Raw genomic sequence first — 49,128 nt, 5'->3', positions numbered from 1 at the left:
CGTTGCTGCGCGGATAAATAGCTGAGCAGCAAAGGAAATAATCCATGAGATACAATGAATACGCAGGCGACAACATCCTGCGAGATGCGTTCCAACTATATCGACAAAACAACCTGACACGCTCCCAACAGGCATTTTCACGCAGAATACTGGGGATGGCACCGTCATACTATTCCTGCATGATCACGCGAAACCGCCAACCAAGTCGGCGCGTGTTGGAAACACTAATGAGTGTGACCAAAACCATCATGGCCACATTCGTCGGAAACCCGCATTTCCGGCAACCTTATGCCGCCAATCTAAACCAAGCGTATGATCAGTTGGAACAATTGGTGGCACGGATCAACGTGGAGATGACTTTTGTAGAGGTGATGGATGACTTGCAGGTGCTGGAAGACGCATAAACCAGTCGCTCTTCGATCCAGGTGGCATTAACTGATCCCGGCATGTTCCACATAAGAAGGCCCATGCCATGCAACATCTTTCCCAACTTTCGCTCACTGTGAGCTCTCAGAAAACGCCCGTTTCGCCGGTTGCGAAGAAGCGACTGAACCTCCTGCGTAAGCTCGAGCTGCAAATCCAAGCTGCTGAAGCTGAGCTGCGGGATGAAGAATTCCTCGAGGAAATCCGCAAATGGGTGCGCGGGGAAGACGGCGAACGAGAGCAGGTGACGGAGATACACCGATGATCGGTGCCAACTCTGTCATGGGCTGGCTCCAAACCAACTTATGAAACTCCGCTCTGGAATATGAACCTGATGTTTGCAGCTCGAGGTCTTGGAATTGGGTGGCTCGGCACCTTTCTACAGGCCTATGTAAACATGATTTAATCAAGTTTCTCGCTAAACGGGTCTTCGTCGAGCTTTCTCAGCATGAGCCGAATATCTTCGAAGAGAGTATCACCACTATCCATCTCGATGAACTTTGAACGAAGGGTTTTGAGGCGGGCTTTGAGGTTTTCAGCAAGCTGCTCATCAACTTCATCGTTCGTCATCTATGTGATCCGTCCAAGGCTGTCTGCAAGCTATACATCTCTATCCATCCGTCAATAAGTGACTTGATTTCAGTTACTTGAGTTTCTGCCGCATCGCGGAAGACTGTGAAATTTCCTTGATTGATAGGAGTACTCTATTCGGATTTACGTCAGGATCGATTCGTGTGAACCCAAGGTCTGTGTAGAATTTCAGTCGTTTGGCATAGGCGTTGTCTTGGAGCACATCCAAAACCAAAGCCGCAGCGCCTATAATCTCTGAAATCTCTAGGGCTTTGGCCATTGCATCCGCCATGAGTGCACTGCCTAGTCCTTGCCCTTGAGCCGATAGATCAGTTGCCAAGGCAGAAAGGTACACGGCAGGGATCGGATGCCGATCTCTTCGAGTTGCAAGAGCAGGAGAACTGGAAGGTTCGACGGCATGGGCGGACAACGCATAGAAACCGACAACGTTGCCGGTTTGGTCAACCGCGCACCAAACGCGAGTTCGGTTGGCTTTGATCTGATCAGAGATGCTTTCGTTGAACCACCTATCCATGGCTGGAATGCCACAAGAAAAAGCCTCGTGATCATGCGAGGCTTTGTCGAATTTCTGAACCCTGAACTTCGGTTTAGTCATCGCCTAGCAATGCGCTTCGCTTTTCGAACAGAACAGACAAAGCGGGATTGGCTTGCGCTGGACGATCAACAGCAGCGGCAAACGCGTCAAAGGCCTCTGACGAAACAACTGTTTTGTGCTGCGCAGCTTCAACCTCCTGCGCGGCACGATACGCAGCTGTTGTGATGAATGTGCTGCTGTCCATGCCAACAGCATTCGATGCACGTTCGATTGCATCAATCACCGACGGCTTAAACCGAAGGTCTTTGCGCTGAGACTTAGGCTCGTTAAGTGCCGATGTTGGGTCGCTTGCGGGGATCATTAGACACTCCTAGCTCAATACCCATGTAATGTACGATGTACGTACATGTCAAGATGGTGCTGATTTCTCGTATCATTTGTCGAAGTATACTTGGTCCGCTGCTTTATGGTCCCAAAACATCAGTCCGCGTGTTCATGCCAAACTTAACACAAAGCTAGCACAGTTTGATTTCGGTTCAGCAATATCAATAACTTAACCCGTCGTTACGCGCATTGAAAATCCTCGTGTCGGTGGTTCGACTCCGCCCCCGGGCACCATTTTACTTTAAGTAAAAGCAATAACTTGCTGGAATTCTGCTTTGCGGCATAAATCACTAAAAACGCCAAAATACCCTAGCACAGCACGGTAGCAACGCTTCTTGCCGTGCGTATGGTGCTCTTTGAGTGATATTGTGGCGTTAGAGTTTTGATTTTGAAGTCTAAAATGTGAAAAGCTGTGTTACACATGATCGTCCTATGTACCGCTCGTCTTCTGAAAGCCGTTTGAACATCCAAAGAGTATTCACGTGCAATTCGAACGGTGCTCCGATGTAGTCTGACGCCGAATTGGCGGTGGCTAGCAATTCAGCATACAAAGACGGGTTGTCCACTTGCTTTACTAAGCCAGTGTTAGCGGTCCAAACAAAGGAAAAATCTGGCTTTGAGTTATCCCGTTCCGGCCAAGCGGTTCCGTGGGTCGCAGTGCTTGTGATGTGTATTGGCCAAATTTCCTTGCCAATGATGGCACCCTCTGGATCACGCAGCACAACATCCGGTCTCAGAAAGCTGTTGCCCAAGTCGACAAATGCCTCGTAGCTGAGTTCGCTTCCATTCGGCAGTTTGACACACTTACCAAACTTAACAGAGTACCCCAACACCAGAGCTGCCAGACCCAATCCACTCAGGATCGCAAAGCTACATAATGTGACGACAATTGCGCGGAAGGGTGCGATCATCTTGTGTACTGACTGCGAGACGGATCTGTATAGATTCGACCTTCAACGGAGCCGAACCATGTTCCGGTGATGGCATATGGCTTCCCGTCACGAACGCCCAATCGTTGCTGACCGCCAGTTGGCGATCCAGCGCGGCCTCTTAGGTAATCGCTCAAAGGCCTGTGAATATTGTCATACAGAATACTGCCAGGGCGGTAATCATCCACTTCCACCCCAACGTCCAATGGGTCTGCGAATTCGTCATCAAGGTACAGATCCAAGCTCCCCGAAAGCTCAATGATGCCGTTTTGTTCGATGCTTTGCCCAGAAAATGATCCGCCGATTGTTGTGTCGCTGATGCTGAAGACAACTCCTGTCATATCATACGTGTTTTCAAAGCCATAGGATATGGAACCGCCTCGAGTACTTCTTGCTGCGCTTGCTATTTGACCTTTAAGAGCCTCGCCACGCCGATCAAAAAAGGCCGATATGATCTTTTGGCTATGTCCGATTTGGTTAAGCGTAACGCCTCGCCCACCACCGCTAAAGTAGTGATTTACGAAGTCAGTGCTGGACCAACCGGACTTGGTGCCCAGTCCATTGATTGAGAGGCGCAAAAACTCGGATATTTCAGCGGAATAGGGTTCAGCAGTGCATCGACAGTTATAATCTTTCCCCGGATGACCACCAGTGGGAGGATCATCCCATGAAAAAACTTGTCCTTCTCGATCAGCATGCGATGAACGAACTTTGCCATCATTGCGGGTGCGCCAAACATAGTGGGTGGTTGGTCGTGCTTGCTTGATAGACAGTTCAATGGGCGTTCCTTTGCGAACGTATGCCTCAAACGCCTTTTTGTATAAGTTCTGATCGACGAACATCGTGGTGCCACCCTTTTCCAGACATTATCGCCCAGACTCGTTCGGAGCAGCTAATTTTCTGTTAACCAAACGAACGCTCTGCGTCTTTGTTCGAAATCACTCTTAAGTCGCTCTTTGAACCATATCGCCATAGCTGCACGGGACCCCACAGTTCAAAGGTCCCCAATGGCGTCACTCACAATTCAACTGATATCTGAACGCCTTTGAGACGGGCTCAGAGATGAGGGATGCGCTTGCCGTTCTGCATGGTCTCGCAGATCGCTAGTGCGCGTTTGAATTCCTTTTCTGTGAGGACCTTTGCTTGCTTCATGCCGAACGATCCAAATGACTGTAATATCAAACGTTTCTGCGTGTGAGTTGCATTTGTTATGTTGCCACCTGATGGGGAGAGCGACTGTTGTCAGATTGCCAAGGAAACGAATTTGGTAGGGTTCAGGCGCGACAAATTTGTATTTTGTTATGTTGTGAGCCTTTGCCTCAAGTGACAGGTGAAGCCGGTCAGTATGGGCCATCACAAACTCCACAGACAAACAATTTGGTACTCTTTGGCAAATGACATCTCAGAGCTTTGCCATCGTAAGGATCCCGTCGACGGGAACGATTACCATGTCGGGCGATATTGGCGCGATGCCCGCCAGCCCCAAAGCCGCGTTTGACCTCGGTATCGGATACCTGTCTGATGATCGACGCAAGGATGGCGCCGTGGCCCAAATGTCGATTGGGCAGAATATTTCCCTGTCGTCGCTGACAGCAGTATCCCGCAATGGGTTTATCAATCGCAACGCCGAAAAAGAACTGTCTGACGGCTACTTCGCCTCCATGGCGATAAAGGCTGCCGGGCCCGAGGCATTGGTCGACACCCTAAGCGGTGGCAACCAGCAAAAGGTGTGTCTTGGACGCGTCATGGCGACAAACCCACGTTTGCTGATCCTTGATGAACCCACGCGCGGGATCGATGTCGGGGTCAAGCAGGACGTACTACGGATCATTGATGAACTGACTAAAAAAAGGTGTCTGCGTGATCATCGTCTCCACGGATACGGATGAACTTGTCCATGCCGCAGATCGCGTCTGCGTGTTCTCGGGAGGCCGCATTTCAACGGTTCTACAAGGCGATGATATTCAGACGGACCGGCTGCGTCAGATCATGGGCACCGGATAACAATGCAAGGGGAGGAAGACATGACAGACGCAACAATCGGGGTCATCCCAGTGCAATCCACGCCGGCCCGTAAGGGGACGCAAGACAACAAGCTGCTCAAGTGGACATTGCAAAATGTCGTTTGGATCTGGCTAGTAGCGCTTGTGGTGCTCTTTGGCCTATTCAACGAGTTCTTTTTCACCATCTTCAACATGCAAAACATCATGGTTCAGGCCACGGTCTTGGGGATGTTGGGACTTGCGATGTGTTTGCCGTTGCTCGTTGCTGAAATTGACCTGTCGATCCCCGCGAATATGGGCTTTTCGTCGGCTGTTGGGGCGATAGCGATGGCGCAACTGGGACTGCCTTGGTGGATTGGAGGGCTTATCGGGGTTACTGTCGCGACGGGCATTGGCTTCTTTAATGGCTTGTGTATCACGCGATTGAAAATGGTCTCCCTCATTCAGACTTTGTCGATGATGATCATTCTTCAAGGCGCGCTTTTGGCGATGACACGCGGCAAAACCCTTACCGAGCTTGGTGATGGGTACACGTGGATCGGACAGGCGACTGTTGCAGGAGGTTGGCCGATTATGCCGCTGGTGTTTATCGCCTCAATCATTGGCCTGGGCGTGCTGCTCACTCGTACCGTTTTTGGGCGTTCTGTCTATGCTGTTGGTGGCAATCCGACGGCATCGAACTCAGCCGGTATCCGCGTCGATGCCATCAAGATCAAGACATATGCTCTTTCGGGTTTTTTGGCGGGCATTGCGGGCATGCTGTTAGCCTCTTGGCAAATGGCGATCACGTCGAATCAAGGTGAAAGCTTCCTTCTCTATGCCATTGCGGCCCCGATTACCGGTGGGGTTTCTGTTTTCGGCGGGCGCGGAAACGTTGTCGGCGTTTTAGGAGGTGTCCTATTGCTGACCGTGATCCAAGTCGGCCTGGCAATCATCTCGGTTCCGTCATTTTATGTCGGTATGATCGGAGGCTTTATGATCTTCGTGGCCGTGGCAATCGACGCCTTCCGGGTCCGCATGTTCGGCTGACCGAATTGACAAGGCGCTCTTGTTCTATTCGAGGCCGCATTTTCTTACACGAAATCGCGCTGTCCGATATCATCGGGCGGCGTTCTCTTTTTGACCTATTGAGATTTGTCGTCACCTAGGTGCGGGTACCCATACCCAGACATCAGCACAGCGATGATGCCGAGAGCATAGCATCAGACTGAATAACTGATGTCCGAAGGAACTAGGGCCTGCAATCTCTGCAAGTGCATTAGGCCGCAAGGAGCCCAAACTAGCCGATGCTGCGCTCGGTACGTTTGACCACTTCCGGGTAGACGGCAAAGTAACCTCAGGCCTCACGGGTCAAAGTTGCCGTTGCCTCATAAATAGGACGTTGCGGAGCAGCTGACCAAAAGCGGTCATTAAACAATCGTGAAGACCAAAATATGCTGAATCCCGATGACACGACCATCGCCGCTACTTTCAAATTTCGGCTTTGCACCAGACAAAATCGTGATCCGATAGCGGCTTGCCGTTCGCCATTGTCGACGGAGCGATGCCGTTGTCCAGATTTTTCAAACCACGACCGACGAGCCAATCAAGTTTCATCACACGATCTGGATGCGGTGTGATGAGGCTGGGGCGGGTTGTGTTCCCCGGCGCGGTAAACTCCCATGTGAAACCGTGGTCCTGTGCGAGTGAAAATAAGGTCTCATTGCGCCAGTCGAAGTGCGGGGGCAAGTGGTTTCCAGTATTCAGATCGCCCCCCAACAGGACGGGCATGTCAGGTGCAAAGACCTCAACCGCATCAAGCAATCGCTGCATTTGGATGTGTCGATGGGCGGCGTCTGCATTGCTTTCAAGATGTGTAGAGACAACGCACAGAGGTCCGCATTCGGTCGTAACAACCGCAGCGATCGCCATGCGCCCGCCAAGTCGAGGTTGCTTTGGATCCGCGGTCGCACTTGCATCGGCAAACCAATGCCCGTGGTCGTCAAGCCGGATGAGTGCCGTGCACTCAAACGGAACGCGCGACAGAATCGCATTGCCGTGCCATCCCAGAGCATTGAAATGATCTTGGCAATACGCGCGTTCAGTAGCACCGCCGAGATCGAGTTCATGAAACTCCACCCCGAAAGCGTAGGCCATGCCAAGCTGTGCGGCCATTTCCTTGGTGGTGTGGCGCTGGCCGGTGCGCGCCATCCCGTGGTCGACTTCGGACAAAAGCACGATGTCCGGGGCAACGGGCATAAGGTGGGACGCCGTGTCTTCAGGAAAAAGACAACGTTCCACATTCCATGCCGCGACCGTGAACCGAGCTGGCAAGGTAGTCGCCGAGGCCGTACCGCCCAGTTGCACGGCATTCATTGCGGGCATCTCTGCAAGCAAGGCGCGGTGGGCGTCAGCGGTGCGTGGCGCTGCCAAGATACGGCCTCGCTCCGCCTGCGTGATCGGCGGCAGATCAGACAGCTGTGTTGTGATCATAGCGCCAAACCCGTCTCGGGATTGAACAGAACCACCGCGTCTAGATTGATGGAAATTCGGATCGGACCTGCGGAAACGACAACATCTTTGCTGACGTGGATGGTAAGATCTTGTCCATTCAGTTGACCGTGTAGCAGGCGGTGCGCGCCCAGTTCTTCGACAATATCGACCGTGAACGGGATGTCCCCTGTGGGGTCGATCTCGATATCTTCGGGCCTAATGCCCCAGATGACAGGGCCGTCGGCGGTGCTGGCAGCAACGCTCATATCCCCCCCAAGATGCACACGGCCATCGGCACTCTCTGCGTTAAGCAGGTTCATCGGCGGAGCCCCCATGAAGCTGGCAACGAAAGTGGATGCAGGGCGGTGGTATATCTCGGTTGGGGTGCCGATTTGTTCAATGCGGCCAGTATTTAGCACGATGATCCGGTCAGCCATGGTCATCGCTTCGACCTGATCGTGCGTCACATAGATCGAGGTAACACCCAGTCGACGCTGCAGGGCTTTAATCTCGATCCGCATCTGGTGACGCAACTTGGCATCCAAGTTTGATAGCGGTTCGTCAAATAAGAACAACGCGGGGTCACGTACCACGGCGCGCCCCATGGCAACCCGCTGTCTTTGGCCGCCTGACAGCTGGCTCGGCTTGCGATCCAGAAACTCAGTGAGGTTCAACATTTTGGCAGCGTCTTGAACCTTTGCTTCAATATCTGACGCCGCAGTTTTACGGTTCTTGAGCCCGTAACCGATGTTCTTACGCACGGTCATATGTGGGTAGAGCGCATAATTCTGGAACACCATCGCGATATCACGATCAGCTGGATCGACGTGGTTAACGTTGCGATCCCCGATCGACAACTCCCCCACAGTGATGTCCTCCAGCCCTGCGATCATGCGCAACAGCGTGGACTTGCCACAACCCGATGGCCCAACCAGCACGACAAATTCACCATCGGCGATGTTGAAACTGGTAGGCACGACGGCCTCATAGCCGTTTGGGTAAACTTTACGGATATTTTTAAGCGATACTTGCGCCATTATTTCAGTCCTATTTATCGGATTCGGTCAGGCCCTTGACGAACCAGCTTTGGAAAAAGATCACGACCAGCACGGGCGGCAGGATCGCGATAAGGGCCAGCATATTGGCGCGGCCATATTCGGGGATGTTTGTCCCTTCCAGGTCTTGGGTCAGCTGTTTGATGCCACGCACGAGGGTGAACATTCCCTCTTCTGTCGTCACCATTGTTGGCCAGAGGTACTGGTTCCAGCCGAATACAAACATGATGATGAACATCGCAGCGATCATGGTCTGTGACAAAGGCACAAGAATATCGATGAAGAATTTCACCGGACCAGCCCCATCAATACGCGCAGCTTCGACCAGCTCTTCGGGGACAGAGCGGAAGAACTGGCGAAAGAAGAATGTGGCCGTTGCCGAGGCGATCAGCGGCACAATCAATCCGGTATAGGTGTTCAGAAGGCCCAGCTTTTGGGCAACCTCGTATGACGGAAGGATGCGCACCTCGAGCGGTAGCAGCAAGGTCGTAAAGATAAGCCAGAATGCAAGGGTGGCAAACCGCAGCCGGAAATAAACCAGCGCATAGGCGGCCATCATACCGATCACGATTTTGCCTAAGGCAAAGCCGATCCCAAGGATGAGCGAGTTCATTAACATCCGCAGTCCGGTGTTCTCGCCGGAAAATCCGGAAGCCTGAAACATGGCGGACATGAAGTTGTCGTCGAACTGATCTCCGATGACGAATTCAGGCCCGTTCTTGATGGTTTCTAGGTCGGTTGTGGTTGTTGTTTGCAGAACCATCAAAAGGGGGACCAGCATAAACAACGCCCCAAGGATCAAGATAAGGTGATCCATGACGTGGGTCCATTTCAGGGGGCGTTTGGCGATTGGAGTTGATGTGGTGTCGGTCATGATCTGGCCCCCTATGTGTAGTGGATGCGGCGTTCGACCAGCCGGAACTGGAAGACTGTCAAGGCAAGGACAAGAACCATCAAGATGACGGACTGTGCGGAAGAACCGCCAATGTCATTGCCGCGAAACCCGTCAACATAGACCTTGTAGACAAGGGTCATTGGGTTGTTGCCTGGCTCGCCCTTAACCAACACATCAACAACGCCGAAGGTATCGAACAGTGCGTAGGTGATGTTGATGATCAGCAAGAAGAAGCCCGTTGGGGCCAGCAGCGGGAATGTCACATCCCAGAAGCGGCGGAAGGATGATTTCGCATCAATCAGTGCAGCCTCGCGCACGGATTTGGGTATGGATTGCAGGCCGGATAAGAAGAAGATGAAGTTCACCGGAACTTGTTTCCAAACCGAAACCAGAACCATTGCCGTTGCCGTGTCACCGAAGTTCACACCGAGTTTGAAATCCCAACCGATGGATTTCGCCAACTCTGCAAGCGGTCCCCAACTTTGGTTGAACATCAACAGTCCAATAAATCCCGCGACAGGGGGCGCGACGGCGTAAACCCACATCAACAGGGTACGGTAGGCTTTTGCTCCGCGGATCACATTGTCTGCCTTAACTGCGAGCAGCAGCGCCAACGCGAGTGAGAAGAACGTGACCAATACAGTAAACAAAAGGGTGAATTTTGCGATGCGTCCGTATTCAGAATTGCCAGCAAGATGTGTGTAGTTGTCAAACCCCACAAAGCTAGAGCCAAACCCGAACGGATCTTCGAGATAGAAAGAAGACTGCACAGCGTGCGCGGCGGGCCAGTAAAAAAACACAGCGATGATCGCCAATTGCGGCAGCAACAATAGAATAGGAAGCCAACGCGTGGCGAAGCCTGCTCGTTTCATAAATTCCTCGGAGGTATTTGAAATGGGGGCGACCGCACCTGGGTGCGATCGCCATGATTAAACCGGAGTGGTTTAGTTCTGTGTTTGCGCGAAACGGGACAGAAGCTCGTTCGCGTCTGTTTCGATAATGTCGAACGCGTCATCAACAGATGTTTCGCCTGTCAGGATGCGGCCGAATTCGCGGTTCATCACGTCACGGATTTGAACGTAAAAACCCATGCGATAGCCGCGTGTGTTTTCGCTCGCGTCCAAAGACAGCTGCAGGATACCTGTTTCAGCAGCAGGGAAACGGTCGTAATGGCCGTCAGCTGTTGCCATTTCATACGCAGCCGTCGTGATTGGCACGTAGCCTGTTTCACGGTGCCACATGTACTGAACCTCTGGTGAGCTCAGGTATTCAAAGAAGGCAGCGGTTGCTGCGTTTTCTTCGGCAGGCTGACCAGACATCGCGAACAAAGCCGCGCCACCGATAAAGGTTTGCTTTGGTTCAGTTGTGACCGCTTCCCAGTAAGGGAGGTATGTCGCAGAAAAATCAAAGCCGAGGTCTTTCTGTGACAGACCGCCAAAAGAACCAGAAGAGCCGAACCAGATCGCGACGTCGCCTTCTTCAAACGGTGTCTGGTTGTCGTTCCAACCCGTGCCGAACCATTCAAAGTAGCCAGCGTCCTGCCATTCGGTCACCGCTGTAAAATGCGCCTTAAGCGGGTCAATGTTCACGAGGATTTCAGTACCGTCTGCACCATCATAACCGTTGTTGTTGGTCGCGAAGGGCAGGTCGTGGCGGGACATGAAGTTTTCAACGAAAATCCATGGCAGGTGTGATTGGGACAGGGCAACGTAACCGGCATCTTTCAATGCTGGTGCTGTGACCGTTTCAAATTCTTCCCACGTGACGGGTGGCTTTACGCCTGCTTCTTCGAGCGCCTGCACGTTGTAATACATGATAGGCGAGGACGAATTGAATGGCATGCCGATCATCTTGCCGTCGGCGTCAGCGTAGAAATAACGCACACCGGAAATGTAATCTTCGATCTCGAAGTCTGCACCATTGGTTTCCAATAGATCCTGAACCGGAACAGTTGCGCCCTGAGCCGCGATAACAGTCGCAGCGCCTGCATCAAACACCTGCATGATGTTTGGCTGCTCGCCTGCGCGGAACGCGGCGATGCCGGCTGTCAGGGTTTCTTCGTATGTGCCTTTGAATACAGGCGTGATCGTGTATTCGTCTTGGCTGGCGTTGAAACCTTCAGCGATTTCATTGACGGTTTCACCAAGGGCACCGCCCATTGCGTGCCACCATGTAATTTCGGTTTCGGCAAATGCAGAGTTTGCCAACATGCTAAGCGCAGCAGCTGAGCTTATTGCGATGTTCTTCATTATTGTACTCCGGTATCAGATAGTGCCCACTCAATGCAGGCAGTTGTTTTTCGGACGTCATAGGGCGCCCAAATTCGGATAAATCCGTCATGACCGAGAGAAGTTCCCCGCTTGACAGACATGCAGATCGTCCGCATGCCATGCCCGCTACTGCGGCTGGGTGACGTATTTATGAAGGATTTGTATATAAATTGTAAAAACGCAGTCGTACCGACACGTTTCATCCGCCCGTTACGTTCGTGTCATTCCAGCGTTACGAAATCCGCCAATCAGTGCCCCGCAAAACAATCATTAGGGGATATGGAATGTCTTTCAGGCTCATCGGCATAACGTCGACTTTCGCACTCGCGGCCACTGGCGCGCTCGCAGAGATGAACTTTAACCGCATCGCGAGTTTCGCGACCTTCACCAACAATGCCGACCCAGCGGCGGAATCCTCTGCCGAGATCATCAGCGCCTCTGGCGACGGGATGACGCTGGTTTACTCAGACAGCCCGCTTGGCGTAATCGGCATGATCGATATCACCGACCCCAGCGCACCCGTGGCCTTGGGCAACATCACTGTCGGCGGTGAGCCGACGGCCGTTTCCGTCTTGGGCAACATCGCCATGACGGGCGTGAACACATCCGAAAGCTACACCGCACCATCAGGTCTGTTGAAGGCCTTCGATATTACCACAGGGACCGAAGTGGCCGCCTGCGAATTGGGCGGACAGCCCGACAGCACGGCGATTGCACCGGACGGCAGCTTTATCGCGATCGCGATTGAAAACGAACGCGACGAGGATCTGGGCGACGGTGGCCTTGGCCAGATGCCTGGCGGTTTTGTTGTTACGCTCGACATCGAGGACGATGTTCCGGTCTGTGACAGCATGGTGCAGATCGATGTAAATGGTTTGGCCGACATCGGTGCTGATGACCCGGAACCCGAGTTTGTCGACGTGAACACCGCGGGCGAAATCGTTGTAACGATGCAGGAAAACAACCACCTCGTTGTGATGAACAAGGCGGGCGATATCCTCAGCCATTTTTCGGCAGGTTCGGTCGATTTGGCCAACATCGATACAACGGATGAACGTGGTGCGTTGCTGTTTACGCAGTCACAAGAGGGCCGTTTACGTGAGCCGGACGGGGTTCAATGGATTGACAACGTTCATTTCGCCATCGCCAACGAAGGCGACATGAGCGGCGGCGCACGGGGTTGGACCATCTTCAACAAAGACGGCACCGAAGTTTATGAAGCGGATAACAGCTTTGAGCACGCAATCGTTCAACACGGCCATTACCCCGACAAACGGTCCGACGCCAAAGGTGCAGAGCCTGAGGGCATGGAATTCGGTATTTTTGACGGCACGCCTTATGCATTCATTCTGGCAGAGCGGGCTTCCATCGTTGGCGTCTACGATGTCACCGACCCAGCCGCCCCCGTCTTAACCCAAATGTTGCCATCAGGGATCGCACCCGAAGGGGCCATCGCGATCCCGTCGCGCGGGCTGTTCATCACCGCCAACGAGGCCGACCTCATCGAAGACGGCGGCATTCGCAGCCACGTCATGATCTATGAGTACCAAGACGCGCCTGCGACCTATCCGCAGCTTACATCTGCCGGCGCGGACGAGCTGATCGGCTGGGGTGCGATCTCGGGCATGGTCGCTGGCGAGGATGGCATGGTCTATGCCGTGAACGACAGCTTCTATGGCTATCAACCGACGATCTTTACCATCGATACCACTGTGACGCCGGCCCAGATCACCTCGGCCTTGCCCGTCACACGCGGCGGGTTTGCTGCACAAAAGCTTGATCTTGAAGGCATCACACTGGACGGTGATGGCGGGTTCTGGCTGGCGTCTGAAGGGCGCACGGGTCGGATGATCCCCCATGGTCTGTATCACGTGAACAGCGACGGCGAGATTGAAGAAGAAATCGCCCTGCCAGCTGAGCTTCTTGCAGTAGAGCGCCGGTTTGGTTTCGAGGGTGTTACACTGGTGGATGGCACCTTGTGGATGGCTGTCCAGCGCGAATGGGCTGATGATCCTGCCGATCACGTCAAACTGGTGTCTTACACTATTGAGACCGGCGAATGGGGTGCGGTACTTTATCCCAAAGCTGCCGCAGATACGGGCTGGGTCGGCCTGTCAGAGATCGTTGCACATGACGGTGATGTCTATGTGATTGAACGCGACAACCAAATTGGGGCGAATGCAGCGATCAAAATGGTTTACCGCATCTCAGGCGACCAGATGATCCCTGCCGCCCTCGGGAGCGATCTCCCCGTCGTTGAAAAAGAAGCGGCCATGGATTTGATACCAGACCTGCAATCCAATAACGGTTACGTCGTTGATAAAGTCGAAGGTCTGGCGATCTTCGCGGATGGCACTGCATGGGCGAGCACCGACAATGATGGTGTCGACGATAGTTCAGGAGAAACCTTCTTCTGGTCCCTCGGAAAGCTCTAGACTTTCAAAGCCCGACACGGCGATGCGCGATGAAAATTGCGCATCGCCACAACAACGCTAATCCCACCTCACGAAACGAGTCTCTCTGCGCCTCGAAAACGTAAAAACACACCGCTTTAGGGCGGAAAATTACTTAGGCTTATGACCCTAGTTACCATGCCAGTCCGTTCCGAGTGACAAAGCGGCGGGGGTTCGACTGGTCTTGGGAAAAATCCGACATCTAGTTCAATACATAGATTGGGCTTAGAACACCTCACCTGGATCGCAGTTTTCTTTTGTTTGACCACCAAACGATTGGCCACATTTGCGAGACATGTATTCAAGCTACGCAACTGTAGGGCTTTGTCGCACAAATCGTCTGAAGGGAATCACTGTATGAATTCAGCGTGATAGCTGAAGTCATGAGCAGTTGGACCCCTTCGAAGTACAAGACCAAGAACTGGTCGTCTTACAATGACTGCTTTTAGCAGCGCGGATCGTTGTCGAATTGATTTGATCCGGAAATGGTTTGGACGCGGCCGCCAAACGGCAAGCGAGGTCGGCAACAGCAATTCAGGGATGCCGCCATTCAGACGTGTCTGACGTTGAAGGTCCTGTTTGGCATGCCGCTTCGGCAGACAACTGGGTTCGTCCAGAGCCTGTTGCGATTGGTCAGGCTGGACTGGACCGCGCCGGACTTCAGCACCTTATGTCGCCGCGAGGGAGCAGGTATCAAGGCCGAAGGTGAAGGCTGAGTCCCTCTGGCGTAAGGGGGAGCGTCCTTCGCCTGATTTGTGCAACAAAGCCGGACACGCGTCAGACCGTGCTCTCTTGTTCCTTGTTTCGCGTCGACATCGCCCGCGTCACCATTTGCCGCCGTATAAACGCGGCAATAAACATTGCCGTCAGGATCAGGATGATCGTCGGGGCAGGGGCGCTATCAAGGAAAAAGCTGAGGTAGCTGCCCGAAAGCATCGCAACCATGCAAACCACCACCGATACCCACAGCATCCGGCCAAAGGTGCGCACCAGCAGAAAGGCAATGGCTCCCGGCGCGATCAACAACCCAATGGCAAGGATCAGCCCCACCGCAGAAAGTGTCGCAACAATCGTCAGCGACAGGGCGGCCAGCATCCCGTAATGCAACCAGTTCACCCGCAGTCCCGACGCGCGCGCCTGTGCCGCATCAAAACTGTGCAACAACCAGTCGCGCCATTTCAGGGCCAGCATCAGGCCAACCCCAAGCGAGATAAGACCAGCGGTCCATAACTCAGCGGCATCAACGCCCAACATATTGCCGAACAGAATGTGATCGAGGTGGGCGTTGGTCTCGATCGAGACATACATCACGATGCCAAGGCCAAACATGCCGGAAAACACAACGCCCATCACCGTATCCTGTTTGATCCGCGAATTGCTGGACAGGTATCCCGTGGCGACTGCACAGGTCATGCCGGCGGCAAAGGCCCCGACGATCAGTGGCAGGCCGAGGATATAGGCCAGAACAATACCGGGCAGCACCGCATGGCTGACAGCATCTCCCATCAAGGCCCAGCCTTTGACCACCAGAAAACATGACAGCAAGGCCGTCGGCACAGAAACGATGATCGAAATCAGAAAGGCGTTCTGCATAAAACCAAAGCGGAACGGCAGGGTAAGCGTATCAATATCCATCACAGGGCCTCCTGTGTTGCAGGCCCATCGCGCAGGGCTACAGCGGCCTTGCGTTTCGCGGCCAGCAATCCGTGTTTGGGGGCAAGGACAAAGGCCACCAGAAAGATCACTGTTTGCAGGCAGACGATGACACCGCCGGTTGCCCCATCAAGGAAATAACTGACATAGGCCCCGACAAAGCTGGTGATTGATCCGATGGCTACTGACAGGGCGATCAACCGCGGGAACCGGTCACACAAAAGGTAAGCAGTGGCCCCCGGTGTGACGACCAACGCGATGACCAGAAACGCCCCAACCGTCTGCATCGCCGCAACCACACAGGCCGAGAGCAGGACAAAGAACACCGCCTTCAGCGGGCCGGGCCGCAAACCGATTGTGCGGGCGTGGGTTTCATCAAAGAACGTGACCATCAGGTCTTTCCACTTGGCCAGCAGCACGGCCAGCGACACAAATCCAATCAGCGCCAGTTGCAGCGTGTCCTCGGGGGTAATCGCCAGAATATTGCCCATGGTAATGGTCTGGACGGAAACCGCCATCGGGTTCACCGATACGATAAACAGGCCCAGCCCGAAGAACGATGTGAAGATCAGCCCAATGATCACATCGACCTTCAGGCCAGAGCGTTCTGACAAAAACAGCATCGCCCCCGCCGCAAGGCCACCGGCAAGAAAGGCCCCCAAGGCAAAGGGCAGCCCCAGCAGATAGGCACCGGCCACCCCCGGCACCACGGAATGGGACAGGGCATCGCCAATCAGCGACCAGCCCTTGAGCATCAGATAGGCGGACAGAAAGGCACAGACCCCGCCGACCAGTGCAGAAACCCACATGGCGTTAACCATATAGCCATAGCCAAACGGTTGCAGCAGGGTGTCCATCATGATCCCTGATCCGCCCGGTGTGTCTTGTCGTCGTATTGCACAAAAGGGCGTTCATCATCGGTAAAGATTGTGACGGCCCGTGCGTCTTCGTCGTCATGCAGCGTGTCACCGCCAAGGGTGATCTGGCGCAACACCCCGCCAAAGGTCTGTTCCAGGTTGCTGCGGGTAAAGGTGGTTTCGGTCAACCCATGCGCCAGCACCGTGCCCTTGACCAAAATCGTGCGATCACAGAATTCCGGCACCGAGCCAAGGTTGTGCGTGGAAACCAGCATCACCCGTCCTTCATCGCGCAGTTCGCGCAGCAGGGCGACGATCTGCTCTTCTGTCTTGACGTCCACACCGGTGAAGGGCTCGTCCAGCAGGATGACCTGTCCGTCCTGCGCCAAGGCACGGGCCAGAAAGACGCGCTTGCGCTGCCCGCCCGACAGCTCACCGATCTGGCGGTGGCGGAAGTCTTGCATGTTGACGCGAAGCAGAGCTTGATCGACTGCTTCATGATCTGCCTGTTTGGGGCGCCGAAAGAAACCCATGTGCCCATAGCGGCCCATCATCACCACATCTTCGACCAGCACAGGAAAGTCCCAATCAACCTCTTCTGCTTGTGGAACATAGGCGACCAAATTGCGTGACAGGGCGGTCTTAACATCCATCCCCAGGATGCTGATGGCACCCTTGGCTGTGGGCACAAACCCCATGATCGCCTTGAACAACGTGGATTTCCCGGCCCCGTTGATCCCCACCAATGCGGTCACCGTGCCGCGTGGGATGTCGAAACTTGCGTTCCACAGGGCCGTGTGCCCGTTGCGGTAGGTTACCGTGACGTCCTGCGCCGTCAGTCCCGCGCCCGTGACGTCGGTCTGGAGTGGTGCGGTTTCGGTCTTTTGCAACATGGGGTTTCCTTGCCGATCTATTTCGAGGCGGTGCTAAGCCCGTCGGTGACAGTTGTGGTCGTCACACGCAGCAGGTCAAGGTAGGTCGGCACCGGCCCATCTGGTCCTGACAGGCTGTCGACGTACAACACGCCGCCATAGGTGGCACCGGTTTCGCGGGCGACCTGTTTTGCGGGGGCCGTGTTGACGGTGCTTTCACAGAACACCACCGGAATGTCGTTATCCCGCACGCCGTCGATTACTGCGCGTACCTGTTGTGGGGTGCCGACCTGATCGGCGTTCATCGGCCAGAGGTACAGTTCTTGCAGGCCCAGATCCCGCGCCAGGTAGCTGAATGCTCCTTCGCAGGTCACCAGCCAACGCTGATCTTCGGGTAGGTCGGAAATGGCGGCTTTCAACGGCTCAAGCGTGTCACGCAGCTCTTGCTTGTAGCGGGCTGCGTTGGCGTCATAGGTCGCCGTATTTTCCGGATCGGTTTCGGACATGGCCCTGGCGATATTATCGACATAGATCAACGCGTTGTCCAAACCCATCCAGGCATGTGGATTGGGTTTTCCGGTGTAGCTGCCCGCGGCGATCGAAATCGGGTCGATGCCATCGGTCAATGTTGCGGCGGGAACATCCGACATGTTGGAGAGAAACTGCTCAAACCACAGCTCAAGGTTCATGCCGTTCCACAGGATCAGATCGGCGTCATGGGCGCGCACAATGTCTTGCGGGGTCGGCTGGTAGCCGTGAATTTCAGCGCCCGGTTTGGTCACGGATACAACCTCTGCCGCGTCACCTGCCACATTGGCAGCCATATCGGCCAAGACGGTAAATGTTGTCACAACCTTCATCTTATCGTCTGCCGAAGCGGTTGTTGCCAACGCGGTGGCCAACAGGCCGGCTGCAAGAGATGTCGCGCGTCGATTCGTCATTTCAAACTCCACTCTGAATGCGTCTCTGCGCCCTACATGCAAATCATTCGCAACAAATGTCAAGCCTGTTGCGAGTTATTCTCATTTGAGGGGGCTGGCATCGTTCTGAGCAGGGGAGGGTGCTATGGGGGGTCTTGATGGCTTTGGACATCCGAAAGACGGCCCCAGCTGATGCGTTGCCAGATGCGTTCATGCAGGACATAACTGATCGTGCCGGTTAGAAATGCTGCAACCGCCATCCCGCCCGCAGCGTTCAATGATCCCGTGGTGAAAAACCCGATGGCGATCATCATGAAGAAACCGGTGATCTGCCAAGTCATCGCCTTGGCGAACGTGCGTTTTTTCAAATCCATTGGTGCCTCCGGTGGTTTTAGGCTTGATAGTTCTGGAAGGGCCGAAGGTACCATTCCGAGAATTGTCATAATTTGCGACAACTGATGACAATCCAAAACAACTGTGATTTTTTTGAACGCTCGGGTTCTGGGTGGTCGGTCCGCAACAAGCGGTGTCGCTTACCGGTTCTTGACATCGTCCATGGCCATAGGCCACCTGAGGAAAACCTGATGGAGGACACCACGATGATGAAAACCCGCGCCGCAGTCGCCGTCGCCGCCGGCCAACCGCTTGAGATCATGGAGGTCAACCTTGAGGGGCCAAAACGCGGGGAGGTTTTGGTCGAGATCAAGGCCACCGGCCTGTGCCACACTGATGAGTTCACCCGGTCCGGTGATGACCCCGAGGGGATTTTTCCGGCCATTCTGGGCCACGAAGGGGCCGGCGTCGTGATTGAAGTCGGCGAAGGTGTGACCACGCTGGAAGTCGGGGATCACGTGATCCCGCTTTACACGCCTGAATGTCGTGAATGCGAATACTGTCTGTCGGGCAAGACTAACCTGTGTCAGGCGATCCGCGTCACGCAAGGGCGGGGTCAGCTGCCCGATGGCACCACACGTTTTTCAATGCTGGATGGGACGCCGATCCACCACTACATGGGCTGCTCAACCTTTGCCAACCACACGGTTGTGCCAGAGATTGCGCTGGCCAAGGTGCGCAAAGACGCCCCCTTTGACAAGATTTGCTATATCGGTTGCGGTGTGACCACGGGCATTGGTGCGGTGATCAACACCGCCAAGGTTGAGATCGGTGCGCGCTGTGTGGTCTTTGGTTTGGGCGGTATCGGCCTGAACGTCATTCAGGGCCTGCGGCTGGCCGGTGCGGACCAGATTGTCGGTGTCGATCTGAACGACGACAAAGAGGAAACCGGCCGCTATTTCGGGATGACCGATTTCGTGAACCCGTCCAAAGTTGGGGATGATCTTGTCGGGCATCTGGTCGAGCTGACAAAAGGCGGGGCGGATTATTCCTTTGATGCGACCGGTAACACCAAGGTCATGCGCGACGCATTGGAATGTGCGCATAAGGGCTGGGGCGAGAGCATCATCATCGGTGTGGCCCCGGCGGGTGCCGAGATCTCTACCCGTCCTTTCCAGCTGGTTACCGGGCGCGTCTGGCGTGGCACGGCTTTTGGCGGGGCGAAGGGGCGCACGGATGTGCCAAAAATTGTTGATTGGTACATGGACGGCAAAATCGAGATCGACCCGATGATCACCCACAAGCTGACCCTGGATGAAATTAACCACGGTTTCGATTTGATGCATGAAGGCAAGAGCATTCGTGCGGTAGTGGAATTCTGATCCACAAAACGTCGGGTTTTGCCCGATGACGTGAAGTCGAACTTGTCCAATAGGGGCGCGGCACCTACCTTTTCTGGATAATCCAGCCAGGAGCCGCGCCATGAAGTTGACTGTAAACGGAACCGAGCACGAGGTGGATGTCGAAGGCGACATGCCGCTATTATGGGTCCTGCGGGACGAATTGGGCATCACCGGGCCGAAATACGGTTGCGGGATTGCCCAATGCGGGGCCTGTACCGTCCATATGGACGGGGTTGCAGTGCGGTCCTGTCAGGTGGCAGCGGCGGATGTCGACGGGGACATCACCACGATCGAAGGGCTGGGCACGCCCGCCGCTTTGCATGTTGTGCAAAAGGCATGGGCAGAACATCAGGTCGCGCAATGCGGCTACTGTCAATCCGGTCAGATCATGCAGGCGGCCTCGTTTCTGGATCTTAATCCAGACCCTTCCGATGATCAGATTGACGCCGCGATGAGTGCAAACCTGTGCCGTTGTGGCACTTATCCGCGCATTCGGGCGGCTGTACAAACTGCGGCCAGCCGCTTGCAGGAGGGCTGATCCATGGGACGCATCAAAACAATTGCACGGCGTAGTTTTCTGGTTGGGTCTGCGGCCATACTCGGCGGTGTGGCCTTTGGCACCTATATGTATAAACGCGAGGTCGAGAACCCGCTTGAGGCGGGGCTGGCTGATGGTGAAGTGACCTTTAACCCCTTCGTCAAGATTGACGCAGGGGGGGTTACATTGATCACACCGCGCGCGGATGTCGGGCAGGGGGCCTATTCGGTACAAGCGCATCTGATCGCTGAAGAACTGGATGTTGATCTGGACAGAGTAAGGATTGATCCGGGACCGCCTGCGCCGGCCTATTACAACGGTGTCGTTGCCGCCGAAGGGATGCCGATTGCCGCAACCTCTGACAGCTTTATGGCCCGTGCAGGGCGCGGGGCCTCTGATGTGGTGGGCAAATTGATGGGTCTGCAATTGACCGGTGGATCCAGTACGGTGCCCGATATGTATGATCGTCTGCGCATGGCGGGGGCCATGGCCCGCGAGACGCTGATTGCGGCGGCAGCGTCCCAGACGGGCCTGTCGGCGGATCAGCTGCGCACCGAAAAAGGCGCGGTGGTGCTGCCGGATGGGACGCGGATGGACTATGTTGATCTGGCGGCCACGGCGGCAGAAACACCCGTAGTTGAGGATGTTACTTTGCGGGATCCGGCCACATGGCAGAGCTTGGGGAAACCGCACCGGCGCACTGATATTTTGGCAAAATCCACAGGTACGCAGGAGTATGGCATTGATCTGATGATGGACGGGATGGTGCATGCCACCACCCGCACAAATCCGGCCATTGGCGGCGGCATCTTGGGATTTGACGCAACCGAGGCCAAAGCCATGCGCGGAGTGAAGGCCGTGGTGGCAATCACCGGCGGCATTGCCGTGGTGGCCGACAATACCTGGCGCGCGTTCCAAGCAGCGCAAGCGGTAGAATGCGACTGGGGGCCGTCGCCCTATATCGGGGATACCGCAGATCAGTTTGACGCGGTGGCTGCATCCTTTGTCGCGGAGCGGCAGGACAGCCAGTTCAAGGACGAGGGCGATGTGACTGCGGCGCTGGAGGGCGCGTCAGAGGTGATGGAGGCCGAATACCGCATTCCCTATCTGGCCCATGCGCCGCTTGAACCGATGAGTGTTGTTGTCCAGCTGAGTGCAGGGCGGCTGGACATCTGGACCGGGACACAAATCCCGCGATTTGTTCAGCAGGGGGCCGCGGGGGTTTCTGGTTTGGACCCCGAACAGGTGCATGTGCATGTGCTGATGTCGGGCGGCAGTTTTGGGCGACGACTGGAAGATGATTATGTCCGGCAGGCCGTAGAGATTGCCATGCAGATGCCCGATACGCCGATCAAGATGGTTTGGAGCCGTGAAGAAGACATGACCCATGATTTCCCCAGACCGCTGGCGATGTCGCGGGCGCGGGGTGTGGTCGCGCAGGGAGCGGTGCAGGCTTTTGATTTGTCGATTGCAGCCCCTTCGGTCACTGAATCCTCCCTCGCGCGGTTGGGGCAGCCGGCGATGGGGCCTGATGTGGCGATCGTTGGGGGGGCGTGGGATCAACCTTTTGCCATCCCGAATTACCGCGTCACCGGATATCGGGTGCCGGCCATGGTGCCGGTCAGTTCCTGGCGGTCGGTCGGGGCGTCGGGCAATGGTTTCCTGCACGAGAGCTTTCTGGATGAGCTGTGCCATGCCGCCGGGGTTGACCCGATGACCGAGCGCCTACGCCTTTGCGCGGATGATTTGTCGCGCGCGGTGCTTGAGGAAGTGGCCAAGATGTCCGGTTGGGGCAGTGATCTTGGGCCGAAACGCGGACGCGGATTGGCCTTCACGCTGGCCTTTGGCGTGCGTACTGCGCAGGTGGTCGAGGTCACCGATACAGACGAGGGCATCCGGATCGACAAGGTTTTTGTTGCCGCTGAAGTCGGGCGTGTGCTGGACCCGGTGAATTTCGAAGCCCAGTTGTCGGGGGGCGTGATATGGGGATTGGGCCATGCGATGAACTGCGAGACCACCTATGCGGAGGGTGTTGCAGAGCAGGATAATTTCCATGCCTTCGAGGGGATGCGTTTGTACCAGACTCCGCAAATAGAGGCACGCGGGCTGGAAAACGGCGACAAGATACGTGGCATCGGTGAGCCCGGTGTGCCGCCTGCCGCGCCCGCTTTGGGCAATGCGATTTTTGCCGCTACGGGTCAGCGGATCAGGGAGTTGCCATTTTCGAAGTCGGTGGATTTTGTATGAGGGGGATGCTTGTCGGATTAATGATCGCCGGTTCCGGGGTTTCGGCGCAAACCGTGACCCGTGAAGAGGGGCTGGCGGCATGGGACCGGATTTATGCTGTGGCCTCGCATCCGCGTTGCACGAACTGCCATGTCGGGGCGCAAGAGGCACCGATGTGGGCCGGGCTGGGATTTGGCCGCGCTGTGCCCCACGGGATGGGGGTCAAGGCGGATGACAGCCGCATCGGTGCCGAGAGCATGCCCTGCCGGACCTGTCACATTACGGCGGCGGGACGCGACGTGGCCTCCCCCTCGGCGCCTCAGATCGAGGATGCCTGGCGGTTGCCCCCGGTCGAGCTGGACTGGTTGGACGAAACCAGCGCCACCCTATGCGCGCAGCTGCGCGACCCCGCGCGCAATGATAGTCATGATATTGCGGAACTGGCCGAACACCTTCGCAGTTCGCCCTTTGTGGCTTGGGGTTTTGCCCCCGGTGCTGGCCGGTCAAAGCCGGCAGGCAGCGCGGATGCCATGGCACACGATGTGGAGATATGGGGCGCGGCAGGGAGCCCTTGCCAGTGAGGGGCGCTCTGAGGTGAGTGCGGACAGTATTTAAGGCCAAAAAGAGGGGGAAGGGAGCATTTGTCGGCTAGGGCATTGTGCCGCCTCGCTGGAGGGCCGGATGATTTTGCCCGCTGCGCGGCGTTACTGCGTGCCAAAGGGGCTGCGGCGTATTTGATGAAACATGCCCTGCGCGTCCTGTCCCATCAGGGTCACGGCATCAATGAGCAGGGTTGTCGGCAAAACCGGGGTGATCAATGCGTGGGCCTGCGCCAGAACAGGGCCATGTGTGTTTTCGCGCAAGGGACCCGTCAGAGTCATGTGAAACTGGAAATCCTCCATGACATAGGGATAGCCCCAGTTGCATAGATATTGATCTTGTCGCGGGGTAAGGCGTGATCTGCGCCGACGCGCAATATCTTCTTCTTTCAGGGGCGCGCGAAACCTATCCAGTTTCGTGACAACTGCTGCGGCCAGTTCTTGCAGCCCCGGCTGAGCTGATGTTGGGCGCAGGGCGAGGAAGCCATGGGTTGTGCTGACCTCCAGCGGGCCAAGGCGGACGGCGGCGTGGTTTTGTGCGAACTCATCAAGCGCTTGGCGCAAGGTTTCAGGGGATGCGGTTTGCGCCAGATGAAATGGGGCTTTGAGGGTGGCGTGAAAGCCGTACTGGCGCGGTCTGGCGGTAAGTTTTGCTAGATCAACCCCGGCTATCTCAGGGCGGGCAACGTCTGCGCTTTTTGCCGAATCCCAGCCCAGCCATGCCGCCGTGCGCTCTGCAAAGGGGCCGGCGGCGGGGGTATAGAAAATCGCGTATCGTTCGAAAACCTTGTCCGTCATCTTTCGGCTGCTCCTTAGGGTCAGGACCCCTTAGTTCTGTATCGCCCGGCGGGTTTTGCCGCTTCCATCATCACATCTATTTTAAGCAGAAGCACCGCTGCCCGACAGGGGATTTCTGCACAGATGTTCCTTGTTGGCGAACAAATCTGGCAAACTGACGGCAAGGGATTAAGGGGTCCCGGCCCTAGGGGCAGCAAATAACGATCTTATGCCGCAAATGGGCGTCCTTGCAAAGGGCTGTGTGACTTTCAAAGAAGTAAGGCGGCTGAGTGAATGGTGTGAAAAATGCTTGCCAAGGCACTGGTATTTGCGCCATCAGAGGGCACGGGTTGGCGATGGCGTCGCCGGCATCATGCGATGCACATCCCGTTCACCTTCCTGAACGCCGGGACTTTTGTTGCTGCTTGCGCGGTGAGAAGGGTGCGGCCCGATCACAGTGCGCCAGCAGCTTTTTCGAAGGTTGTTTGCCATGAACCGTCCAGAATTCTATCGCTTTCATCAGGGGGAAAAGACCCTTCCTTTTGCCGGTCAAGAATATGAAAGCCGTCTGTCCCTGTTGCGCGCTGACATGCGGGAGGCGGGCGTCGAGGCCTGTGTTTTTACCTCGATGCAGAACGTCGCCTATTACTCCGGTTTCCTTTATTGTGCTTTCGGGCGTCCTTATGGTCTGGTTGTGACCCTGACCGATGCGGTGACGTTAAGTGCTGGTATTGATGCGGCCCAACCGTGGCGGCGCAGCCATTGTGATGCCATCACCTATACGGATTGGCAGCGTGAAAATTATTGGCGGGCCGTTCGCTCTGTCACAGGAACGGGGCAGGTTATCGGCATTGAAGGGGATCACCTGACCTTGACCCAGAAGGCGGGGCTGGATACCTATCTGGCACCCAAGTCGATAATTGACATGGCACCTGCCACCATGCGCCGCCGGATGCATAAATCGCCGGCCGAGATTGCGTTGATCCGTGCCGGTGCCCAAGTGGCGGATGTGGGGGGCTATGCCGTCAAAGAGGCTGTGCGTGCAGGTACCCGCGAGATTGACGTCGCGATGGCAGGGCGTGATGCCATGGAGCTGGAGATTGCCAAGCGATTTCCCGATGCCGAATACCGCGATACATGGGTCTGGTTCCAGTCCGGGATCAACACTGACGGGGCGCATAACCCGGTCACGGCGCGTGCGTTGCAGGCGGGTGACATCCTCAGCCTGAACACTTTTCCGATGATCTCGGGCTATTACACCGCGTTGGAGCGGACGATGTTTGTCGAAATGGTTGATCCGGCCAGTCTGGCAATCTGGGAGGCCAATGTCGCAGCCCATGAATATGGCATCAGCCTGTTGAAACCGGGGGCGCGTTGTTCAGAGGTAACCGAACAGATCAATCAATTCTTTGAGGCACGTGGTTTGCTGAAATATCGCAGCTTTGGCTACGGGCATTCTTTTGGCGTGCTGTCGCATTATTACGGGCGCGAAGCGGGGTTGGAACTGCGCGAGGACATCGACACGGTTCTGGAACCCGGCATGGTCATTTCCATGGAGCCAATGCTGACGATACCTGAAGGCACTGATGGGGCTGGCGGGTATCGCGAGCATGACATTTTGATCATTAACGATGAGGGGGCAGAGAATATCACGGGTTATCCCTATGGGCCGTCCTTTAATGTGATTGCCTGAAAAGCGGCAGTGCGGCGGGTCTTTGGCCTGTCGCACTGCCCCTTCTTGATTGTACTGCAAGCGGTGCAAGTGCCGGTTTTCGTTTGCAGTGGATTGAGATTTGATCATAATTTGGGCTGTAGGCGACAATCATTGTCGGACTGGTGTGTCTGCTGCTGCGTGTTGCAAGCGTAATTACAACCGCCCCCGAGGTTCCCGGGGAGGCCTTCCTTGCGGAGAAATGCCATGACGATCCTCCCTGATATTATCATCCAGAACGGCGCATTGGTTACCTTTGATCCAGCGAACCCCGCCGCAGAGGCGCTGGCGATCACCGGTGGTCTGATTTCTGCCGTTGGCAGTAACGCCGGAATTGCCGCGCTGGCCGGCCCGCAGACGCAGGTGATTGATGCCTGCGGAGGTACGGTTCTGCCCGGGTTTATCGACAGCCATGTGCATTTGTTTGGCGGTGCGGTCGAACTGACCTGTCTCAATCTGTACGGTGTTGTCGGTCTTGCGGAAATGACACGGTTGATCCGCCCCTATGCGGCGGCCCATCCAGAGGATGAATTGGTGTTCTGTGTGATGGCGGATTACGGCATCCTTGGTACTGGCACGACACCAACGCGCCACGACCTTGATCAGATCATCGCGGACCGCCCGATGGCGCTCTATGCGCCGGACCATCACACGATTTGGGCCAATACCGCGGCGTTGGAGGCGACAGGGCTGATCGACGCCCCCGAGGTGGATGCCGGATCGACCATTGTGAAAGGTCAGGACGGCAAAGCCAGTGGCGAATTGCTCGAACCCGGTGCCTATGGACCGATCCTTGAGATGACCCGCCACAAGGGCCGCGACATGCTGGGTTTGGTCACAGGGCGTGATCCGAGCCCCGCCGCCACCCCGGCACAGCGCGAGATGGACAAGGATGTGATCGAGACGGGGCTGCGCCATTGCGCCGCGCAAGGCATCACCGGATTGCATTTGATGGACGGTAATCTTTACCAATTGGAACTGCTGAGCGAGCTGGAGGCCGAAGGCCGGTTGCATTGCCGGACCATGGTGCCGTTCCACTTTAAAGGCACAGATGCCATCGCCCGCATCGCGACCGAAGGCGTGGCCATGCGCGACCGGTTTCAGGGCGACAAGGTTTGGTGCGGCCATATGAAAATGTTCATCGACGGGGTGATCGAAAGCGGTACGGCCCTGATGCTTGAGCCTTATCCCGGCAAGATGGGCGAAGACGATAACCAAGGCGATGCGGTGTTTTCGCAAGACCATTTTGTTGCCGCTACCATCGAAGCAGATCGCCACGGTTTCCAAATTGCGGTTCATGCCATCGGGGACGCGGGTGTGCGGCGCACAATTGACGCCTATGCGGCGGCGCGAAACGTCAATGGACCTCGTGACGCCCGCCACCGCATCGAACATCTTGAGGTAATGCACCCTAGCGACATTCCGCGACTGGCTGCCTTGGACATCGTCGCATCAATCCAGCCCGGTCATGCGCCTATCGGGCATATTTTCCCGTCTGATGACATCGGTGCCTGTTTGCATCCCCATCAGATTGAAGGGGCCTATGCATGGCAAACCATTCGCGACAGTGGCGCTCGGGTGATCTTTTCAACGGACTGGCCGGTGATGCCTGTGGATGTCATGCCCAATGTAAAGGCAGCCATTGCGCCGCTTGATCTGGGCCCCGGCTGGGTGGACCAGACCCAAAGCCTGACGGATACGCTGGCCAGCTACACCCAGGATAACGCTTGGGTGGAATTCAACGAAGACGTCAAAGGCATGTTGAAACCCGGGATGCAGGCCGATGTGGTCGTGATGAGCTGTGATCTGTTTGCGCTGGCACCGGACCAGATCACTTTGGCCCATGCGGTCAAGACGATATGCGACGGGCAGATCACTTATTCAGCCGTCTGAGGCACTGGCTTTTTCTGCGGCTCGGCGACATCGGTTTGTTTCTGCGCGGTGCGCAACTTCAAAGGGTAACATCGTCGGGGACACACATATGGTCTATATAAAAAGGCCCCCGCAAGGGAGCCTTGATCGTTTCGTCCTATGCCACATCACCCCGCACAATAGGTCAAGCGGGGAAGGTGGGTATGCGGGGTTACGCGCTTTCATTCATCCAGCTGTCGACCTCTTCTTTGGCCTGTTCTTTGGTCTTGCCGTAACGCTTCTGGATCAAGCCTTCGAGCTTCTCACGCTCGCCTGCGGCTTCTTCCAGCTCATCGTCGGTAAGATCGCCCCATTTGCTGCGTGCCTTACCCTTCATGACTTTCCATTCGCCTTTAATCTGGTCCCAATTCATTGTCGAACTCCTGTCAAAACTTCAATTTTTGTCGTCTGCAAGGTCAACTACGCTGTGGCGAAAGCGTTCCAAAAACGATGACCGGAACCATTTGCGTTACAGTTGGTTGTCCCCCTTTGGTCCGGAGAACGAATATGTCCCTCAAAAGCGCTATCTTTGCTGCTGCCCTCACGATTTTTCCCGTTGCCTCGCTGGCCGAACAGGTTGGCAATGTCGACGTTGACTGGCTTGGCAACGACATTCTGATCGAGGCGTTTTCCGATCCCGAAGTGGAAGGGGTGACCTGTCATGTTGCCTATTTCGACCGTGGGGTGATTGACCGTCTGCAAAAAGGGAACTGGTTCGAAGACCCCTCGAATGCCTCCGTCTCCTGCCGCCAGACCGGTCCGATCACACTGGGCGACATTGAGCGCGATGATGAGGGCGAGCGGGTGTTCTCGGAACGCCGTTCAATCATCCTGAAATCCTTGCGCGTCACCCGGATTTTTGACGAGGCCAACCAAACTTTGATCTACATCGCCCATGCCAATGAATTGCAAAACGGATCGGCCAAAATGTCTATTTCCACGGTTCCTTTGTTCGATCCCGCCGTTGCGCGCAAAAACTGACGCTGCAAGAGGGAACGAAGCGCGTCCACATCGGTTGTTTTGTGGAAAGGAGACTTCAAATGACAAATGCTTTGAAACCAACCCCCGAGGTCGTGGAAATCAAAACTGGTGTGACAGACGCCAAGGTTGTGGCCAAGGACTTGGCCAAGGTCCTGTCGGATACCTACAATCTGACGATCAAGACTCACGCCGTTCATTGGAATGTGGAAGGACCGATGTTTTACGCGGTGCATAACCTGACAGAAGCACAGTATGGTGACCTGTTCGCTGCCGCAGACGAGATCGCCGAACGTATCCGTGCGCTGGGGCATCTGACTGCCATGTCGCCCTCGGCTTTGCTGAAAGGATCGGTTGTAAATGACATCACTGAAGCTGCGGATGCGATTACCTTGTGTAATAGTCTGGCAGAGGATCACAGCAAGGTTGCCAAGCGGTTGCACGATGTGATCGAAAAGGCAGCAGACGCAGGCGACCCGGTGACCGAAGATCTGGCTACCGCACGGGCGGCGTTTCATGAAAAAGCAGCCTGGATGCTGCGCGCCCTTGCGACCACCTAAAAGGTAAAATGCCCTATGTTCTTCAGTGCGCGGATCAAGAAATATCTTGATGACATAAGGGCAAGTTACTGGTTCGTGCCCACATTTTTGGTGCTGTCCGCGATTCTGCTGGCCTTTGCGGCCCTGATCGTGGACGGCCATCCCGAAATTTCCAAACTCCGCCCCCGCTGGATGAACGATGTGGTCAGTGCCGAAGGCGCGCGTGCCATTGTTTCGGTTATCGCCCAGGCGATGATTGGCGTGGCGGGGGTGATGTTCTCCCTTACCATGCTCGCAGTGTCCTTTGCCTCGGGGCAATTCGGTCCGCGCCTTGTTGGGAATTTCATGCGCGACAGGGGCAACCAATATACCCTTGGTGTGCTGATATCGACCTTCACTTTTGCTCTGTTGGTGCTACGTGCTATTGAAAGCCCACAGGACGATGTGGCGGCTTTTGTCCCGCATTTCTCCATCATTCTTACGATGATCCTCGCGCTCGTGTCGGTGTTTGTGATGATTTACCACGTCCACCATGTGCCCGAAACAATCAGCGCGTCCAATATCGTGGCAGGGTTGGGCCAGCGTTTTGGCCGTGATATCGAGGCCTTGCTGGACGCTGAGCCGGTGGCAGTGACCGTGTACCAGTCCGACGCGGTCGATGTGTATTTGCGCACCTCGGGATATATCCACAATATTGCACAAGACAGGCTTGGCGACCTCGCCGCGGAAAATGGTTGGGTAATCGAGATACTTGAAACCCCCGGTGCGTTTATGAACCCGCACCGCCCCGCCTTGCGGGTCTGGGGTGCGGTGTCTCCCTTGTCCCAAGAGGTGGAGCGGTGCCTGCGGGAAGCCGTGGCGCTTGGCCTGACAAAAACAGAGAAACAGAACCTGATTTTTATCGCGGAAGAACTGGTCGAGATCGTGGCCCGCGCGATGTCACCGGGGCTGAACGATCCGTTCACCGCGATCAGCTGTATTCAATGGATGGAGGCCGGCTTGGCCGCGATGGTACGGGTGGACAGGCAGCTGCATATTTTTCGCTGCGAGGGCGTTCTGGCAAACCCGATTAAATTCGACGCGTTGCTGAACGTGTCGTTGGGGGGATGTGTCAGTTATATTCAGGATGACCCCCTTGCACGCAAGGAGATGCTAAATACGCTTGAACGCCTTTCCGATTTGGCCACTGACACCAATCGGGCCGCCGTGGACGATTTGGCCAAGCGGATCAGATCAGGGGTCTGACCGGTTCCGCTTCGGGATCAACCGCAGCGATTTTGGCCAGCTTCGCCAGATCGGGAACGCTTAGGCGTGCCTCTTTCCAAACCGCCAGCCCCTTGCTGCGAAAGCTGCTTAGAATTTTGTTGGTATGCACCAGCGATAAGCCCAAAGCATCCGCTAGATCCTGTTGCCGGTAGGGCAGGGGGACGGAATTGCCTTTCTTCAGATCAAGCGCCGAAAGGTGGATGAACAAGCGTACCAAAGCCCAGGCAAGACGTTCTGTGCCGGTCCGTTGGCCCAATGATGCGACGGTTTCGCCAAGAAAATGCTCTTCTACCGCGGCGACCCAAGTCAGATCAAAAGCACGTTGCGGTTCATGTTTGAACAAATCCCAGAGGGCAGACCGGTCGAAGACGCAGAGAACCATATCGGTTGTCGCCTCAACAGAGTGCTGCATCTCTCCCATGACCGCAGCTTGCAAGCCGATAAAGTCACCCGGCATGATAAAGCTGATGACCTGTCGCTCGCCGGTTTCCAAGGTCTTATAGCGCAGTCCCATGCCGCTGAGGGCGGTAAACACCTGCGGCGTGCTCGATCCTTCGGATAAGAGGGGTGTGCCTGAATCAACGGACAGCTCACCCACCTTAAATCGCTTCATAAACGTCAGGGTTTCAGCATTAAAGTCTTTGAAAATGCGTTTCGGGCGAAGTGGACAGTTGTCGCACGAAACGCCATTTTTACTGCGACCGGATTTTCTCTGAAACAAGTTGGTCACCTAAAAGATTAGAGTTGCTTTAGACAGAGCGGTCCTTGTGGCGCCCCTGTTCGAAGCCCTGCAAGAACGACAAGACGACCATTTGCAGCGGTGTCATATCTTGCGGCAGTTGCTGCTGCTGTTGCGCGGCTTTGGCTGGGCGATTGGGCTCTTTCAGGCCGGCAGCGGCGGCAATCGCCGCAGCCCCCAGATAAAGGGCCCCGATGACGGTTGCTGCGAACAGATCTGAACGCAACTCGCTTAGCACCATCCAACCCGCGGCGGTCAAAAATGCCGCACCGACGCACCCCAACAGGGCGGCTGCGGAAAAGGCCGCGCCTTTGCGGGCGGCCTTCTCTACTTTCTTTTCGATGCCAAACATTAGCGGCGTGCCGAAATCATGCCGACCAGGAAGCCGATGCCCGCCGCGATGCCAACGGCGGCACCCGGGTTTGCCCGCACAGCATCCTCTGCGTCGGAATAGGACTTTGTCGCTTTCGCCTTCACCGCGTCCGCCGCTGCGGTGCCGTTTTCGACAACATTGTTGGCCTTGGACGTCGCCGCCGCTTTCACAATGTCGCCCTGTGCCTTGCCGTATTCGGCGACGGTTGCCGTCAGATTGGCGATGTCGTCGCGTAGGATAGCCATCTGTTTGGTGACGTCTGTGTTCAACTCTGCAATGTTGCTCTTTGTTGACTGTGCCATAAGGTGTCTCCTTTGTTTACGTTCACCATCCAAACCCCGGCGCAGCGGAATGGTTCCAAGTATTTTGATCAGTGCCCCTCGATAATTTCGGAAGACGAGAAGAACATGGCCTGACTGACAGCAGAGCGCACTTGATCTTCGGTGTAGGGCTTTGAAATAAGGAACGCTGGTTCCGGACGGTCACCGGTCAGCAGGCGCTCTGGGAAGGCGGTGATAAAGATCACCGGAATGTCGCCGGCGTCTGCGAGAATTTCATTCACAGCATCAACACCAGAAGAACCATCCGCCAGCTGAATGTCGGACAGGATCAGGTCGGGGCGTTCGGTTGCCGCCAGTTTGACCGCGTCTTTATGCTTGCGGGCGACACCGGTGACATTGTGGCCCAGTTCGGTGACGATCTTTTTGATATGCAATGCGATGATGGCTTCGTCTTCGATGACAAGGATGTTGCCGGCGACGGATTTTTCGACTTCCTGCTCAGCGATCCGCAGCAGTTCGGTTGCTTCGCTCTCTTCAATTTCCATGATTTCGGCCACTTCCGCCACAGAAAAATCTTCGATGGTGTTCAGCAGCAACGCCTCGCGTGTGTTTTCTGTCAATCGTGACAGATGCAGCTGCGCTTGTGCGGTCATGCCGGTCTCGTCGTCCTGCACCGGGGCACCAAGGCTGGACCAGATGCGGTGAAAAGCACCAAAAAGCGCGACTTTGTGACTGGAGGCCGTTTCAAAAATGGAACGATCTGTCAGGAAGGCCTCTAATGTGGTTGCGGCGTACCGATCCCCGGTTTGCTGTGAACCGGTCAAAGCCCGCGCATAGCGGCGCAGGTACGGCAGCAGGTCCGCGACCACGCGCGAAAGAGGCTTTTCTGATGCGGTCTGTGTCATTGTGTTTCCTTGTTTTCTTTATTTTCTTTGGAACCAAACTCGACATCCGTGGTTTGGTTCCATCTAATATGTGAAATTTTTCCGTTTTGCGGGGTTCAGAAAATCTATGGAGAGCATCCGGGCCATGAACAATGAGAATAGACATGAGAACCAGCGTTCCGCGCTGATAAAAGAGCAATTACGCAGGTCCTTTCAGGAAAAGGCCGAGGAAGAGTTGCCGGCAAACCTTACTTCCCTGATCGAGCAATTGCGACAACAGGATGAGCAAAATGGCAAATGACGTCATCGCGGATATAGATCCGAGAGACGAGCTTGTGACACATCTGGGTGCTTTGCGGGCCTTTGCCCTGAGCCTGTGTCGTAACGGTACGCTGGCTGACGATCTGGTGCAGGAAACCGTGATGAAAGCTTGGAAATCAATCGGCAAGTTTGAAGCGGGAACAAACATGCGCGCCTGGCTTTTCACAATCTTACGGAACACATATTATACAACCTACACGAAATCGCGCCGTGAAGTTGCGGACGTGGACGGGGTGCTGAGCGGCAATCTGGCTGTGAAACCTGAACATGATGGCAAGCTGGCCTATAATGACTTCCTTGAGGCCTTCGAGACCCTGCCGGATGACCAGCGCGAGGCGTTAACCCTCGTCGGGGCGTCGGGGTTTGCCTATCACGAGGCGGCAGAAATGTGTGGTGTCGCCACCGGCACGATGAAAAGTCGTGTGAACCGCGCCCGTCAAAAACTGGTCGAGTTGCTTGATCTGTCACCTGACGACTCGCTTGAGTTGACGGATTCGGGGACTATGGCAGTAGTCGTTGCGGGGCAAAGTGTCCGAAAAAACTGATGGCACTCAACGCGGTCCGTCCAGACAGGCAGGCTTTGAGGTTCTGGTCACAGCGCAAGAGGCTTATCCAAAGCTTGAAGCACTGTTCCTGGATGCACAGCACAGGGTCGACATGGGGTTTCGCCTGTTTGACCCGCGCACGCGGTTGCTTTCGCGGCGTGCGCGGGAGGTAGGGGAAACCTGGGCTGACTTATTTCAGCATACCCTTAACCGTGGCGTGCCGATTGACCTAACCTTGTCCGATTTTGATCCGGTCATGGCGTTCGATCTGCACAGTCAGGCGTGGCATTTTGTTGCCCAGACAACCGCGCTGAACGAGCTGACGCACCGTGGCGCGGCGACGATAACTGTGCGCTGTATCCTGCATCCGGCCAGAGGCGGGATTGTCCCAAGGATGATGTTTGCCATTAAAACACGGCAGGCGCTTTCCAAGACGATTGCAAGGTTGAATGACGATCCTAATGGGCTTGACCGGCTGCGTTTTGCGCCCGGCCTGCACGATTTGATACGGGTTCGCGAGGGCAGGATAAAGATGCGCCCGACGGCGTTGCCGAGGCTGCATCCGGTTTCCCTGCATCATAAAATGGCAATTTTTGACCGCAGTGCCACCTATATCGGCGGGTTGGATCTAAACGAACGCAGGGTTGATGATGCCGGCCATGATCTGCCGGCGCAGGATACATGGCATGATACGCAACTGGTGTCGACTGATCCGGCCCTTGCGCGTGATGCTTGCACCTTTTTGACAAGGCTCCCGGATGTGATCAACCGTAAGGGGCAACCGCCCGAAACAAGCTCTGCGTTTCGAATGACGCTGTCGCGGCGGCGGGCCCGGACAAGCTTTCGACTGGCCCCGGAAAACGTCAAGGACACGCTGTTGCAGGAGCATCTGAAGCAGATCGCTGCGGCGCGCGAACTGATCTATCTGGAAACCCAGTATTTCCGCGACCGCCGGATTGTGGCCGCGCTGGTGGCTGCGGGCAAACGCAAACCGGACCTGCGGGTGATCGCATTGGTGCCTGCCGCCCCAGAAGAAGTGGCATTCACCGACGAGGTCTCATTGGACGCAAGGTTCGGCGAACACCTGCAAGCGCGCGGTCTGGGCCACATCCGTAAACAGTTTGGCGATCGGTTTTTGGTCGTCAGCCCGGTGCAGCCCCGCCGCCCGGACAAGCGTGATACGCGGGCTGCACGTGCGACGCTTGCTGGTGCGCCCATCGTCTATGTTCATTCGAAAGTCTCGATTTTTGACGATCACGCTGCCATTGTGTCATCGGCAAACCTGAACGGACGCAGCATGAAATGGGACGCTGAGGGCGGGGTGGTGGTCACGGAGGGGGCGCAGGTCCACGCGCTGAGCGACAAGGTTTCATTCCACTGGTTGGGGGAGGCACCGGAAAGCGGGTTGGCCGCGCGGTTCGAACAATGGAAGCAACGCGCCCTGTCAAACGAGGCCCTGCCACCGGAAGCGCGCAAGGGATTCATTGTACCTCATGCGCTGGAACCAAGTCGCAGCATCGGCACGGCCCTTCCCGGTGCCCCCGAAGAAATGGTCTAGGCGCGGGGCCGCGCAGCACTGCTTATAAATCTCGGAACCAATTCCCGACGCTCCGGTTATTTTTGCAGAAACTGAAACTGCTAAATTATTTGTGGAGACAGACCATGCTAGGTTGGGCTTTAACATTTCTCGTTGTCGCGTTGATCGCCGGGGCGCTGGGCTTTGGCGGCATCGCCGGTGCCTCTGCGGGTATGGCGCAGATCATCTTTGTGCTGTTCCTGATCCTGTTTGCCATCGCGATGGTGGCACGGGCCGTTCGGGGAAAACCACCGGTGTAAGCGCGTCTTGCGCTGCCGTTTAAGACCCTAAGCAAAAAGACCTCGCTACATAGCGGGGTCTTTTTTTATCTATGGGGGGTGTCTGCCGATGCCAATCCTTTGGCGGGTTCAGCCCTGTTCTGTCAGCGGGTCAATTGGAAAGGTCAGCCTGACCTCAAACCGGTCCTCTTTGATGCTGGCGGCAAAATCACCGGACAGCTGCATGGCAAAGGCTTCCATAAGCTCGGAGCCCAGACCGGATGAGCGTTCGGGGTCCGCAGGGGCGGTCTGAGGGGGGATAGAGTTGGTGATCAACACTCTGGCGATGTCATCCTCCAGCACCTCAAGGCTCAGGCGCAGGGTTGTGCTTTGGCCTTCAGGCGCGCCAATGTATTTCAGCGCATTGGTCATCGCTTCGGTCACGAATAGGGACAGGGGCACAGCCTGATCCGGTACCAGTCGGATTTCCTCGAATTCGGTTTCCAGCTTGATCGCGGTATCGCGCGCCGCAGCCATTTTGACCACCTGATTGACGATCACATTCAGATGTTCGTCCATGCTGATGTCGGCCTGTCCCGATGTCTGGTACAGGCTCCGGTGGATCGTTGCGAGGCTATTTACCCGATCATGCAGGCTTTGCATGATCTGTTTTACTTCCTTTGACCGCGTCTGGCGCATCTGCATACTCATGATTGACGCAATCAGTTGCAGGTTGTTTTTCACCCGGTGGTGAACCTCGCGCAACAGAACATCCTTTTGGCGCAGCGCGTCTTCTATTTTGGCTTCGTCGCGCAAAACCATATCTGTCATGCTGATGTAAGTGTCTGCGACGTCCCGCAATTCACGCGGGGCCCATTGGAACTCCTGATCTGTGGTGGTGCGTCGCGTGCTGGCAAACTCACGCATAGTGCGGCGCAGCCTGACGACATGGCGGGTAACAAAAAGCGACGTAGCAAACCACGCAACGGCCAGGCTGGCCAGCCACATCAAGGCCGGAAACAACGCCGGATTCGTGAGATAAAAACTGCCTCTGACGTCATGATCTAGGGGCCAGGTAGACAGAGCGTAAAGCTCTCCGTTGACCACCGGTACCAATGCGTAAAGCCGTTCCGTTCCGTCCGCACCTTCTGCGCGAAAGCTCTTTGGCTCTTCTGAAATATATTCGCTGGGATGCAGCTGGGGCATGACCGCCTTGCCCTTTTCCAAAGATTCAGGTGCTGTCAGCACAGAACCGAGCGAATTCAAGGTGATAAAGACCGCGTTTGTGGGCACTGACGCTGACTTGCGCAGCTCTTTATGTGGGATCGAGACCCCTATGAACCCCATCAGGCCACCGGAGCTGTCATAGACGGGATGGGAGGCATAAATGACTGAGGTGCCCGAGGCCGGTGCGTCCTCGTTTACCAGAACAAGTGGTTTGGGGTCCGCAACCTGTGCCTCAAGCTGTGGTGTGACTTCGAACGAAAAGGGCGCAGGGGCGCTTGAACAGGTGACATTGCCGGCAGGGTCGTAAAAACCGGCGAATGAAAATGCTGTGTTTTGCAATGTCTGGCGCATCAAACGGCTGCATTCCTCGGGGTTTTCGATCAGCCCCGGCATCAGATGGCTAAGTGACTGGGCAACAGCCTTGGCCCCCTCGATGCTAAGGATCTCGTCTTGAACCGCGTTCAGCGTTACCCCTGTCAGCGCTGCACGTGACTTAGCGAGGGCCTCGTTTACCACGCTTTGTGAACGGACAATCGACACGATCATCAAAGGAAGCAACGCCACTGCCAGAACGACAGCCAGCCGAATACCCAGACGGTCCACACCGGCCCAGAGGTTTGCTAAGGTCTGCTTCATATGTCGGAATCCTTCGGATTTAGCCCGGGTTTTTACGACATATAGGCTGTGCCGGGTTCAAGGAAACCGGAAATTCACGGATTGTATCCAAGAAGCCCCAACACATCATCCCCTGAAAAGGGGCGCATCAACACCGGAAAGGGGCTGTTGCTTGCCGCTTCCTCTGCTGCGTCCCCTAGCAGGATAACCTTGGTCTTGAGGGCACCAAAAAGGGACGATAGATCACTGGCGGCAAAATCGTCCGGTCCGATATTAAGGAAAGCGAACTCAACGCCTGCGGGCTGCTTGGCCGCTTCGATCGCCTCGCTCTCGGTCTCTACTGTGACCGCTTGGGCGGCGGGAAAATGCTCTGCGATTGCGCCAATTAGATCGAATTGTACCAGTCCGGTAATGCCCATCACCAGAAAACGGCTGTCATTAGTCGTCATTAGATCGCCCCAGAAGCCAAGTAAAAGCCTTACCTAACTAGTCTGATAAAGACTGTCTTTAATATTTGACATAGTAAGGGAACGAAATCCACATTTGCCGGTTGGTTCGAGAAGGTTGCGTTCTGGACGCTCTGGTCCGATGGGGGGCACGACTTGGACGATTTACGTAAAATCAAGAACTTACTGACGTTTATTGCGGTCATTTTGGCATTTGCGGCAGTTTATGTGGCAAGGGATATGTTTCTGCCGATTATGATCGGTATGATCGTCGCGTTGACCTTCAGTCCCGTGGTGCGCAGTTGTTCCCGTGTTGGCATCCCTACGCCGGTGTCCGCTGCTGCAATCATATTCGGAACCGGTTCGATCCTGTTTTTGGGCTTTTACCTGCTCAGCGGCCCAGTGTCCCAGATCGTGTCTGATGCACCCGCGATGGGCAACGAGTTACGCGAAAAACTGAAGGGAATTCTGGCATCCATAGAAAACGTCAAGAACGCCAGCGAACAGGTTGAGGATTTGGCCAGCGGAGGCGACGGAGCGGCGGTTGTGGCGGTGAAACAGCCCGGTTTGCTGGCCTTTGCCGCGGGCAGCATCTTCAATTTCATGGCGCTTACCGGCCTTGGTCTGATTTTTGCCCTGTTCATTCTGGCTTCCGGAGACTTGTTTTATGACAAGTTGGTTGATGCTTTTCGGACATCATCCGACAAACGCCGGGCCAAAAACACAGCCCGGGCCATCGAACGCCAGATTTCTCGCTATTTCCTGACCATTACGTTGATCAATGCGGTACTCGGCCTCTGTGTCGGCTTTGCGATGCACTTTGTTGGCCTGCCAAACGCAGTTCTTTGGGGCGTCGTGGCCTTCGCGCTGAACTTTCTGCCCTTCCTCGGCAGCCTGTTTGGTACCGTGCTTGTTGCCGCCTTCGGCGTCCTGAGCTTTGATACGCTGGGGTTGGGGCTGCTGCCGGCGATGGTCTATGCGCTTTGCACCTCATTCGAGGCCCAGTTCGTGACACCGACAATCCTTGGCCGCAGCCTGAACATGAACACGGTTTCGGTTTTCCTGACTGTGATTATTTGGAGTTGGTTGTGGAGCGTTCCGGGGGCGTTGATGGCGGTGCCGTTTCTGGTGATGTTGAAAGTGATCTGCGACAATGTGCCCAGCTTGGCCGTCTTGGGTAATTTTCTGGGAACAAAAACGCTTTCAGAGGCAAAACAGTGAACATTTTCTGTCGGATCTGACATGCCGCCGCGCCACGGGGGAAACCGACAGGCGGGCAGGGCGCAGCCCCTTTGGGTGCTACCCGACCTCTTAACAAGAAACGCGTTTCGCCCTGTGGGCGCTGGGACTTTCGCTGTGACGCAAGGCATTCAGCCAAACGGTCAATTGCTGTGCCCATAAAACTTCGTCCCGTTGTCATCTGCTTAGTTGACGCTCTTTACCGTATCAAATAGAGAAGGCATTGCTGAGCGGGCGTTGTGTAATGGTTAAGACCTCAGTTTTCCAAACTGAAGATGAGGGTTCGATTCCCTCCGCCCGCTCCAGTGACACCCTGCCTTTGACATGCTCTGGACTTGACGCTGACGGCCAGCCGCGCCATCAGGCAGGAACGCTATAGAGGAAGTCCAATGGCAGCTGCGCCACTCCCCGCGCCGAATGGCAATAAGGAACGCGAAAAATCGCGCCGGTTTGGATCATTGCGGGCCTTGGTGCCTTTTCTGATGCCATATCGCTGGCTGATGCTGGCCGCTGGTGTTGCTTTGGTGACAACGGCCATGGTCTCGCTGGCAATGCCGCTTGCGGTGCGCCGTGTGGTCGACAATTTCGACACCGCTGATGTGCAGTTGCTGGATCAGTATTTCATGGCGGCCTTGGCGGTTGCTGCGCTTTTGGCGCTGGGCACGGCGTTGCGGTTTGCGCTGGTGACGCGGCTGGGGGAACGGGTTGTCGCTGATATCCGGATGGCTGTGTTTGACCGTGTGATCGGCATGAGCCCGGCCTTTTACGAACGTATCCTGACCGGCGAGGTATTAAGTCGGATCACCACGGACACCACGCTGATCCAGTCGGTGATCGGGTCCTCGATCTCCATTGCGCTGCGTAACTTCCTAATTTTTATCGGTGGTTTGATCCTGATGCTGCTGACCTCGGCCAAGCTGGCGGGGCTGGTCCTGTTGATCGTGCCTGCTGTGGTGGTGCCGATCCTGACACTGGGCCGGCGGATGCGCGCGCTAAGCCGCGAGACCCAGGATTGGATTGCAGCCTCGTCTGGCAATGCTTCGGAAAGCCTGTCTGCGGTGCAAACCGTGCAGGCCTTTACCCATGAGAACGCCAGCCGTTCACAGTTTGCCACCATCACCGAAGCCTCGTTTGACAAGGCCAAGGAACGGATCAAAATCCGTGCCTTTATGACTGTAATCGTTATTTTTCTGGTGTTTTCCGGGGTCGTCGGGGTGCTGTGGATCGGTGCCCGAGATGTGCGCGGCGGTGACATGACCGCGGGTTCACTGGTGCAGTTCGTGATTTATGCCGTAATGGTATCAGGGGCGGTTGCGGCGCTTTCGGAAATCTGGAGCGAACTGCAACGCGCCGCCGGTGCCACAGAGCGGCTGGTTGAGTTGTTGCAGACCGATGACACGGTGCTTGACCCTGACGCGGGCAAAATGTTGCCCCAGCCGGTGCGCGGCGAGATTGGCTTCGAAGCGGTGCAGTTTACCTATCCTGCGCGGCCCGATGTTATTGCCCTTGAGGGGGTCACGCTTGATATCAAGCCCGGTGAGACCGTCGCATTTGTCGGCCCGTCCGGTGCCGGTAAAACCACCATCATTCAGCTGTTGTTGCGTTTCTATGATCCTCAGTCCGGGCGGGTCACGCTGGATGGTGTCGATCTGCGCGACCTAACCCGTTCAGAGTTCCGCGCCGCGGTGGCACTGGTGCCGCAGGATCCGGTAATTTTCGCAGCCAGTGCCGCAGAGAACATTCGCTTTGGTCGGCCTGATGCCACCGATGCCGAGGTCGAAGGGGCGGCCCGTGCGGCGGCTGCGCATGACTTTATCGCAGCATTGCCCGAAGGTTATGACAGCTATCTGGGTGAGCGCGGTGTCATGTTGTCAGGTGGCCAGAAACAGCGTATCGCCATCGCCCGTGCCATTCTGCGGGATGCACCTGTGTTGTTGCTGGACGAGGCCACCAGCGCATTGGACGCCGAGAGCGAGCGCGCCGTGCAAGAGGCGGTTGATATCCTCAGCCAAGACCGCACCACTCTGATTGTGGCGCATCGTCTGGCCACGGTGAAAAAGGCCGACCGCATCGTGGTTCTGGATCAGGGGCAGGTCGTCGCGACCGGCACCCATGACGAGCTTGTGGCCAAGGATGGCCTTTATGCACGGCTTGCCCGCCTGCAATTCACGGATGGGACAGCAGCCCCGTAATTCCCCCTTTTACCCGTGATGCAAAACGGGCCATACTCCGTCTGAACGCATATAAGGAGAGAACCAAATGGGTTTGTGGAGTTTTGTTAAAGGTGCTGGCAAGAAAGTATTCGGCGGCGATGATGACGCCGAAGTTTCCGGCGCAGCGCTGCATGACGAACTGAAAGACCTTGGGCTGGATGCCGAGGGCCTTGAGATCACCGTTGAAGGGGATCAGGTCAAGGTCAGCGGCAATGCTGTTAGTCAGGAAATGAAGGAAAAGGTTATTCTGGCTGTGGGCAACGTCGAAGGCGTGTCGGCAGTGGATGACCAGATCGCAGGGGGCGAAGGCGAGCCGACGTTCCACACAGTTGAAAAGGGCGATACCCTGTCCGCGATTGCGCAAAAGACACTTGGCAAAGCATCCCGTTATCCTGAGATCTTCGAGGCCAACAAGCCCATGCTGACCCATCCGGATAAGATTTACCCGGGTCAGGTTCTGCGTATTCCAGCGGCTTGATATCAACGACGGCCCGCTTTGCGGACGTCAGAGAGAAACAAGAGCGGCGGCACCTGTTGGTGTCGCCGTTGTTTTTTGGTTTTGTCAGAAGTTACGCCGCGTTTTGCCCCAACCGATACTTGCGAAAAAACCGAATAGGCCGCATCCTTTCCCGACAAATAAGAGAGGCCGAAAACCGGCTGAATAGGGAGGAGAGGCGATGCCATACGCCGGGATGACAGACCGCAATGCGATTGTTGCGCAGATGCCATGGGCTGACCGTGATGTGCCCACGACACTTTACGGACAGCTGAGTGAAACCACACAGAAGTTCCCCAATCACAAAGCAATTTCCTATCAGATCCTGTCGGGTCCGAAGGACAAATCGGAGACCTTTACCTGGACCCAGCTGCACGGGCGGGTGTCGCAAACAGCAAACATGCTGCGGGGGCTGGGCATCGGGCCAAAGGACGTGGTGGCCTATGTGCTGCCCAATTGTAACGAGGCGGTAATGACCCTGCTGGGTGGGGCGGTTGCAGGCATCGCGCAACCGATCAACCCGCTGCTTGATCCGGAACAGATTGGGTCGATCCTGCGTGAAACCGGGGCTTCTGTTGTTGTTACCTTGCGGCCTTTCCCCAAAACGGACGTGGCCGAAAAAACGGCGCAGGCGGTCAAACTGGCCCCGGGCGTGCATACGGTTCTGGAAGTGGATCTGGTGCGTTACCTGACCCCACCAAAGTCGTGGATCGTGCCTTTGATCCGGCCCAAGGGGAAGGTGGGAAATCAGGCCAAGTACCTTGATTTTAATACTGAAGTTGACAAGCATCCGACGAAACTGGCGTTTGAGGATGTCCAGCAAGATCGCGTGGCCTTTTACTTTCACACCGGCGGCACCACGGGAATGCCCAAGGTTGCCCAGCATCTGTATTCCGGTGCCATCTATAACGGCTGGGTAGGGGCGCAGACCCTGCTGACGGCAGATGATGTGATGTTGTGTCCGCTGCCACTGTTCCATGTTATGGCCTGTCAGGTCATGCTGATGGGGGCTGTTGCTTCTGGTGCGCATGTGGTGTTCCCGACGCCGCAAGGCTACCGCGGGGAAGGGGTGTTTGATAACATCTGGAAGCTGGTGGAACGCTATAAGGTGACCTTTGTGGTCTCTGTGCCCACAGCGCTTGCCGCCACCATGCAGGTGCCGGTCAATGCGGATATCTCGAGTGTAAAAACCGCGTTTTCCGGGTCGGCCCCGCTGCCGCTTGAATTGTTCCGGCGGTTTGAAAAGACCACGGGCATGACCATTGTCGAAGGCTATGGAATGACCGAAGCCACCTGTCTGGTGTCAGGCAATCCGGTGGATGGTGAAAAGAAAATCGGTTCGATCGGCATTCCGTTTCCCTATACGGACGTCAAGATTGTCAAAGGCAGTGCAGAGGGCGATGTCGAGGCCGGTGTGGACGAGATTGGCGAGATTTGTGTGTCCAACCCCGGCGTTTATGTCGACAACACCTATACCGAAGCGGAAAAGAACAAGGGATTGTATTATCAGGGTAAATACCTGCGTACTGGCGATTTGGGGCGCGTGGATGCGGACGGGTACCTGTGGATCACGGGGCGTTCAAAGGACCTGATCATCCGGGGTGGTCACAACATTGACCCCGCCGAAATCGAAGAGGCGCTGCTGGGTCATCCCGCGGTCAGCTTTGCTGGTGCGATTGGCCAGCCGGATGCGCATTCGGGTGAATTGCCCTGCGCCTTTGTCGAGCTGGTCGAGGGGGCGACGGTCACGCCGGAGGAGCTGATCCTGTATTGCAAGGAGCATGTGAAAGAGCGTGCAGCGCAGCCCAAGCACATCAAGATCATGGGCGAGCTGCCCAAGACGGCGGTGGGCAAGATCTTTAAGCCTGATCTGCGCAAGGACGCGATTACGCGGATCTACGACGATGCGTTGACCACGGCGGGCCTTGCGGCGCGGGTGGATCATGTGATCGACGACAAAAAGCGTGGGCTGGTCGCCAAGATTGCCATGAACGGTACGCAGGACGCAGAGGTTAACCGCGTGCTGGGCGGCTACACAAGGCCATGGGATGCTGTTTGATGGCCACTGACTACACCCGGCTGATAGACGCGCAGACATGGGCTTATATCGCCCGTCTGGATGCGGCCTATCCGCCGGATGCAGTGCAGATGAGCATCGCAGAGCAGCGCGCGGCCTATGATGACATGTGCCGTGTGTTCCATGCCCCGCGCCCGGCGGGGGTGGGGGTGCGTGACCTTGCTTTTGGCGGTGTGACTTGCCGCCAATACACCCGCGCCAAAAGTGACGTCACAGTGATCTATTATCACGGCGGCGGCTTTGTGGTGGGGGGCTTGGACAGCCATGACGACATCTGTGCGGAACTCTGTGACCGTACAGGTTTTGACGTGATATCAGTAGATTACGCCCTTGCCCCCGAGGCGGTATTTCCCCGTTGTTTCAATGATGCATGGGCAGCGTTCGAGGCCATCGCACAAGAGCGCAGCGGCGACATCCTGCTGTGCGGGGACAGTGCGGGCGGTAACCTTGCGGCGGCAGTGGCCCATCATGCGCGGGGCCGTGTGGACGGGCGGATCATCGGACAGGTGCTGATCTATCCCGGGCTGGGCGGGGACCAAAGCAAAGGGTCTTATGTGACCCACGCCAATGCGCCGCAACTGACCATGGCGGATCTGGAGTTTTACAAGACAGTGCGCACTGGCGGGGCAGATGTGCCCGAGAATGACCCCCGATACGCGCCGCTGCATGATAATAATTTCAAGGGATTACCTGCCACAGTTGTCATCAGCGCGGAATGTGATCCATTGGCCAGTGACGGCGAGGCCTACCGCGATGCGGTGCGGGGCGCGGGCGGCAAGGCGGTGTGGTTTAACGAGGCGGGAATGGTTCATGCCTGCCTGCGCGCGCGCAATATGAGCGCACGGGCGGCGGTATTTTTTGACCGGGTGGTCGAGGGGGTCACGGCCCTAGGGCGGGGCGACTGGCCCTATTGATCTAAGGCGTCCCGCCTTTAACCTGAGCCCGCATATATCGCTTTTCGCGTTCGACCAAAGGGAGAGGCGGCGCATAAGCGTCTCATGTTTAAGGTGGATCGCTCTAGCTTAGAAAACTCTTGGCTTTCATGGTGTTAGCGGCTTGTGCCCCGAGCCTGTGCAGGATCGTCGGGGCCAGCTGCACCTGATCAATCACGGTGTCCGCGGGCGGGCCTTCGGCGGGCCCGAAGTAATACAGGGCAGTTTCCTGTTGCAGTGCCCCGCGTCCGCCATGGTGGCCGCGTTCGTCCTGTCCGTGATCGGCGGTCACGATGATTTCATAGCCTGCGGCCAGCCATTGCGGGATGAAGGGGGCCAGCATCTCGTCCATGACGTGACAGGCGTGGTCCATCTCCTGACTTTCGTGGAAAAACCGGTGGCCCATGCTGTCCAAGGTACAGGTGTGCAACATGCCATAGTTCAGCCCGTGGCGCAGACAGAGGTTGGTCAGCGTGGCAAAGAGATCGACGTCTGACGGGGTCATCTGATTGATCAGCCCGTAACCCGTCATGGTGTGGAAGCGGCCATGGTTGATGGTGTCGCTATCGGGTTCGTCATATTCGATATCACGAACGTAATCAAAGGGATGGCGGTTAAAGAACTCGGACCAGAAGGAATGGGCAACCGCCCCTGTCACGCCGCCGGCGGCGCGGGTCTGTGCAAAAACATCCTTGTGTTTCAGGCGGAAGACATTGCCGTTGCCGGTGCAGCCGTGTTCCTGCGGGGTGACACCGGTGTGGATCGTTGCATAGCAGGAGGCCGAGGTGGAGGGCAGGGCGGCGCGGTGTTTCCAGACGCGGGCATCGCCGCTGTCGACCCAGCCTTCGAGATTGCCGAACAGGCGGCGGAAATTGCGGTGAGGTACACCGTCGAGAATGATCAGCAGAAGTTTGTTGTCCATGGTGCGGCTCCGTTCTGGATGAGGGTATGGTGGCCGAGGGGGCCGTTGCGCGCAATGGTTAATGACGGATGACCAAGGGGCCGGCGAATCGGGGTGAACCCGTTGTTAAGGATGGGAAAACGGCGGATCACCCCGGGTACACCTCCCGTACACCTGTGATGCACCGGCAGGCGCCTGATTTGCGGGGTTAATGCAGGGTTCGATGGGGCAGGCGGGCACTTGGCCCGCCATGCCGCGTTAGTTTCCGGCGCTTTCCATTTTGCGATGCGCAAGCACCTCTTCCAGCCAGCCGAGTTTCATTTCCGGCACAGATGACAGCAACAGGTCGGTATAGTCATCAAAGGGCGGTGCCAGCACCTGTGACTTGGGACCGTAGCGCACCACCTTGCCTTGCAGCATCACGGCGATACTGTCGGCGATGGCTTTGACCGTGGCCAGATCGTGGGTGATGAACAGATAGGAGACATCCTCGATCTTTTGCAGTTTCAGCAGCAGTTTCAGAATGCCGTCTGCAACCAGCGGATCGAGCGCTGAGGTGACCTCGTCGCAGATGATCAGCTTGGGTTTGGCGGCCAGCGCACGGGCAATGCAGACACGTTGTTTCTGACCGCCGGAGAGTTCCGCCGGATAGCGGTCCTGAAAGCCGTCGCCCAGTTCGATTTCATCCAGCAGTTCCTGAATGCGGGTCTGTTTGGCCTTGCCCTTGAGGCCGAAATAGAATTCCAGCGGTCGCCCGATGATGGTGCCCACGGTCTGGCGCGGGTTCATCGCAGTATCGGCCATCTGATAGATCATCTGTAACTCACGCAGGTCTTCGGGGCTGCGGGTTGGCAGATCCGGCGACAGGGTGCGCCCGTCAAAGGTGATGCTGCCCTGTGAAGGAGGCAGAAGCCCGGTGATGACGCGGGCGAGGGTGGATTTGCCGGAACCGGATTCGCCGACGATGGCCAGTGTTTGCCCGGGGTGCAGATCGACACTCACATCCTTGAGGACGTCAAAATCGGTGCCGCGATAGCGCGCGGTGATGTTCTCTACCCGCAGCAGGGGGGTGTCGGTTGGGGTTTTCTCTTCATGGGCGATGGAGCGGACCGACACCAGCGCCTGTGTGTATTCTTCCTGCGGGTTATTGATGATCTGGTCGGTGGTACCGTATTCGACCATGGCCCCTTGTTGCAGCACCATGATGTGATCCGATACCTGCGCGACAACGGCCAAATCATGGGTGATATAAAGCGCGGCCACACCGGTGTCGCGGATCGCTTCCTTGATCGCGGCCAGCACGTCGATTTGCGTGGTCACGTCCAGTGCGGTGGTGGGTTCGTCAAAGACCACCAGATCGGGTTCGGGACAGAGCGCCAGTGCGGTCATGCAGCGTTGCAGCTGGCCACCCGAGACCTGATGCGGGTAACGCTCGCCGATGTTTTCGGGATCGGGCAGGCCGAGTTTGTCAAACAGGGCGACGGCGCGGGCTTCGGCTTCCTTCTTCGAAAATTTGCCCTGAAAGATTGCCGCTTCGGTGACCTGTTCCATGATCTTTTTGGCTGGGTTGAAAGAGGCGGCAGCAGATTGCGAGACATAGGTGACTTCCCCGCCGCGCAGTTTGCGCACGTCGCGCAGGCCGGATTGAAGGATGTCACGGCCATTCACGTGGACCTCGCCGCCGGTGATTTCGACACCACCGCGCCCGTAGGCCATGGCGGCAAGCCCGATGGTGGATTTGCCGGCACCGGATTCCCCGATCAGGCCAAGGACCTTGCCCCCCTCAAGGTCGAAGTCGACGCCATGCACGATTTCAATCGCGTGGGGGCGTTCACCGGGGGGATAGACGGTTGCCCCGATCTTGAGGCCGCGAACTTGCAAGAGAGGCTGTTTGAGAAGTGGTTCTGACATCAGCCGCGCCCTCCCTTAAGTGATGTGGTCCGGTTCAGGATCCAGTCGGCCACGAGGTTGATCGAGATGCACAGGGTGGCGATGGCATAGGCCGGATAAAGTGCCGCCTGAATGCCGTAGTTGATGCCTTCCTTGTTCTCCTTCACGATGCCACCCCAATCCGCCAGCGGCGGTTGTACGCCAAGGCCGAGGAACGACAGGGTCGAGATGAACAGCACCGCAAAGATAAAGCGTAGGCCCATTTCCGCGATCAGCGGTGACAGGGCGTTGGGCAGGATTTCGCGAAAGATGATCCAAGCGGTTTTCTCGCCACGCAGGCGGGCGGCTTCGACATAGTCCATCACTGTGATGTCGACGGCAACGGCGCGTGCGAGGCGGAAGACGCGGGTGGAATCCAGCAGGCCCATCAGCAGGATCAGGATGAAAGTGGTGGTTGGCATGACCGACAAGACCACCAGCGCAAAGATCAGCGAGGGGATCGACATGATCAGATCGACAAAGCGCGAGATTGCCTGGTCAACCCAGCCGCCAGAGACCGCCGCGAAAAAGCCGAGGACAGAGCCCAATGTGAAGCTGAGGATGGTGGCCATGGTCGCGATAAAAATCGTGGTGCGCCCGCCATAGATCAGGCGGGTGAGCAGATCACGCCCGATGCTATCCGTGCCCAGCAGGAACTGTGACGAGGAGGGTTCCCAGACATCGCCCACCACCTCGGCCATGCCGTAGGGGGCAATGAGCGGGGCAAACAGGGCCATCAGGAAATACAGGCCGGTGAAGAACAGGCCGATGAGGGCGGAAATTGGAATGTTCTTCATTTTGGATGCCTCAACCGTGGATTTGCTAGGATTGAGACGATGTCGGCAATCAGGTTCAGCCCGATATAGACCGCGGCAAAGATCAGCCCGCAGGCCTGCACCACAGGCACATCGCGTTTGGCAACGTGGTCCACAAGGTATTGCCCCATGCCGGGATAGGCAAAGACCACCTCGACCACGACCACGCCAACCACCAAATAGGCAAGGTTGATCATGACCACATTGACGATCGGGGCGATGGCGTTGGGAAAGGCGTGTTTGGCGATGATCTTTAGCATCCCCATGCCCTTGAGTTCCGCGGTTTCAATATAGGCCGATTGCATCACGTTCAGGATCGCGGCGCGGGTCATGCGCATCATATGGGCCAGCACCACGAGGGTCAGCACCATGACGGGAATGGCAATGGCGTTCAGCTTTTGGCCCAGTGACATGCTGTCATTGATGATGGCGACAGAGGAGAACCAGCCCATCTGGATGGAAACCCAATAGATCAGGACATAGCCGATCATAAATTCAGGGATCGAAATGGTTGTGAGGGTCACTGCCGAGATCAGCTTGTCGGGAATGCGGTCTTTGTAACGCACCGCCAGCAGGCCAAGGAAGATGGCCAGTGGTACCGATATCAGGGCTGCCCAGAAGGCGAGGAAAAGTGTGTTTTTGAGGCGTCCACCAAGGCTTTCGGCGATATCGCGTCCGTTGGTAAGGGCGGTGCCAAGGTCGCCTTGC

At 56.3% G+C, this 49,128-nt stretch carries 51 protein-coding genes, 1 tRNA gene and 1 pseudogene (1 of these 53 running past the window's edge); 26 read left to right on the top strand and 27 right to left on the bottom strand.

Going from position 1 to position 49,128, the window contains the following annotated elements:
• Window positions 1-44: 44 nt before the first annotated feature.
• Both HKX44_RS19990 and HKX44_RS08130 read left to right on the top strand, forming a co-directional pair.
• Window positions 45-404: a DUF6626 family protein gene (locus HKX44_RS19990; protein ID WP_346348171.1), complete on the top strand. Its 360-nt coding sequence runs from the start codon at window positions 45-47 to the stop codon at window positions 402-404.
• A 68-nt stretch (window positions 405-472) separates the two neighbouring features.
• Window positions 473-688 (top strand): hypothetical protein, encoded by a 216-nt coding sequence (locus HKX44_RS08130; protein WP_276150765.1) that lies wholly within the window; start codon window positions 473-475, stop codon window positions 686-688.
• 137 nt (window positions 689-825) lie between these two features.
• Here the strand turns inward: HKX44_RS08130 and HKX44_RS08125 are convergent, their stop codons facing one another.
• The 5 genes from HKX44_RS08125 to HKX44_RS08105 form a co-directional block, all read right to left on the bottom strand.
• On the bottom strand, window positions 826-993 hold the full coding sequence (locus HKX44_RS08125; protein WP_276150764.1) for a hypothetical protein: 168 nt from the start codon (window positions 991-993) through the stop codon (window positions 826-828).
• A gap of 73 nt (window positions 994-1,066) precedes the next feature.
• Window positions 1,067-1,609, bottom strand: a complete 543-nt coding sequence (locus tag HKX44_RS08120) for a GNAT family N-acetyltransferase (protein WP_276150763.1) — start codon at window positions 1,607-1,609, stop codon at window positions 1,067-1,069.
• Window positions 1,602-1,910 (bottom strand): DUF1778 domain-containing protein, encoded by a 309-nt coding sequence (locus HKX44_RS08115; protein ID WP_276150762.1) that lies wholly within the window; start codon window positions 1,908-1,910, stop codon window positions 1,602-1,604. The genes HKX44_RS08120 and HKX44_RS08115 overlap by 8 nt, the downstream gene beginning before the upstream one ends.
• Before the next feature lie 418 nt (window positions 1,911-2,328).
• Window positions 2,329-2,844, bottom strand: coding sequence for a hypothetical protein (locus HKX44_RS08110; protein ID WP_276150761.1), 516 nt, complete (start codon window positions 2,842-2,844; stop codon window positions 2,329-2,331).
• Entirely contained in the window at window positions 2,841-3,704 is an 864-nt protein-coding gene (locus HKX44_RS08105) for a minor capsid protein (RefSeq protein WP_276150760.1), read from the bottom strand. Before HKX44_RS08105 ends, HKX44_RS08110 begins: the two co-directional genes overlap by 4 nt.
• Before the next feature lie 606 nt (window positions 3,705-4,310).
• On the opposite strand from HKX44_RS08105, the gene HKX44_RS08100 reads away from it, so the two are divergent.
• From HKX44_RS08100 to HKX44_RS08090, 3 genes are read left to right on the top strand one after another with little or no spacing between them, the layout of a single operon-like run.
• Window positions 4,311-4,751, top strand: coding sequence for an ATP-binding cassette domain-containing protein (locus HKX44_RS08100; RefSeq protein WP_276153705.1), 441 nt, complete (start codon window positions 4,311-4,313; stop codon window positions 4,749-4,751).
• A complete protein-coding gene (locus tag HKX44_RS08095; protein ID WP_276150758.1) occupies window positions 4,723-4,866 on the top strand; it encodes a hypothetical protein in 144 nt (47 codons plus the stop codon). Before HKX44_RS08100 ends, HKX44_RS08095 begins: the two co-directional genes overlap by 29 nt.
• Window positions 4,867-4,886: 20 nt before the next feature.
• The gene (locus HKX44_RS08090) at window positions 4,887-5,894 is read left to right on the top strand and encodes an ABC transporter permease (protein WP_276150757.1); all 1,008 of its coding nucleotides are present in this window, start codon (window positions 4,887-4,889) and stop codon (window positions 5,892-5,894) included.
• A gap of 441 nt (window positions 5,895-6,335) precedes the next feature.
• Here HKX44_RS08090 and HKX44_RS08085 read toward each other — a convergent pair whose 3' ends face one another.
• The 5 genes from HKX44_RS08085 to HKX44_RS08065 all read right to left on the bottom strand — a co-directional run bounded on the left by HKX44_RS08085 (window position 6,336) and on the right by HKX44_RS08065 (window position 11,536).
• Window positions 6,336-7,337 carry an endonuclease/exonuclease/phosphatase family protein gene (locus HKX44_RS08085; protein WP_276150756.1) on the bottom strand — a complete coding sequence of 334 codons (1,002 nt, stop codon included), beginning with the start codon at window positions 7,335-7,337 and terminating at the stop codon, window positions 6,336-6,338.
• Entirely contained in the window at window positions 7,334-8,374 is a 1,041-nt protein-coding gene (ugpC, locus tag HKX44_RS08080) for a sn-glycerol-3-phosphate ABC transporter ATP-binding protein UgpC (RefSeq protein ID WP_276150755.1), read from the bottom strand. The genes HKX44_RS08085 and ugpC overlap by 4 nt, the downstream gene beginning before the upstream one ends.
• Before the next feature lie 10 nt (window positions 8,375-8,384).
• Window positions 8,385-9,266 carry an ABC transporter permease subunit gene (locus HKX44_RS08075; protein ID WP_276150754.1) on the bottom strand — a complete coding sequence of 294 codons (882 nt, stop codon included), beginning with the start codon at window positions 9,264-9,266 and terminating at the stop codon, window positions 8,385-8,387.
• An 11-nt stretch (window positions 9,267-9,277) separates the two neighbouring features.
• Window positions 9,278-10,159, bottom strand: coding sequence for an ABC transporter permease subunit (locus HKX44_RS08070; protein ID WP_276150753.1), 882 nt, complete (start codon window positions 10,157-10,159; stop codon window positions 9,278-9,280).
• A 72-nt stretch (window positions 10,160-10,231) separates the two neighbouring features.
• Window positions 10,232-11,536 carry an extracellular solute-binding protein gene (locus tag HKX44_RS08065; protein ID WP_276150752.1) on the bottom strand — a complete coding sequence of 435 codons (1,305 nt, stop codon included), beginning with the start codon at window positions 11,534-11,536 and terminating at the stop codon, window positions 10,232-10,234.
• A gap of 305 nt (window positions 11,537-11,841) precedes the next feature.
• Here HKX44_RS08065 and HKX44_RS08060 point away from each other — a divergent pair, with 305 nt between their 5' ends.
• Both HKX44_RS08060 and HKX44_RS08055 read left to right on the top strand, forming a co-directional pair.
• Window positions 11,842-13,992, top strand: a complete 2,151-nt coding sequence (locus HKX44_RS08060; protein WP_276150751.1) for an esterase-like activity of phytase family protein — start codon at window positions 11,842-11,844, stop codon at window positions 13,990-13,992.
• Window positions 13,993-14,393: 401 nt separating this feature from the next.
• Window positions 14,394-14,690, top strand: a pseudogene (locus HKX44_RS08055) (transposase); the annotation flags it as partial.
• Window positions 14,691-14,787: 97 nt separating this feature from the next.
• Here HKX44_RS08055 and HKX44_RS08050 read toward each other — a convergent pair.
• From HKX44_RS08050 to HKX44_RS08030, 5 genes are all read right to left on the bottom strand, one after another.
• The gene (locus HKX44_RS08050) at window positions 14,788-15,645 is read right to left on the bottom strand and encodes a metal ABC transporter permease (RefSeq protein WP_276150750.1); all 858 of its coding nucleotides are present in this window, start codon (window positions 15,643-15,645) and stop codon (window positions 14,788-14,790) included.
• Window positions 15,645-16,520: a metal ABC transporter permease gene (locus HKX44_RS08045; protein ID WP_276150840.1), complete on the bottom strand. Its 876-nt coding sequence runs from the start codon at window positions 16,518-16,520 to the stop codon at window positions 15,645-15,647. Before HKX44_RS08045 ends, HKX44_RS08050 begins: the two co-directional genes overlap by 1 nt.
• The gene (locus HKX44_RS08040) at window positions 16,520-17,413 is read right to left on the bottom strand and encodes a manganese/iron ABC transporter ATP-binding protein (protein WP_276150749.1); all 894 of its coding nucleotides are present in this window, start codon (window positions 17,411-17,413) and stop codon (window positions 16,520-16,522) included. The genes HKX44_RS08045 and HKX44_RS08040 overlap by 1 nt, the downstream gene beginning before the upstream one ends.
• A gap of 17 nt (window positions 17,414-17,430) precedes the next feature.
• The gene (locus tag HKX44_RS08035; protein ID WP_276150748.1) at window positions 17,431-18,333 is read right to left on the bottom strand and encodes a metal ABC transporter substrate-binding protein; all 903 of its coding nucleotides are present in this window, start codon (window positions 18,331-18,333) and stop codon (window positions 17,431-17,433) included.
• A 122-nt stretch (window positions 18,334-18,455) separates the two neighbouring features.
• Window positions 18,456-18,686: a DUF2061 domain-containing protein gene (locus HKX44_RS08030; RefSeq protein ID WP_276150747.1), complete on the bottom strand. Its 231-nt coding sequence runs from the start codon at window positions 18,684-18,686 to the stop codon at window positions 18,456-18,458.
• Between the two features lie 228 nt (window positions 18,687-18,914).
• On the opposite strand from HKX44_RS08030, the gene HKX44_RS08025 reads away from it, so the two are divergent.
• From HKX44_RS08025 to HKX44_RS08010, 4 genes are all read left to right on the top strand, one after another.
• Window positions 18,915-20,027 carry an S-(hydroxymethyl)glutathione dehydrogenase/class III alcohol dehydrogenase gene (locus HKX44_RS08025; protein WP_276150839.1) on the top strand — a complete coding sequence of 371 codons (1,113 nt, stop codon included), beginning with the start codon at window positions 18,915-18,917 and terminating at the stop codon, window positions 20,025-20,027.
• Between the two features lie 100 nt (window positions 20,028-20,127).
• A complete protein-coding gene (locus HKX44_RS08020) occupies window positions 20,128-20,586 on the top strand; it encodes a (2Fe-2S)-binding protein (RefSeq protein ID WP_276150746.1) in 459 nt (152 codons plus the stop codon).
• A 3-nt stretch (window positions 20,587-20,589) separates the two neighbouring features.
• Window positions 20,590-22,833: a molybdopterin cofactor-binding domain-containing protein gene (locus tag HKX44_RS08015; protein WP_276150745.1), complete on the top strand. Its 2,244-nt coding sequence runs from the start codon at window positions 20,590-20,592 to the stop codon at window positions 22,831-22,833.
• Entirely contained in the window at window positions 22,830-23,393 is a 564-nt protein-coding gene (locus HKX44_RS08010) for a hypothetical protein (protein ID WP_276153704.1), read from the top strand. Before HKX44_RS08015 ends, HKX44_RS08010 begins: the two co-directional genes overlap by 4 nt.
• 123 nt (window positions 23,394-23,516) lie before the next feature.
• Here the strand turns inward: HKX44_RS08010 and HKX44_RS08005 are convergent, their stop codons facing one another.
• Complete coding sequence (locus HKX44_RS08005) at window positions 23,517-24,209, bottom strand: DUF1045 domain-containing protein (RefSeq protein ID WP_276150743.1); 693 nt, start codon at window positions 24,207-24,209, stop codon at window positions 23,517-23,519.
• Between the two features lie 469 nt (window positions 24,210-24,678).
• Between HKX44_RS08005 and HKX44_RS08000 the strand changes: the two genes are divergently transcribed.
• A complete protein-coding gene (locus HKX44_RS08000) occupies window positions 24,679-25,881 on the top strand; it encodes a M24 family metallopeptidase (RefSeq protein WP_276150742.1) in 1,203 nt (400 codons plus the stop codon).
• A 225-nt stretch (window positions 25,882-26,106) separates the two neighbouring features.
• The gene (locus HKX44_RS07995; protein WP_276150741.1) at window positions 26,107-27,792 is read left to right on the top strand and encodes an amidohydrolase; all 1,686 of its coding nucleotides are present in this window, start codon (window positions 26,107-26,109) and stop codon (window positions 27,790-27,792) included.
• A 190-nt stretch (window positions 27,793-27,982) separates the two neighbouring features.
• On the opposite strand, the gene HKX44_RS07990 is transcribed toward HKX44_RS07995, so the two are convergent.
• Window positions 27,983-28,183, bottom strand: a complete 201-nt coding sequence (locus HKX44_RS07990; protein ID WP_276150740.1) for a CsbD family protein — start codon at window positions 28,181-28,183, stop codon at window positions 27,983-27,985.
• 134 nt (window positions 28,184-28,317) lie between these two features.
• Between HKX44_RS07990 and HKX44_RS07985 the strand changes: the two genes are divergently transcribed.
• Genes HKX44_RS07985 through HKX44_RS07975 form a run of 3 tightly spaced genes read left to right on the top strand, consistent with a single transcriptional unit; the run spans window position 28,318 to window position 30,572 of the window.
• A complete protein-coding gene (locus tag HKX44_RS07985) occupies window positions 28,318-28,791 on the top strand; it encodes a CreA family protein (protein ID WP_276150739.1) in 474 nt (157 codons plus the stop codon).
• Between the two features lie 59 nt (window positions 28,792-28,850).
• The gene (locus tag HKX44_RS07980) at window positions 28,851-29,348 is read left to right on the top strand and encodes a DNA starvation/stationary phase protection protein (protein ID WP_276150738.1); all 498 of its coding nucleotides are present in this window, start codon (window positions 28,851-28,853) and stop codon (window positions 29,346-29,348) included.
• A gap of 15 nt (window positions 29,349-29,363) precedes the next feature.
• Window positions 29,364-30,572, top strand: coding sequence for a DUF2254 domain-containing protein (locus HKX44_RS07975; protein ID WP_276150737.1), 1,209 nt, complete (start codon window positions 29,364-29,366; stop codon window positions 30,570-30,572).
• On the opposite strand, the gene HKX44_RS07970 is transcribed toward HKX44_RS07975, so the two are convergent.
• The 4 genes from HKX44_RS07970 to HKX44_RS07955 form a co-directional block, all read right to left on the bottom strand.
• Window positions 30,556-31,206 carry a Crp/Fnr family transcriptional regulator gene (locus tag HKX44_RS07970; protein WP_276150736.1) on the bottom strand — a complete coding sequence of 217 codons (651 nt, stop codon included), beginning with the start codon at window positions 31,204-31,206 and terminating at the stop codon, window positions 30,556-30,558. The genes HKX44_RS07975 and HKX44_RS07970 overlap by 17 nt on opposite strands.
• A gap of 136 nt (window positions 31,207-31,342) precedes the next feature.
• Window positions 31,343-31,684: a phage holin family protein gene (locus HKX44_RS07965; RefSeq protein ID WP_276150735.1), complete on the bottom strand. Its 342-nt coding sequence runs from the start codon at window positions 31,682-31,684 to the stop codon at window positions 31,343-31,345.
• A complete protein-coding gene (locus HKX44_RS07960) occupies window positions 31,684-32,007 on the bottom strand; it encodes a DUF883 C-terminal domain-containing protein (RefSeq protein WP_276150734.1) in 324 nt (107 codons plus the stop codon). The genes HKX44_RS07965 and HKX44_RS07960 overlap by 1 nt, the downstream gene beginning before the upstream one ends.
• A gap of 68 nt (window positions 32,008-32,075) precedes the next feature.
• Complete coding sequence (locus HKX44_RS07955; protein WP_276150733.1) at window positions 32,076-32,891, bottom strand: response regulator; 816 nt, start codon at window positions 32,889-32,891, stop codon at window positions 32,076-32,078.
• Window positions 32,892-33,015: 124 nt separating this feature from the next.
• On the opposite strand from HKX44_RS07955, the gene HKX44_RS07950 reads away from it, so the two are divergent.
• The 4 genes from HKX44_RS07950 (at window position 33,016) to HKX44_RS07935 (ending at window position 35,572) form a co-directional block, all read left to right on the top strand.
• On the top strand, window positions 33,016-33,171 hold the full coding sequence (locus tag HKX44_RS07950; protein WP_276150732.1) for a NepR family anti-sigma factor: 156 nt from the start codon (window positions 33,016-33,018) through the stop codon (window positions 33,169-33,171).
• Entirely contained in the window at window positions 33,161-33,736 is a 576-nt protein-coding gene (locus HKX44_RS07945; protein ID WP_276150731.1) for an RNA polymerase sigma factor, read from the top strand. The genes HKX44_RS07950 and HKX44_RS07945 overlap by 11 nt, the downstream gene beginning before the upstream one ends.
• Window positions 33,720-35,294 carry a phospholipase D family protein gene (locus HKX44_RS07940; protein ID WP_276150730.1) on the top strand — a complete coding sequence of 525 codons (1,575 nt, stop codon included), beginning with the start codon at window positions 33,720-33,722 and terminating at the stop codon, window positions 35,292-35,294. Before HKX44_RS07945 ends, HKX44_RS07940 begins: the two co-directional genes overlap by 17 nt.
• A 104-nt stretch (window positions 35,295-35,398) precedes the next feature.
• A complete protein-coding gene (locus HKX44_RS07935) occupies window positions 35,399-35,572 on the top strand; it encodes a DUF1328 domain-containing protein (RefSeq protein ID WP_276150729.1) in 174 nt (57 codons plus the stop codon).
• 108 nt (window positions 35,573-35,680) lie between these two features.
• Here the strand turns inward: HKX44_RS07935 and HKX44_RS07930 are convergent, their stop codons facing one another.
• Both HKX44_RS07930 and HKX44_RS07925 read right to left on the bottom strand, forming a co-directional pair.
• Window positions 35,681-37,393 (bottom strand): histidine kinase dimerization/phosphoacceptor domain -containing protein, encoded by a 1,713-nt coding sequence (locus HKX44_RS07930; RefSeq protein ID WP_276150728.1) that lies wholly within the window; start codon window positions 37,391-37,393, stop codon window positions 35,681-35,683.
• Window positions 37,394-37,467: 74 nt separating this feature from the next.
• Window positions 37,468-37,821 (bottom strand): hypothetical protein, encoded by a 354-nt coding sequence (locus HKX44_RS07925; RefSeq protein WP_276150727.1) that lies wholly within the window; start codon window positions 37,819-37,821, stop codon window positions 37,468-37,470.
• Between the two features lie 153 nt (window positions 37,822-37,974).
• On the opposite strand from HKX44_RS07925, the gene HKX44_RS07920 reads away from it, so the two are divergent.
• The 6 genes from HKX44_RS07920 (at window position 37,975) to HKX44_RS07895 (ending at window position 44,757) form a co-directional block, all read left to right on the top strand.
• Complete coding sequence (locus HKX44_RS07920; RefSeq protein WP_276150726.1) at window positions 37,975-39,039, top strand: AI-2E family transporter; 1,065 nt, start codon at window positions 37,975-37,977, stop codon at window positions 39,037-39,039.
• Window positions 39,040-39,287: 248 nt separating this feature from the next.
• A tRNA-Gly gene (locus tag HKX44_RS07915) sits at window positions 39,288-39,362 on the top strand.
• 84 nt (window positions 39,363-39,446) lie between these two features.
• Window positions 39,447-41,249 (top strand): ABC transporter transmembrane domain-containing protein, encoded by a 1,803-nt coding sequence (locus HKX44_RS07910; RefSeq protein ID WP_276150725.1) that lies wholly within the window; start codon window positions 39,447-39,449, stop codon window positions 41,247-41,249.
• Window positions 41,250-41,316: 67 nt separating this feature from the next.
• Window positions 41,317-41,748 (top strand): peptidoglycan-binding protein LysM, encoded by a 432-nt coding sequence (lysM, locus tag HKX44_RS07905; RefSeq protein ID WP_276150724.1) that lies wholly within the window; start codon window positions 41,317-41,319, stop codon window positions 41,746-41,748.
• Window positions 41,749-41,947: 199 nt separating this feature from the next.
• Window positions 41,948-43,825: an acyl-CoA synthetase gene (locus HKX44_RS07900; RefSeq protein WP_276150723.1), complete on the top strand. Its 1,878-nt coding sequence runs from the start codon at window positions 41,948-41,950 to the stop codon at window positions 43,823-43,825.
• The gene (locus HKX44_RS07895) at window positions 43,825-44,757 is read left to right on the top strand and encodes an alpha/beta hydrolase (protein WP_276150722.1); all 933 of its coding nucleotides are present in this window, start codon (window positions 43,825-43,827) and stop codon (window positions 44,755-44,757) included. The genes HKX44_RS07900 and HKX44_RS07895 overlap by 1 nt, the downstream gene beginning before the upstream one ends.
• Window positions 44,758-44,860: 103 nt before the next feature.
• Here the strand turns inward: HKX44_RS07895 and HKX44_RS07890 are convergent, their stop codons facing one another.
• The 4 genes from HKX44_RS07890 to HKX44_RS07875 form a co-directional block, all read right to left on the bottom strand.
• Window positions 44,861-45,697 (bottom strand): alkaline phosphatase family protein, encoded by an 837-nt coding sequence (locus tag HKX44_RS07890; RefSeq protein ID WP_276150721.1) that lies wholly within the window; start codon window positions 45,695-45,697, stop codon window positions 44,861-44,863.
• 237 nt (window positions 45,698-45,934) lie between these two features.
• Window positions 45,935-47,587, bottom strand: a complete 1,653-nt coding sequence (locus HKX44_RS07885; RefSeq protein WP_276150720.1) for an ABC transporter ATP-binding protein — start codon at window positions 47,585-47,587, stop codon at window positions 45,935-45,937.
• A complete protein-coding gene (locus tag HKX44_RS07880) occupies window positions 47,587-48,402 on the bottom strand; it encodes an ABC transporter permease (protein ID WP_276150719.1) in 816 nt (271 codons plus the stop codon). The genes HKX44_RS07885 and HKX44_RS07880 overlap by 1 nt, the downstream gene beginning before the upstream one ends.
• A protein-coding gene (locus tag HKX44_RS07875) for an ABC transporter permease (RefSeq protein WP_276150718.1) crosses the window boundary here: on the bottom strand, window positions 48,399-49,128 show its 3' portion. 227 nt of this gene lie beyond the right edge of the window; 730 of the gene's 957 nt are visible here — the last part of the coding sequence; the start codon falls outside the window, past its right edge; the stop codon is at window positions 48,399-48,401. The genes HKX44_RS07880 and HKX44_RS07875 overlap by 4 nt, the downstream gene beginning before the upstream one ends.

This window comes from Sulfitobacter sp. M05, assembly GCF_029285175.1.
Classification (GTDB): domain Bacteria; phylum Pseudomonadota; class Alphaproteobacteria; order Rhodobacterales; family Rhodobacteraceae; genus Sulfitobacter.
The sequence above is the reverse complement of the archived record's forward strand: the minus strand, read 5'-3'. Positions and strand labels throughout refer to the sequence as shown.

What these genes read in the sequence shown, in the direction of transcription:
- HKX44_RS19990 (WP_346348171.1), top strand. Translation starts at nt 45, where the DNA reads ATGAGATACAATGAATACGCAGGCGACAACATCCTGCGAGATGCGTTC.
- HKX44_RS08130 (WP_276150765.1), top strand. Translation starts at nt 473, where the DNA reads ATGCAACATCTTTCCCAACTTTCGCTCACTGTGAGCTCTCAGAAAACG.
- HKX44_RS08125 (WP_276150764.1), bottom strand. Translation starts at nt 993, where the DNA reads ATGACGAACGATGAAGTTGATGAGCAGCTTGCTGAAAACCTCAAAGCC.
- HKX44_RS08120 (WP_276150763.1), bottom strand. Translation starts at nt 1,609, where the DNA reads ATGACTAAACCGAAGTTCAGGGTTCAGAAATTCGACAAAGCCTCGCAT.
- HKX44_RS08115 (WP_276150762.1), bottom strand. Translation starts at nt 1,910, where the DNA reads ATGATCCCCGCAAGCGACCCAACATCGGCACTTAACGAGCCTAAGTCT.
- HKX44_RS08110 (WP_276150761.1), bottom strand. Translation starts at nt 2,844, where the DNA reads ATGATCGCACCCTTCCGCGCAATTGTCGTCACATTATGTAGCTTTGCG.
- HKX44_RS08105 (WP_276150760.1), bottom strand. Translation starts at nt 3,704, where the DNA reads ATGTTCGTCGATCAGAACTTATACAAAAAGGCGTTTGAGGCATACGTT.
- HKX44_RS08100 (WP_276153705.1), top strand. Translation starts at nt 4,311, where the DNA reads ATGTCGGGCGATATTGGCGCGATGCCCGCCAGCCCCAAAGCCGCGTTT.
- HKX44_RS08090 (WP_276150757.1), top strand. Translation starts at nt 4,887, where the DNA reads ATGACAGACGCAACAATCGGGGTCATCCCAGTGCAATCCACGCCGGCC.
- HKX44_RS08085 (WP_276150756.1), bottom strand. Translation starts at nt 7,337, where the DNA reads ATGATCACAACACAGCTGTCTGATCTGCCGCCGATCACGCAGGCGGAG.
- ugpC (WP_276150755.1), bottom strand. Translation starts at nt 8,374, where the DNA reads ATGGCGCAAGTATCGCTTAAAAATATCCGTAAAGTTTACCCAAACGGC.
- HKX44_RS08075 (WP_276150754.1), bottom strand. Translation starts at nt 9,266, where the DNA reads ATGACCGACACCACATCAACTCCAATCGCCAAACGCCCCCTGAAATGG.
- HKX44_RS08070 (WP_276150753.1), bottom strand. Translation starts at nt 10,159, where the DNA reads ATGAAACGAGCAGGCTTCGCCACGCGTTGGCTTCCTATTCTATTGTTG.
- HKX44_RS08065 (WP_276150752.1), bottom strand. Translation starts at nt 11,536, where the DNA reads ATGAAGAACATCGCAATAAGCTCAGCTGCTGCGCTTAGCATGTTGGCA.
- HKX44_RS08060 (WP_276150751.1), top strand. Translation starts at nt 11,842, where the DNA reads ATGTCTTTCAGGCTCATCGGCATAACGTCGACTTTCGCACTCGCGGCC.
- HKX44_RS08050 (WP_276150750.1), bottom strand. Translation starts at nt 15,645, where the DNA reads ATGGATATTGATACGCTTACCCTGCCGTTCCGCTTTGGTTTTATGCAG.
- HKX44_RS08045 (WP_276150840.1), bottom strand. Translation starts at nt 16,520, where the DNA reads ATGGACACCCTGCTGCAACCGTTTGGCTATGGCTATATGGTTAACGCC.
- HKX44_RS08040 (WP_276150749.1), bottom strand. Translation starts at nt 17,413, where the DNA reads ATGTTGCAAAAGACCGAAACCGCACCACTCCAGACCGACGTCACGGGC.
- HKX44_RS08035 (WP_276150748.1), bottom strand. Translation starts at nt 18,333, where the DNA reads ATGACGAATCGACGCGCGACATCTCTTGCAGCCGGCCTGTTGGCCACC.
- HKX44_RS08030 (WP_276150747.1), bottom strand. Translation starts at nt 18,686, where the DNA reads ATGGATTTGAAAAAACGCACGTTCGCCAAGGCGATGACTTGGCAGATC.
- HKX44_RS08025 (WP_276150839.1), top strand. Translation starts at nt 18,915, where the DNA reads ATGAAAACCCGCGCCGCAGTCGCCGTCGCCGCCGGCCAACCGCTTGAG.
- HKX44_RS08020 (WP_276150746.1), top strand. Translation starts at nt 20,128, where the DNA reads ATGAAGTTGACTGTAAACGGAACCGAGCACGAGGTGGATGTCGAAGGC.
- HKX44_RS08015 (WP_276150745.1), top strand. Translation starts at nt 20,590, where the DNA reads ATGGGACGCATCAAAACAATTGCACGGCGTAGTTTTCTGGTTGGGTCT.
- HKX44_RS08010 (WP_276153704.1), top strand. Translation starts at nt 22,830, where the DNA reads ATGAGGGGGATGCTTGTCGGATTAATGATCGCCGGTTCCGGGGTTTCG.
- HKX44_RS08005 (WP_276150743.1), bottom strand. Translation starts at nt 24,209, where the DNA reads ATGACGGACAAGGTTTTCGAACGATACGCGATTTTCTATACCCCCGCC.
- HKX44_RS08000 (WP_276150742.1), top strand. Translation starts at nt 24,679, where the DNA reads ATGAACCGTCCAGAATTCTATCGCTTTCATCAGGGGGAAAAGACCCTT.
- HKX44_RS07995 (WP_276150741.1), top strand. Translation starts at nt 26,107, where the DNA reads ATGACGATCCTCCCTGATATTATCATCCAGAACGGCGCATTGGTTACC.
- HKX44_RS07990 (WP_276150740.1), bottom strand. Translation starts at nt 28,183, where the DNA reads ATGAATTGGGACCAGATTAAAGGCGAATGGAAAGTCATGAAGGGTAAG.
- HKX44_RS07985 (WP_276150739.1), top strand. Translation starts at nt 28,318, where the DNA reads ATGTCCCTCAAAAGCGCTATCTTTGCTGCTGCCCTCACGATTTTTCCC.
- HKX44_RS07980 (WP_276150738.1), top strand. Translation starts at nt 28,851, where the DNA reads ATGACAAATGCTTTGAAACCAACCCCCGAGGTCGTGGAAATCAAAACT.
- HKX44_RS07975 (WP_276150737.1), top strand. Translation starts at nt 29,364, where the DNA reads ATGTTCTTCAGTGCGCGGATCAAGAAATATCTTGATGACATAAGGGCA.
- HKX44_RS07970 (WP_276150736.1), bottom strand. Translation starts at nt 31,206, where the DNA reads ATGAAGCGATTTAAGGTGGGTGAGCTGTCCGTTGATTCAGGCACACCC.
- HKX44_RS07965 (WP_276150735.1), bottom strand. Translation starts at nt 31,684, where the DNA reads ATGTTTGGCATCGAAAAGAAAGTAGAGAAGGCCGCCCGCAAAGGCGCG.
- HKX44_RS07960 (WP_276150734.1), bottom strand. Translation starts at nt 32,007, where the DNA reads ATGGCACAGTCAACAAAGAGCAACATTGCAGAGTTGAACACAGACGTC.
- HKX44_RS07955 (WP_276150733.1), bottom strand. Translation starts at nt 32,891, where the DNA reads ATGACACAGACCGCATCAGAAAAGCCTCTTTCGCGCGTGGTCGCGGAC.
- HKX44_RS07950 (WP_276150732.1), top strand. Translation starts at nt 33,016, where the DNA reads ATGAACAATGAGAATAGACATGAGAACCAGCGTTCCGCGCTGATAAAA.
- HKX44_RS07945 (WP_276150731.1), top strand. Translation starts at nt 33,161, where the DNA reads ATGGCAAATGACGTCATCGCGGATATAGATCCGAGAGACGAGCTTGTG.
- HKX44_RS07935 (WP_276150729.1), top strand. Translation starts at nt 35,399, where the DNA reads ATGCTAGGTTGGGCTTTAACATTTCTCGTTGTCGCGTTGATCGCCGGG.
- HKX44_RS07930 (WP_276150728.1), bottom strand. Translation starts at nt 37,393, where the DNA reads ATGAAGCAGACCTTAGCAAACCTCTGGGCCGGTGTGGACCGTCTGGGT.
- HKX44_RS07925 (WP_276150727.1), bottom strand. Translation starts at nt 37,821, where the DNA reads ATGACGACTAATGACAGCCGTTTTCTGGTGATGGGCATTACCGGACTG.
- HKX44_RS07910 (WP_276150725.1), top strand. Translation starts at nt 39,447, where the DNA reads ATGGCAGCTGCGCCACTCCCCGCGCCGAATGGCAATAAGGAACGCGAA.
- lysM (WP_276150724.1), top strand. Translation starts at nt 41,317, where the DNA reads ATGGGTTTGTGGAGTTTTGTTAAAGGTGCTGGCAAGAAAGTATTCGGC.
- HKX44_RS07900 (WP_276150723.1), top strand. Translation starts at nt 41,948, where the DNA reads ATGCCATACGCCGGGATGACAGACCGCAATGCGATTGTTGCGCAGATG.
- HKX44_RS07895 (WP_276150722.1), top strand. Translation starts at nt 43,825, where the DNA reads ATGGCCACTGACTACACCCGGCTGATAGACGCGCAGACATGGGCTTAT.
- HKX44_RS07890 (WP_276150721.1), bottom strand. Translation starts at nt 45,697, where the DNA reads ATGGACAACAAACTTCTGCTGATCATTCTCGACGGTGTACCTCACCGC.
- HKX44_RS07885 (WP_276150720.1), bottom strand. Translation starts at nt 47,587, where the DNA reads ATGTCAGAACCACTTCTCAAACAGCCTCTCTTGCAAGTTCGCGGCCTC.
- HKX44_RS07880 (WP_276150719.1), bottom strand. Translation starts at nt 48,402, where the DNA reads ATGAAGAACATTCCAATTTCCGCCCTCATCGGCCTGTTCTTCACCGGC.